The sequence below is a fragment of the Pseudoalteromonas sp. S2755 genome (assembly GCF_005886535.1).
Lineage (GTDB): Bacteria > Pseudomonadota > Gammaproteobacteria > Enterobacterales > Alteromonadaceae > Pseudoalteromonas.
The window spans coordinates 1-50183 of sequence record NZ_PNDS01000005.1 but is presented as its reverse complement, the minus strand read 5'-3'; the positions used below and the strand labels follow the sequence as shown (position 1 = coordinate 50183).

The following is a 50183-nucleotide window of genomic DNA, read 5'->3' as shown; positions in this document are numbered from 1 at the left end:
AGGTGAACTCGCTCCTACCACCGCATCAGTACTGAGCTGCATGATCGGAGGTGGTTTACCCGCCGAGCTATTAGGCTTCCCAAACAAAAAGAATAAAACATCCTTCTTCGTAGCGAGCTAGGGCCTTATTAGAGAAACCCGTTGCAGCAATGCGACGGGTTTTTTGCTGTTTGGAATTTAGAAAAGCTCGCAAGGTAATCAACACATCGCGAGGTAAACTCGCTCCTACCACCGAATACACAGCATTGTGGGAGTGCACGCATCCATGCGCTCATTTCCTATGTTGCTAAACAGCGCTTCTGAAATTGATTATGAAAAGACGACAGTTTTATTGCCGTTAATGAAAAGCTTATGCTCGCAGGCTAATTGTAACGCGTTACAAAATACTGTTTTTTCAATGTCTCTACCGATTTTTGCCATCTCTTCAGCATTTTGAGCATGGCTAACTTGCGTGACATTTTGGGCAATAATAGGCCCCTCATCTAATTCATCATTAACAAAGTGAGCGGTAGCACCAATAATTTTCACGCCACGCTCAAATGCCTGATGGTAAGGTTTTGCACCGATAAAGGCAGGCAAGAATGAGTGGTGAATATTGATAATTTTCCCGTCAAAGCGTGATACAAATTCCGGTGTTAAGATCCGCATATACTTTGCCAAGCCAACAATATCAGGATCATATTGTGCGATTAAATCGGCCATTGCACTGTCGTGTTCAGCTCTACTCAACCCTTCATGTGATACCAGATGAAAAGGAATACCAAATCCTTTAACAAGGGGTTCCAACGTATCATAGTTTGCGATAACTGCTTGTACTTCAATATTGAATGCTTGTTCGTATTGTTTAAGCAACACGCCGCCTAAGCAGTGCGCTTCCTTCGTCGCAAGTAGCACCACTTTTGTTCGTTCTTGCCCGTAAAGGTTTAACTTGGCGCCAATTGGTAATGACTGACGAAGTTGTGCTAGAAAGTTATCACTGGGTGTGCCTGTGAGCTCTGTACGCATAAAGAAACGCTGTCCTTCTTTATCTACAAACTCATTATTTCGCGTGATGTTTAAGTCGTGCTCATGACAAAGGCTAGTGATCTTCGCGATCAGTCCTATGTCATCTTTGCACTCTGTCGTTAGTATGTAACTCATTACCTCATTCCAATTCGTCTAAGCGAACTTTCAGAATACTGCGAATTGGCAGTGAGATAAATGCTTACCAACAAAAAACTTTGCGATTGCTATCGTATTCAACAGCTGTCTGTGCGCTCACCGTCCATGATTGAGCAGAGCCTTGAGTTTTGCTGGCTTTACTGGCTTAGACAGATAATGGATCTGTTCATTCTTAGCGGCGACTTTTACTTCTTCATCCCTCACAGCGGTAATTAAAATAGCAGGAACCGTATTTTGCCACGCGGTGCGTAGCGATTTGATCAAAGAGATCCCATCACAGTTATCGTTAAGTTGGTAATCCATTAGAATAACATCTGGTGCAAGATTATGTTTTGCGTAAGCAAGCGCGTCCTCTACTTTGTAAAACAGCTGATAGTAGCAATGCCATTTATCTAGCAGGCTCGCCATGGCTTCTAGGTTTTTCGGATCGTCATCAACCGCGATGACATTAAGTTGAGTTTTGCTTTGCGGTTTTTGGCTAATATCTTCTTTTACTTGGAGTAAATCCACATTGCCATAGGGTATGTCTATGGCAAAGCGGCTGCCTTGATTGACAACCGAGTTCACTGAAATTGTAATGGATAATAGATCGCATAGACGTTTTACAACACCAAGCCCAAGCCCAATACCTTTATTATCGCCTGCTTGAATACGATAAAAATCGTTAAAGATCTTATTCTGCTCATGGTTTGAAATTCCAGGACCGGTATCCCATACTTCAAGCCTCAAACTATGTTTACGGCGGCGACAGGCGATAAGCACTTTGCCATTGTCGGTATATTTAACTGCGTTGGAAACCAGATTTTGAATGATCCGGCGTAGGTAAGTGGTGTCGCTGTGTACAATGCTGTGGGAGCTTCTCACCTTAAGTTCGAGACCTTTCTCTTTTGATATAATGGCATACTCATTTGCCAGTGGTAGTAAGATATCGTCAATGTTGAAATGCCTAGGAGTGGGCTTCATTGCACCTTGTTCAAGTTTTGCAATATCTAAAAGCGCACTCATCAGGTGTACAGTAGAGTCCAGGCTGTCGGTGAGTTTTTCAAAGTTACCCTGATCTTTACTTACTAAATTGTTGGTATCAATCGCTGCTAGGTAAAGACGTGCGGCATTGAGTGGTTGCAAAATATCATGACTGGCAAGCGCTAAGAAGCGGGTTTTACTCTCATTTGCTTGTTCTGCTTCTTTTTTAGCGGCCATTAACGCCTGCTCTGTTTCGTGACGATTGGTTATTTCAGCTTTAAGATCCATATTAATGGTGCGGATCTCTTGGGTTCTAGCCTCAATACGGTTCTCTAGATCCATATTGATTTCTTCCAGTGCGTTTTGCGTCGCAATATGTGTGGTAATATCTGAAAAACTCGTCACAAACCCGCCTTCTGGCAGCGGGTTCCCCGTCATCTCAAATACTTGGCCATTACGACGGTGGCGAATAAAGTGGTGAGGGGTGCCATTTTTCAGATGTTGAACTCGTTTATCGACGTGTTTATCAATTTCTCCAGGTCCGCATTCACCACGTTCGGCGTTAAAGCGGATCACTTCCTCTATAGGTTGTCCAACTTCTAAGAAACCATCTGGATAGGCGAACATCTCGTGATAGCGCTTGTTCCATGCAACGAGTTTTAGATCTTTATCAACAACGGAAATTCCATGGCTTAAATTTTCTAATGAGGTATAAAGTAAGTTTTGGTTGAACTGTAATGCTTGTGTGGTTTCATCAAAAAAGTTAACCACCTCTTCAAATGCCATTTGGCGACCAGAGGATACGGTACGGATAAGAGCTTGGGCTGATGAAGCACCGAGCACTCCCGTGAGTGCGCGCTCGCAGAATGAGATAAATTCAGGGGCTGGGTACGCGTCATTATCTTCTAAAATATTATTTTGAGCATAGTGCCCGAGCAGTTGCTGACTGCGTTGAACCCCCAAGAAGGTTTGTAGCAGTACTTTAAAGTCATACACGGTAGCGCGAACCTGTTTATTCAAGCGTTTAGATAGTGCAGCCTGATCTTTTGGGTTTACGAATGCAGCGGCTTGAATACGGTCGATTAGGCGCTCCTGTGCACCGATAGAAAAGCTAATATAACAACTAATGTTGGCGAGCAGTGCAAGTAAAGTTCCTCGGGTGATAAGGGTTTGACGCATTTCATAATCAAGTAATCCACCGGCTTCCAAAATTGGAAACATAAGAAATAGCATCCAACAGATAAAGCCCGCGATGAGCCCGGCATATACACCATACGCATGGCCTTTACGCCAATAAAGTCCACCGACAATAGCAGGCAATAGCTGAGTAACCAATGAGAAGGCAACTAAACCCATATTCGCGAGTGCTTCACCATGGCCAAACCATTGCTGGTACATGTATGAAAGTAACAAGATTGCGGCGATAACAAAGCGTCGAACTAAGAGTATTTGACTCTTAAAGCTGCTATTTAGAATGTTCTTCTTAAATTTATGCTTAAACAACAAAGGCAATATCACATCGTTCGATAACATAGTACTGAGTGTCAGTGTTGCAACGACTATCATGGCAGTTGCCGCAGATAAACCGCCGATAAATACAAATGTAGCGAGGATCGGATGTTCCATCATGATAGGTAAAGCGAGTACGAAACTATCCGGTGCAGCACCATAGCCGATGTCAGGATGGATAGCGGCAGTAGCGATTGGGATAATCATGGCTGCTATCAACAACAGGTAAAGCGTAAATGCCCAGCGTGCGGTTTTTAAGTGTGAAGTGTTGTGGTTATCTACCACTACAACATGAAATTGTCGTGGCAAACAGACGATGGCAGCCGCTGCCATGAGCGTTTGTCCAACGAAGTTGAAGTTAAAGAAATCAAAAGATTGCCAATGTTTGCTCAGTGCTTCAAATGAGTCGGGAACTTGAGCTAAGGATTGCCATGCAAGCACAGCAACAATACCGAGTGCGAGTAGTTTAACGATAGACTCAAAAGCAACGGCCAACATCAATCCTGAGCGATACTCAGTCACATCTACTTTTCTAGTGCCAAAGAAAATTGCGAATAATGCCATGATCAAGGTGCCAGCCAATGCGAGTGCTGTGCCCGACACTTGCTCGTCCTGCTGTAATAATAAGAAGCTACTACTCAAGGCTTTGAGCTGAAGTGCAATATACGGAATGGTAGCCAATAGGGCTATCATCGTTACCATGACGGCCGTCGTTTGGCGTTTACCGTATCGTGCTGAAATGAAGTCGGCAATGGTGGTGATATTCTGCTTTTTACTGACCAATATGAGTTTACGTAAAAACCCCTGACCGAACAAAAACAGTAAAATGGGGCCTAAAAGAATGGGGAAGTAATGCCAGCTACTGGTGGCCGCAGTACCTACCGAGCCGTAATAAGTCCAAGAGGTACAATAAATCCCTAAGGAAAAGGCATAAACAAACGGATGATGACTAATTTTGAGTGCGCGGGGGGTGGTTTTATCTCCCCAGTTGGCGAGCCAAAAAAGTACACCAATATAAGCAGCGGCAACGAGGAGTAAAATGGCAGTCATAGTGTTTGTTATAGTTTTTGTTGTTTATACCGTCATACTTTAGCAAACAAATGGCACCCATAGTCTAGTTTACTGTATAATTTTATTTGAGCTTTTAATCTTATTAACAATCAAAGTGTTAGGTTTTTATTTGGTAAGTAAGGGCGTTCATTCACCATTCAAGTTAGACTAATGTCTTACTGTCGTATCTATTCATTGAAAATACATCTTCATCCAACCTGCTTTGACTTATCCTTTTGTTTGTAAAGACTTTTTAATTCTTATGAATACTATACATCTGCAGTTTACGTAAACGTTAACTTGCCGTTACGACTAAGGTCTCAATTTCAACTTACCAAGCCGTTGCTACTCTCATTAAGGTCTATTAACACAACTTGCTCTATGTTGGAGCGGGTGATAGGAGATTTAAAATGGCTTTTAAAAGTGAAGAACAAGCGAAAGCATATTGGTCAGAAAATCTCGCCTTGATGTTTAAGCTACTCGCTATTTGGTTTGTCGTCTCATTTGGATTTGGCATTCTGTTAGTTGATGTGCTCAACGGAGTTCGTTTTTTTGGATTTAAACTCGGATTTTGGTTTTCTCAGCAAGGCGCAATTTATACTTTTGTTGCGTTAATTTTTGTCTACGTTTCAAAAATGAATGCATTAGACAAAAAATACGGCGTGGACGAGTGAGGGGCTAATCGATGGATGTTCAAATTTTAACTTTTATTATTGTCGGCCTTAGTTTTGCGCTCTATATCGGTATCGCTATCTGGGCGAGAGCTGGGTCCACGAATGAATTCTATGTTGCTGGCGGCGGCGTACCTCCTGTTGCAAACGGTATGGCAACTGCTGCAGATTGGATGAGTGCAGCGTCCTTTATTTCAATGGCGGGGATTATTTCCTTCGCTGGTTACGACGGCGGTGTTTACCTTATGGGGTGGACCGGCGGTTATGTATTACTTGCTCTGTGTTTAGCACCTTATTTGCGTAAATTTGGTAAGTTCACGGTACCTGATTTTATCGGTGATCGTTACTATTCTCAGGTTGCACGTGTGGTTGCGATTTTGTGTGCTATCTTCATCTGTTTTACCTATATTGCAGGTCAAATGCGTGGTGTTGGTGTGGTGTTTTCTCGTTTCCTCGAAGTGGATATCGAAACGGGCGTTTACATCGGAATGGTGATTGTATTCTTCTACGCGGTACTTGGCGGTATGAAGGGGATCACTTATACGCAGGTCGCTCAATATTGTGTACTTGTCTTTGCTTATTTAGTTCCTGCTATTTTCATTTCACTGATGATGACAGGCCATTTGCTACCACAAACCGGTTTTGGCGCAACGTTGGCTGATGGTTCGGGCACCTATCTACTCGACAAGCTAGATGGACTTAGTACCGAGCTCGGTTTTGCGCAGTACACCGAAGGCTCTAAGAGTATGGTTGATGTGTTTGCGATTACCGCTGCACTTATGGTTGGTACTGCTGGTCTACCACATGTAATCGTTCGCTTCTTTACCGTTCCTAGAGTAAAAGACACACGTATTTCAGCCGCTTGGACTTTAGTATTTATCGCTATCGTGTATACAACAGCACCGGCTGTTGCATCGTTCGCTCGTGTGAATATGATCGACACGATTAACGGTAAAGATGGTAGTGGTACGGTTTATGAAGAAGCACCACAGTGGGTGAAAAACTGGGAAAGAACAGGCCTAATCGTGTTCAACGATAAGAATGGTGATGGCAAAATGCAGTACTCTGCGGGCAAGATTGATGATCCAGCAAGTGCAAACGAGGTGAAGATCGACCGCGATATTATGGTATTAGCAAATCCAGAAATTGCGAATCTACCTGCATGGGTGATTGCACTGGTCGCCGCAGGTGGTATTGCTGCGGCGCTCTCGACAACTGCTGGCTTGCTATTGGTTATTTCAACATCGGTATCACATGACTTGTTGAAACGTACCATTAAACCGGATATCAACGATAAACAAGAACTGCTGGCTGCGCGTTTAGCTGCGATGGTAGCGATTGGGATCTCAGCATATTTTGGCATAAACCCGCCAGGGTTTGTTGCATCGGTAGTTGCATTTGCCTTCGGATTGGCTGCGGCGAGTTTCTTCCCTGCAATTATCATGGGGATATTCTCTAAGCGCATGAATAAAGAAGGTGCGATTGCCGGCATGGTAACGGGTATAGGTTTCACTGCGGCTTATATTATTTACTTTAAGTTTGTCAGCCCTGAGCTAAATGCCCCTGCAAACTGGTTGTTTGGGATTTCTCCTGAGGGGATCGGTATTGTAGGTATGCTAGTGAACTTCCTTGTAGCTGCACTGGTTATGAAGGTGACTGCGGATACACCTGAAGAAGTCAAAGTGATGGTTGATGGGATCCGTAATCCGAAAGGATCTAGCGCTGCTCACGCACACTAAGCAATGCTAATCGAATTTGCCCAGCCAGCGTGCTGGGCAAATTTGTTTTTGATAGTGCAAAATTGTAGACGATTAAAAGGACAGTTAGGTATGACGCCAGAAATTCAAGATGTCTTTCAGTTTGTTTATAAACAAGCCCCGTTTTCTGAATTGCCCGAAGCGGCTGCCAGCTACTTTTCAAAACATATCGAAATTGTTTATCTTAGCCAGACGAATCAACAAGATTGGCTTCAAGATGGCAAGCCAAATCTATATTTGCTGCGCTCAGGTGTAGTTGATCTTATCTCAGCTAAAGACGAAGTCATTGGTCGTATGAGCGAGGGAGACTACTTTGGTTATCCTTCTTTATTAACCGGTGATGCCATTCAAAATCACATCGAAGTTCAAAAAGATGGCTTGGTTTATATTCTCAATGAGCAGAACTTTGATTTTTTGCGCCGAGAATACAAATCGTTTGAGCAATACTTTGTTAGAGCACATGCTAACCGACTACTTTCTTCTCGTTATAAACAGCAGAGCGAAACTTGGTCAGAGCGGAAAATATCTGAGCTAATGACTAAAGATGCGGTTACTATCGCGCCAACAGCGAGTATTCGTGACGCTGCCAAATTGATGAGCCAGCATCGTGTTTCATCAATTATGGTCACGGAGCAAGCGCGCTTGGTTGGTGTTGTGACGGATAGAGATCTGCGCAATCGAGTTCTAGCGCAAGACAAAGATCCCAGTGCTCCACTTGCTGAGATCATGACGGAAAAGCCAAAACATATTTTTGAAAACAACCGTGTGTTTTCGGCCCTGCATTTAATGCTTAAGCACAATATTCATCATTTGCCTGTGTTAAATGAAGCATATAAACCACTGGGCATGCTGACCAGCACCGATCTGCTGAGACAGCAAAAAAGTGATCCAGTGCAGCTTATCGGCAGGATCTACAAAGCACAAAACCTTTTGGCTATCAAAAGCTGTGCTCAGGAGATCCCGGATCTATTACGTCAATTTTCCTATCATATCGAAGATATTTCATTGATTGGCAAACTACTAAGCGGCCTCACTGATGCACTAACATCAAGATTAATCTATTTATATCAACAGCAACATGGCGCCGCGCCTTGCCGCTTTGCGTGGATCTGTTTTGGCTCTCAGGCACGGGAAGAGCAGACCTTACATTCAGATCAGGACAATGGTTTATTGCTACCAGACAATATCAGCGAAAACGATCGCAGTTACTTTGCTGCTTTAGGCGCGTTTGTCTGTGAGCAACTCAACGAGTGCGGTATTCAATCTTGCCCGGGAAATATCATGGCTAGTAATATAGATTGCCGTGGCACAGTTGCCCAGTGGACCGCCAAATTTAGCAATTGGATCTTGTCTCCTACGCCAAAAGCGATGCTTAATTGCAAGATCTACTTTGATATGCGTTTTATTGATGGCGCCAGCGATCTCTATGCGACCCTTCGTCAATCTTTGGATCAGATCAGTCGGAATGAGCTGTTTTATGCGGCAATGGCGACAGACATCAACGCAAATTCGGTACCGATCGGGATCTTTCAACAATTTAAGCTGGAAAAAGACAAGAGCAAACATAAGTATTTAGATCTTAAAAAACGTGGGGTTGCTATTATCAACGATGTGGTTAGGTTGTATGCGCTAAAGGTTGGGGTTGCAAGAGCTAACACATTAGAGCGCCTAGAGGCACTGACTAAAAGCCCATTACTTGCTAAGTCGGATATCGACAATTTAAAAGACTGTTGGCGGTTCTTAACACAATTGCGGTTAAAGACTCAAATCAACCATGAAGGATTACCAGGAAATTGTATTAACCCAGAAAACCTCTCTTCTCTAGAACGGCATCAACTCAAAGAAGCATTTTATTTAGTAAAACAAGCACAGCAGGCGAGTGCGTTTAAGTTTGCTCGAGGGAGTTTATAAGCAATGAACTGGTTTTCTCACTCTATTGCTAAGTGGCGCTATAAACATCTGCCGTTTGCGCAAGCCGAGTTAGTGGTGCTAGACCTTGAGCTCACCGGGCTTGATCCTAAGCGCCATGAAATTGTGTCGGCTGGTTGGTTGCCGATTAAAAATATGCGGATCCAAGTGAAAGATGCGCAGTATCATTTGAACAGTGAGGTGCGAACGCTTGCACAAAGTCCAGTTTTCCACGGTATTAGTAGTAGTCGATTGGCTGAGGGTGAATCCTTACAAACTTTGTTGCTGGCGCTTCAGCGCGCGCTCCACGGTAAAGTGTTGGTATGTCATAATGTACAGATGGATTGGGCGTTTCTTAAGGCAGCATTTCAGCGCTTTGAACTAAATGTAAGACCTGCCTTGCTATTAGATACTATGCAGATAGACAAGCGTCGTGTATTAAAGCAAGGCTATCCGTTGGCGCAAGATGCATTAACACTAAACGCTTGTAGAATGCGTTATGGTTTACCTCCTCATCAATTGCATGATGCGCTCAGCGATGCTTTAGCGACAGCGGAGCTACTGTTGGCGCAATCTCAGGCCATTTGTGCTGGCGGTAAATGTAAAATTGCGGATTTAACTTGAGGTAAAAAATTGCCCTAGCCTCTTACACATTTTACTCAGGTCGATTACAATAGCGCCATCAAAACGAAGGGGAACTTTCGTACTTGCGACTTCATGGATTTTCAATTTAATGACAATCAAGCTTGCAATTAATGGCTTTGGTCGAATAGGGCGTAATATCGTAAGAGCACTCTATGAGTCGGGTCGTCACCACGAAATACAAATTGTAGCCATCAATGAGTTGGCGGATCCTAAAGGGATCGCGCATCTTCTAAAATACGACACCTCACATGGGCGTTTTGCTTTTCCAGTTTCGTTAACAGAATCTTTTTTGGAAGTAGCTGAGGATAAGATCCAGTTATTTTCAGAGCCGGATCCAAGTCACCTGCCTTGGCGCGCGCTAGATGTTGATGTGGTGCTTGATTGCACAGGCGTCTATCATTCTCGTCAGCACGCACTTGCGCATATTCAGGCAGGGGCAAAGAAAGTATTATTTTCACATCCCGCGGATGCTGATGTTGATGCGACGGTGATCTTTGGTATCAACGAAGAGATACTGTCACCTGAGCACACAATTGTGTCTAACGGCTCATGCACAACGAACTGTATTGTTCCGGTAATTAAAGTGCTAGACGATAAGTTTGGTGTTGAGTCTGGCGCTATTACGACTATTCACGCCTCTATGCATGATCAACAAGTGATTGATGCTTATCACAGTGATTTACGGCGCACGCGCGCGGCAAGCCAATCCATCATCCCTGTTGATACTAAGCTTGCTCGCGGTATTGAGCGTATTTTACCTAAGTTCCAAGGTCGTTTTGAGGCGATCGCGGTACGGGTGCCAACAATCAATGTTACGGCGATGGATCTGAGTGTGACGCTCAATGAAAATGTCACAATTGATGCGGTAAACTCGGTTCTAAAACAGGCCGCTGGTGGTCGTTTAGAAGGGGTACTAAGCTACACTGAAGAGCCGCTAGTGTCGGTTGATTTTAATCACGATCCACATTCTTGTATTATCGATGGTACGCAAACTCGAGTGAGTCACAAGCGCTTAGTTAAGCTGCTAGTTTGGTGTGATAACGAGTGGGGTTTTGCTAATCGTATGCTTGATACCGCTTGCGTGATGATGCGTGGCTAATCATTTGTTTCAGACGCTGTTATAATCAAATTGTCTGCACAAAATTAAAACAATAATTCAAACCGAGGTAGTAAACGATTGCTGCCTTGTAGATAACAAAATGTATCGTTCTTTAAGGAGATGTCCAATGTCAGTCATTAAGATGGCGGATTTAGATTTAAACGGCAAGCGTGTGTTGATCCGCGAAGACCTAAATGTGCCAATTAAAGATGGCAAAGTCGCGTCGGACGCGCGGATCCGTGCTGCACTACCTAGTATCAAATTAGCGCTAGAAAAAGGTGCTAAAGTGATGGTGATGTCTCACCTAGGTCGTCCAACCGAGGGAGAATATGATGCACAATACTCCATGCAGCCGGTTGTGGATTATCTTAATGATGCGTTATCTCAAGATGTACGTTTAGTGACTGACTATCTAGACGGCGTGGATGTACAAGACAATGAAGTTATCGTATTCGAAAACGTGCGTTTTAACGTTGGCGAGAAGAAAGACGATGAAGTACTCGCGAAAAAACTAGCTGCGCTTTGTGATGTCTACGTGATGGATGCCTTTGGAACTGCACACCGCGCACAGGCTTCAACACACGGTGTTGGCTTGTACGCTGAGGTGGCTTGTGCAGGCCCATTGCTTGCAGCTGAACTCGACGCGCTTGGCAAAGCACTAGATAACCCAGCTCGTCCTTTGGTGGCCATCGTTGGCGGCTCTAAAGTATCAACTAAACTAACGGTGCTTGATTCATTATCTAAGGTTGTTGACCAACTCGTGACTGGTGGCGGTATTGCTAATACTTTCATTGCTGCAGCGGGTAACCCTGTTGGTAAGTCGCTGTACGAAGCGGATTTGATCCCTGAAGCGAACAAGCTAGTGGCTGCTGCCAGAGCGAATGACGGCGATATTCCTGTTCCGACTGATGTGGTTGTAGGTAATGAGTTTTCAGAATCTGCAGTTGCGACGATTAAAGATGTAAGCGAAGTTTCAGACGAAGACATGATCTTCGACATCGGTCCTGATACTGCAACTCAACTTGCAGAGATCATTGCGAGTGCTGGCACTGTGGTTTGGAATGGCCCTGTGGGCGTATTTGAATTTGACCAATTTGGTAATGGTACTGAAGCGATTGCCAATGCCATCGCTAAGTCGTCAGCATTCTCAATTGCTGGTGGTGGCGATACGTTAGCTGCTATCGATAAGTATGGTGTTGAGCAAGATATCTCTTATATTTCTACAGGTGGTGGTGCTTTCCTTGAATTCCTTGAGGGGAAAACACTTCCTGCGGTCGCAATGCTTGAGCAGCGAGCGAAAGACTAAAATTGATTGAGGTAGCGTTAAGCTGCCTCTTAATATCAGGTAAACATCACTCTCTCACATACTTGATGTTTACTTGACGACGCGTAGCGTCCGGTTAGCCAACAAATAAAATGGTTAACTTCATCAGCGTTGGCTGGTGTAAACATATTATCCGTTCAAACCGATAGCGGTGGCTATCAACAATTGGAGAAAAGCAATATGGCTTTAATCAGTATGCGTCAACTTCTCGATCATGCAGCTGAGCATGGTTATGGCGTTCCGGCATTTAACGTGAATAACCAAGAGCAAATGCGTGCGATTATGGAAGCTGCGGACAAGACAAATAGTCCGGTGATCGTGCAAGGTTCTGCTGGTGCACGCAAATATGCTGGTGCACCATTTATCCGCCACATGATCTTAGCGGCTGTAGAAGAATGGCCTCATATTCCAGTTGTAATGCACCAAGATCATGGTACTTCACCAGCTGTATGTCAGCGCTCAATTCAACTTGGTTTCTCATCAGTCATGATGGACGGCTCTCTAATGGAAGACGGTAAAACGCCTTCAAGCTATGAGTATAATGTGGACGTTACTCGTCGTACTGTTGAAATGGCGCACGCCTGTGGCGTGTCTGTTGAGGGCGAGCTAGGTGTACTTGGTTCTCTTGAAACTGGTGAAGCTGGTGAAGAAGACGGTATTGGCGCTGAAGGTAAATTAACAGAAGACCAGCTACTGACAGACCCTGAAGAAGCTGCAGACTTCGTCAAGAAAACCAATGTAGATGCACTTGCAATTGCCTGTGGTACATCACACGGTGCTTATAAATTTACTCGTCCACCAACGGGCGATATCTTAGCTATTAACCGCATCAAAGAAATCCACGCTCGTATTCCTGATACTCACTTAGTAATGCATGGTTCGTCTTCGGTGCCGCAAGACTGGTTAGCAATCATCAATGAGTTTGGTGGCGAAATTCCAGAGACTTACGGTGTACCGGTTGAGCAAATTGTTGAAGGTATTAAATTCGGTGTTCGTAAAGTTAATATCGATACCGATCTTCGTTTAGCATCTACAGGTGCCATTCGTCGTCATCTTGCGCAAAACCCTAGCAACTTCGATCCACGCAAATTCTTAGCGGAAGCAACGAAAGCGATGACTGAGATCTGTGTTGCCCGCTACGAAGCGTTCGGTACAGCTGGTCAAGCAGCTAAGATCAAGCCAATTTCACTTGATGATATGCACTTGAGATATCTAACAGGTGAATTAGATCCTAAAGTGAAATAACTAACTGGATCAAAGTTTGACTAAGTAAAATTGTGCGCTGCACTTTGATACTTCAAAAAGCCTCTGAAATAGAGGCTTTTTTTGTATCTGATCCTTGATTGGAAACCAAGGGCTTGCTGGGTGAAAATATACTTGGATCGCCATTTTACTAGCGAGGTAAATAGGGATCAGATCTTTACTAACAAAGATCATTGTTTGACTAAGTAGACACATTTCAAAACATCAGATCAATAAGTTAGCCTCTCTTAGATCATTTTTATACCAACTGGATCCAGCGCTAAGCTGCAATTAGTTAGTAAGAAAATGATCTTGGGGTCGATCTTGTTAGTAAAAATTTGATCCTGCCCATCGCAGAGCTTGAGCAGTTAATAAAATACTGATCCCGGAGTTCGTTTCTTGATCTCCAGCTAAAAGTGTCTAACTTTAAAAATACGAGATCTGTTCGCTACGTCCGCTCTGTCTGGCTTCGGCATCTCAAACCTTGTTGTACTGCGCCCAAATACTATCCAAGGTGATCAAAGATGAAAATGAAATACCTACCATTTGTTGCTCTAAGCTTTTGCTCTATGAGTGTTTGTAGCTATGCAAACGAAGCTGTATCTCTATACGGTAGAGCGCATGTCGGTGTACAGAATTCTGATAAAGATGGTGACAGCGATACTTCAATTGAAAGTTACAACTCTCGCATGGGGTTAAAGGGGGCTGCAAAGCTGCAAGAAGGGCTTGAGATTTTTTATAAATATGAATTCCAAGTTGAGATCACGGATCAAGACAAAGATGGTAAATCAGGTGATAACCTTACAGCACGCTCTCAATACCTTGGGGTTAAAGGGAGCTATGGTCAGCTCCTGATCGGGCGTGATGATACACCGATGAAAAAGTCGCAAGGCAAAGTGGACTTAATGAATGATTTTTCTAGTGATATTAATTCGTTCTTTGTTGGTGAAAATCGCCTTGGTGACACCGTGCAGTATACGACTCCAGCGATTAATCATTTACAGTTTACAGTGAGTTATATAGCCGAAGACAACAGCAAACAAAACGGAGAAGATGGCTTATCTTTGTCGGCAAGTTATGGTGATAGTAAACTCAAGAAAACCAATGTATATGTAGCTGTTGCTCATGATAATAAAGTCGCGGGACAAGACATTAATCGCGTTACGGTACAAGGAAAGTTGGGAGACTTTAAACTCGGTGGTATATATCAACAAAATGAAGCAATAGATAGCGATGAGGAAGTAGATAGTTTCATGGTGAGTGCTGCTTACCAAATTGAGTCATATACCTTACTGGCTCAATATCAAGATTCGGATGGGGCTGCAGGTAAGCTGAAAGACTCTGGCAATGCAGCCTCTGTAGGTGTGGAAAAAAGTCTAAGCAAACAAGCTCGTATGTATCTTTGGTATTCGAAATTTTCTTTGGATAATAACGAAGATCATAATACGATGGCGGTCACATTGAGATATGACTTTTAATTTACAAAAGGCGTATGACTATTTACAAAAAGCGCGTTGATTTTGCGGTGAATTTCAGCGTCGCTTTTGTAGTGTGGTTTGGGAGTTGTAGCCCATATTTCGAAAACACTGTTTTGTCGTCAAATTTTTATTATTAAACTTATTTAAAATCATAAGGTTGTGATTGATCAAGAAATTCCCTTTGTAGCCAAAAAAGAGATTTTTTTGGCTTGTTTTGCGTTTACACGTTACACTTTCATAAAAATGTCACAGTTAGTCATAATAATGACATCAACAACGTCGGTAACGAGAGAACATTGGGAATGTCACGTAAAGTACTTGTAGTTGATGATGAAGCACCTATTAGAGAAATGTTGGTGTTCGTACTAGAGCAAAATGGTTTTCAAGCAATTGAAGCGGAAGACTATGATTCAGCGGTTTCTGCTATGGTAGAACCTTATCCAGATATGGTGCTACTAGACTGGATGCTGCCAGGAGGCAGTGGTATTCAAATTGCTAAAAAGTTTAAGCAAAGTGAATATACCCGTCAGATCCCAATCATCATGCTAACGGCAAGAGGTGAAGAGGAAGACAAAGTTAAAGGATTAGAGGTTGGTGCGGACGATTATGTGACAAAGCCTTTCTCTCCTAAAGAGTTAATGGCTCGTATCAAAGCGGTAATGCGTCGAGTTTCACCAACATCACTAGAAGAAGCGATAGAAGTTCACGGATTACGTTTAGACCCTATTTCTCACCGAGTGACATCTGCGGGTACTGAGTTAGATATGGGGCCGACAGAGTTTCGTTTATTACATTTCTTCATGACACACCCTGAACGAGTTTATAGCCGAGAACAGCTGTTAGATCACGTATGGGGTACTAACGTGTACGTTGAAGACCGCACTGTAGACGTTCATATTCGTCGCCTACGTAAAGCTATCGCACCACTTGGCCATGATCGCTTAGTGCAAACTGTACGTGGTGCAGGTTACCGCTTTTCGAGTAAACTGTAATTAGTATTCCAAGAGGAACTGAATTATTTGGTTCCTAAATGGATTTAGTCTATGTATCGAGTGATTGATAAACAGGCGTTAACAAGGCGCCTGTTTTTGTATTTCCTACCATTAGCCTTAATTGGCTATTTAGTCAGTGCACCTTTTCTGTTTCTTTTCATCGGTGCTTTCGTCTTATTAGTTTGGCATTACAAACAACTCTATCGTTTGAGTGACTGGCTGCTCAACCAACGTAGTTTTAATCCACCTGAAGGTAAGGGCGCTTGGGAACAAGTGTTTGAAGGGATTTATCAGCTTCAGCAACGTAATCGTAAAAAGCGAAATGAACTCGCTGAACTGATCCGACGCTTTCGTGAGGGGGCTGAAGCTATCCCAGATGCGGTCGTTGTACTGCAACAAGATCTCAGTATCGTGTGGTGTAACCAATTAGCCTTGAAAGTGCTGGGTTTGCAATGGCCTACAGATCATGGGCAGAGGCTAGATAACCTTATCCGAGATCCTAAATTTGTAAAATACATGCATGAACACCGTTTTGATGAAGCGTTAGAGCTAGAGACTGGGCTTGGCCATGAGCAAGTGCTCGAAATACGGGTAATGCCTTATGCCGAACAACTTATGCTAGTGGCGCGTGATGTTAGTCGACTAAAGCAACTAGAGCAGATGCGCAAAGACTTTGTCGCAAACGTGTCTCATGAGCTAAGGACGCCGCTAACCGTTATGGCTGGTTATCTAGAGATGATGGATAGTGATAATATGCCCCCCCCCGCAATGTGGGCTAAAGCACATGGTACTATGATAGATCAGTGTAAACGGATGGATAGTCTGGTAAATCAACTTCTTTCCTTGTCTCGAATCGAAGGGGCGAGAAAGCAAGACAATGACAAAGCCGTGAATATTCCTGCCATGCTTGATCTTATTCATACCGAAGCGAAGTCACTTAATCAGGAAAAGGGCCATGAGCTCGTTTTTGATATTGATCCGACTTTGGATATCAAAGGGGCAGGGGACGAGTTACGCAGTGCTTACTCAAATTTAATTTTTAATGCTATTCATTACACCAAATCCGGTGGGCACATTCATGTACGTTGGTATTTAGAAAACGACTTGCCGACGTTTAGTGTCGTTGATAATGGTGATGGTATTGCGCCTGAACATATTAACCGTCTAACTGAGCGTTTCTACCGTGTGGATAAAGCACGTAGTCGAAAAACAGGCGGATCGGGCCTTGGTTTGGCAATTACTAAACATGTATTGTCTCGCCATGACTCGGCTTTACATATTGAAAGTAAAGTGGGTGAAGGCTCTCGTTTTTGGTTTGCTTTCCCCAAACAAAAGCGAATTTTTATGACAAATGATGAAAGTCATAAAAGTGTAATTTAAGAGTAATTTTATTGTCATTTTATCGCTGCACAATGAGCTGCGTAAAATAACTGGGACCAACAACTGGAGTGACCCCAATGAAATTTAAAAGCTTAGTTGCCGCAATGGGTGTGGCTATTACTACATTAGTTTCTACTCAAGTATCTGCTTTAGACGAAAAGTTACCAGAGTACAATAAAACCAGCGGTATCTCAGGAAACTTCTCTTCTGTGGGTTCTGACACGCTTGCCAACATGATGACGTTTTGGGCAGAAGAATACAAAAGAATATACCCTAACGTAAACATCCAGATCCAGGCTGCTGGTTCTTCAACTGCACCACCAGCTCTGACGGAAGCAACGGCAAACTTCGGTCCAATGAGCCGTAAGATGAAGTCAAAAGAAATCGAAGCTTTTGAAAAGCGCTACGGTTATAAGCCGACAGAAGTTCGTGTTGCAATTGATGCCCTAGCAGTATTTGTACACAAAGATAATCCAATCGAAGGCTTAACAATTGAACAGGTTGATTCAATCTTCTCTTCGACGCGTAAGTGTGGAGCATCAGCACAAGCAAATCGCTGGAGTGACATTGGTCTAACGGGTGATTGGGCTGCAAAAGATATCCAGCTTTATGGTCGTAACTCAGTATCTGGTACTTATGGTTACTTCAAGAAAAAAGCACTGTGTAAGGGCGACTTCCGCAATAATGTTAACGAGCAGCCAGGTTCTGCGTCTGTGGTACAGTCTATCTCGTCTTCAGTGAATGCGATTGGTTACTCTGGTATCGGTTATAAAACCTCAGGCGTACGTACCGTACCACTAGCGAAAAAAGGCACGAACTACGTTGATGCAACATTAGAAAATGTGGCACAGGGTAAATACCCACTGTCTCGCTTCCTATACCTATATGTGAACAAGCACCCTAATAAAGAATTAGCACCTATCGAAGCTGAGTTTTTGAAGATGGTATTGTCTAAAGAAGGTCAAAAGATTGTTGAGAAAGACGGTTATGTTCCTCTTTCTAGCGAAATGGCGACACGTGAATTGAAAAAGTTAGGTTTGCTCTAATCAATTACTCGACCCGCTAATTACTTGTTGTTATTAATGCCGCTCATTGAGCGGCATTTTTTACTTTCACACTTCCATGTTCCCAGATTGAATAATTTGTTTAAATCTTCATCCTCAAGCGGCAAAAAAGCTGGAAATATTCTATATTTAGTTAAAATTTATAATAAATCAGTCGATAATGAACTCGTCTTACTTCAAAAGGTGTATATATGAGTCTAGGTACTGCTTTTGCTGATCTTAGTATCACCAAAAAGATCCACGCAATTACGCTCGTTGCGGTTGTTGCTTTTGTGGTTATCGTGTTCGTTAATTACAACGCTATTAGCTCTAATCAAAGGGCATTAAATGAATTAGAGGAGCAGACATACAAAATTCTTAACCTCGCCACAGAAAACGCAAATAAGCTGCAGAATTTAGATGAGCTATTCACTCAAGCTGTAACCTTCGGGGATGCTGAATTATTAGATAAAGCAAAAGAATATCAACAGCACATTCAAGCTAACCTGCAAAAAATTGAGTCTGTACAAAGCGGTTTTATGCCTTCAGATAATAGCGAGGAACTTGCACAATACGGCAAAATTGCGCAACAAATCGCTGGGGGAATGATTGATGGCACCGCTGATTTTTCCCGTATCCAAGAAGATGCCAAAAAGAAAACTGAAATCTACGAAGGTTTAGTCGCAGACTTTACAAAGGCTAAAACGAACGCGAATGATCGTTTTGTTGAATTGCTTCAAAATACCGAAGCGCGCTCAGCAAATGCGCTCACGATAATGTTGATTGTGGCTGTTATTTCTTTGCTTATTCTGGTTTTCTTGGCGGTTGTGATTGCAAGAGGTATTGGTAACTCTGCTAAGGATGCAGCGCAAAACCTGAAACTATTAGCGCAAGGGCAAGGTTCCTTGTCCACCACGCTCAATGTGCGCTCTCACGATGAAATTGGCCAAGTATCCATCAACTTCAATGAATTTGTCGCGCTACTAAAAGGTGCGGTTGTCGAGGTGATGAGTGTCGTCGAACCCTTGATGAAAGACTCTAGTCGTCTTGTTCAGGGAATGGAAAAAGCTGAAGGGGCAACTAATCAACAAACGCATGACGCGGAAGTGGTACGTCAATCTATGGAAGAAATGCGGTTAAGTGTGGGTGACATCTCTCATTCAGCGTCACAAGCTTCTGATGCTGCTCAACTGGCTGAACAAGAAGTTGAGCAGAGTAAGCGCCAGATTCAGGTGTCAGTTAATGAGTCACAAGCGTTAAGTGAAGAAATTAACCATGCAGCAGAGACGATCAATAAACTAGCTGATGATACACAGAACGTGACGCAAATCTTAAATGTGATCACATCAATCGCAGAGCAAACCAATTTACTTGCTTTAAATGCTGCGATTGAAGCGGCTCGTGCTGGTGAGCAAGGTCGAGGTTTTGCGGTGGTTGCGGATGAAGTCCGCGAATTAGCCTCAAGAACAGCCAAGTCGACCAATGAGATAAGAGAGCTTTTAAATGTGTTAACAGAAGCGGCAAATCAAGCGGTGAAAGCAATGACAAGTGCAAGCAGTATGGCAATTAATAATGCTGAAGCTGCAGCACAAACTGGGCAGTCGATTGAGCAGATAGCAGCACAAATCTTGTCAATAAATAGCATGAATGGTCAAATTGCTGCGGCAACGGAAGAGCAAACTTCTGTTGCTGCGATGGTAGTAAACAATGTGACATCTATGCACCAGTCTTTCCAAGACACAATGCAAGCGTTGAATGAAGTACAAGATGTTGCTGAGAATCTCCATGTATTGTCCGACAACTTGAAAGATGCAACCTCAAAATTTAGAGTTTAATGCTTTAATTTTTAAACGACAAATAAAAACAGCCACATTAAGTGGCTGTTTTTATTTGATAAGGAATATTAGGGCCTGTTTATCTTTCAAGTTTGCTTTTGCAGCAGTTTGATTGGTATTTATACAAGGCAGAGCCTGCGTAGCATAGTCATTCTATGTGAGTCAGGCGAGAACACAGTAGAAATGCCAATCAAGCGCTGCCCTTTGGGTTCACCTGAGTGCGCTTTGATCATTGTTGCTCAACTTTTGCCTAGATCACTAGGCGGCAAGTCGAGCGTCGCGACCAAAACCCACTCAGAAGAACAAAAATCAAACAGCAAAGGTCAACAGGCCCTAGTATTTACCTATCACTTTGACGGCATCGGTTACTTTGCTTGCGTCAATATAACCAATTGCGCCTGCATTGCTCGAAACAAAATCGATTACCGCTTGATCGCTATCTAGCTTCTTCGGAGGTGTTCCCTTACCGGTGAATACTAATTTAGACCAGTGGGCATTTAGCTGAGAGCTAGATTTACCAATCACTTTGTCGTTAAACTCGTCAAATACAGCATTACCATCTTGATTCACAGGGGTCGCACTACGACCATCGGCAAATGATTTGCTTTTGCCTAGGAACAACTTTTTGATAGTACCGTCATCAACAGCAGATGCATTGGCTGAGTTCACGATAACAGCAATATCTGCTAAAGCAGACTGGCTGGCTAACAATAGCCCTAAGCTCAGTATTTTTTTAATCATATTAGCCTCCGTTAGAATACTAAATCGATACCAAAGCTCAACAGCTCAACTTTTTGATCTGTCAACGTGTTATCGAATTGGTTTAGTTCAATTTTGAATGCTGCTGATGGATGGAAGTCATAACGTGCACCAATACTCCATGTTTCAGACTCTGCACGAGCGCCTGCAAGCGCACCATTAACAAGAGTTCTTAAATAAGGTGCATTTGGATTGGTTGGATCGGTCGTGACGGGAATGGTTACACCATTTGGAGCGGTGATGGTGAGTGGGACAGAGTTAAACTCGTCGTTCTCATTCTTATCTTCATTGTGTTCGTAGGTTAGGTGGATAGTCCATGCATCAATACGGTAACCGAGGGAAGCGTAATACTGCTGTTGTTTAGCAAGTATACTGTTATCCACTTCAAACTGAGTGTATTCTGCGTCGAACAAGACATCGTTGTAGTCGATAGCAATACCAACCGCGGCAAAGTAAGCATCATCTTTATCGACAGCGATATCATCCGCTTGTTGCGTTAGCCCGTAGCTAGTTAACCCAGCCAATAATCTCGATAGTTCAGGGCTATTAGCTGCGCTAATGCTCGCTTCGGTAGCAAAGTAGGCCGCACGCGCACTGAACCAATCTCTGCTTAGTGTCCAGTTTATACCTACTGTGTTGTTTAACTCAGCTTCATCTGAGTAAGTAATAGCAACAATATCGTCATCTACGCTGCCTAAAGCTAGCTGTACAGTGCTTTCCCATTCCCCTAATGTAGAATTATGGATATAACTCAAACCGTTATAGGTGCTAAAGCTTAGGTTATATACTGATTGAGGTGGTTTAACCCAGCGGTATGCATAACCCACATCTAAAAAGTCAGAATAGCGATAGAATGGTATACGCATTTTACCTGCGCTTATCTGTGAGGAATCTGAAATCGCGTAAGTTAAGTATGCCCATTCAAACTCGGCATCAAAGTCATTCTGACCACGGCCTACGATCTGTGCTGTGGCTGTTAGACTTTCTTGTAGATCGGCGGAAAGTTGTAGGGCGAATAAACTACGATTCTCCATATCAAAATCATTGTCATAGCCATATAGTGTGTCGTCACTATCTAGCGTTTGACCACCAATAATGGAAGCAAAACCATTAATTCTGATTTCAGCGGCGCTGTGAAAACTCACTGTCCCAAGCACCATCGCTAAAGCAATTGCTGACTTTTTCATATTGATTCCCATTTTCTTTGCAAAGAGTCGTGTCCGTAACACGCATTAAAAGCGCTGATACTGAGCTCAAAAATAGTGTTACTTTGTCTTAGAGGTTAGAATAAAAACCAGAAATAACAAGTTATTAAGAAAGTTAGTGCTCACTGATTGTATTGTTTAAGAGCCTAAGTCTCGAGCCAAGTTAAGTGGTGTTGTATGCCTATCTCATCAGACCAGTTTATTGTATCGCAAAATATTCTAAAAAGGTGAATAAAAAATAACGGCAGGAGTTAGAAAGTGCTTGTATTTAAAATAATATTAGGGGGATTTTTGCCAAAAAGAGCAAACTATCGTTTGCTCTCGGTAATTTTCTCAGCCTGTACTTTGCAGGCATTATACTGCTCAATACATTTATCAGTGCATATCTGTAAAGACATTGTCTCTGGCGTGTTTTGCATCTCACAGCTGCGTTCGCATTGATAATTCTGTTGTGCACATTGATTCAACTCAGGTGAGATAGAGTTACTGCACCCCAATAGGGTGGTAGAAAGTACTAGCAAGGCGAACGCAATTTTCATTATTATTCCTTAGACCGTGACTTGAATATTATCAATCAGTCTGACTTTGCCGAGAAAAGCTGCGGCAAGAATGACGAGTTGATTATCTTCGAGTGTAGCAGGTTTCAAGCTATCTTTTTGACAAATGTTAAAATAATCCAACTTTAAACCTGCATTGTGCAGCATTTCTGTTGCATTTTTTGTTACCTTCAAAAAATCTTTTTCGCCATTTTCTAAAGCGTCAGATGCAGCTTTTAGTGCTTGAAAAAGTACTTTAGCAGTATCTTTTTCTGATTCAGAGAGATAACCATTACGTGAGCTCATCGCCAGTCCAGAAACTTCTCTTTGAGTGGCAACACCAATTACTTCAATAGGAATAGACAGGTCTTTTACCATTGTTTTGATGACCTGTAACTGCTGAAAGTCCTTCTCACCAAAGCAAGCAAAATCAGGTTGTACTAAGTTAAAAAGTTTAGTGACAACGGTTGCAACACCGCGGAAGTGTCCTGGACGTGTGCCACCGCAGTGTCCCTCAGAGACCCCTGGTACATCAACAAAACTTTGCGCATTTAGGCCGTTAGGATATATGGTCTCAACGGTAGGTGTAAACACAATATCCGTTTCTAGTTCTGCAAGGCCCTGCTTATCTTGATCGAGCGTACGTGGGTAGCTGTCGAGGTCTTCGTTCGCACCAAATTGCATTGGATTTACAAAGATACTGACAACGACTTTATCCGCTAAGGTTTTCGCTTTTTCTACTAAGGAAAAATGACCACGGTGAAGGTTGCCCATCGTTGGTACGAAGGCAATGCTCAATCCTTGTTGGCGCCAAGCTTTAATCTGGCTTCGTAACGATTTAATCTCAGTAACTGATTGCATGTTGTACTCTAACTCAATAATAACGATACCAACCCAAACAAAATGCTTGGATCAGACTCAGCGATAAGCAGTGCTCATCGCAAATTTAATTAAATTCGTGATCTGGCCCCGGGAAGTCACCTGATTGCACGTCTGCGCAAAACTTTTTCACCGCATCTGGCATGTTGCCGGTTTCGAGCAGGAAGTTCTTCGAGAACTTAGGAATATAGCCTGCAGAAATACCAACCAAGTCATGCATCACCAAAATTTGGCCATCGGTGTCTTTACCCGCGCCAATACCAATGACCGGAATTGCCACGGCTTTGGTAATGCGTTTAGCCAGTGCTGAAGGCACGCATTCAATCACAATCATTTGTGCACCAGCACGTTCTAACGCTTGTGCATCCGCTATCATCTTTTGTGCCTGAGTTTCCTCACGACCTTGAATTTTAAAGCCACCAAACACGTGCACTGATTGTGGTGTTAACCCTAAATGGCCACAAACTGGGATCCCTTGCTGGGTAAGCTGTGCAATGCTGTCGTAGAGCCATTCACCACCTTCCAGCTTTACCATGTTTGCACCAGAGCGCATCAAGGTAGCCGCATTCTGACAGGCTGACTGTGGATCTGAGTAGCTCATAAAAGGCATATCGGCGATAACGAATAGCTCCTTACTACCAGCTCTTACACAACGGGTATGATAGGCAATGTCATCCGTGGTAACGGCTAAAGTGTCTTCACCACCTTGTAAAACCATACCCAGAGAATCACCCACTAAGATGACATCTACGCCATTGTCGTGAAATAACTTTGCAAAACTTGCATCGTAAGCGGTGAGAGCGGTTATTTTTGTTCCTTCACGCTTCATTTTGGCAAGTGTAGAGACGGAAATTTTTGCCATGGTAAACCCCTTGAATTGGTTTATTAGAGGATTGCTAATCCGTTAAGTGGTAAGTGCTGTGATAAAGAGCCAAGCTCAGTGCCATCAGGTAATTTGAGTTCTGGCGCTATCTCTAATAGTGGATAGACGACAAATTCTCTTTCTTTCAAGCCGTAGTGTGGCACCGTAAGCCTATCACTGTGAATGGTGTCGGTATTAAAAAGCAGAATATCTAAATCGAGCGTGCGCGGTCCCCAGCGCTCAGCTTTGCGTACACGACCATGTTCAAGCTCTATTTGTTGCAATACATCGAGTAAAGACTCTGCTGTTAATGATGTTGCTAGTTTCGCTACGGCATTCACATAATCAGGTTGATCTTGAGGGCCCATAGGTTTTGAGCCATACAGGCTAGAGTGCTGGACAAGCGAGAGGTCTGGATGGGCGGCGAGCACATCAAGTGCTCGCTGTATTTGTGCCATCGGCTCGGATAGGTTTGCACCTAATCCAATGTACGCAATATTCATTTAATCTTCTTTCGGTTTTCTTTTTGGCTTACGTCTATTATAACGACGCTTAGGTTTGCTTTGGTTACCTAAGTTGCGAACCATGTCTTTCTGGCCGGTGACGTCATTCTTGAGGTAGTCAGTCCACCAAGCTGCAAGCTCTTCTTGCTCTTGCTCACCACTTTCAACACGCAATAATAGGAAATCATATGCAGCTTTGAATCTCGGCTGCAAGCTTAGGCGATATGCACGCTGGCCTGAACGTTTATCTAGGCGTTGTTGAATATGCCAGATATCTCGGGCACCTAAAGTAAAGCGTTTAGGCACTGCAACGTGCTTAGCATTTTCAGCAAGAACGTGATTAATGGCTTGCATAAAGGCATCATATTCATTCATACCTTCGGCCGCGAGCGCTTCGCTTTTAGCTAAAATAGGGAACCATAAAAGTGCTGCATAGATAAATGCAGGAGTTACTTTTTTATCCGCGTTGATACGGCTATCCGTATTGGCAAACATTTGCTGAATAAAGCGACGCTCAAAGTCATTGTCAGGCTGTGCTAGGATTTTATCGAGCGCCGGGAATAACTGCGCAAATAAGCCGTATTCACGCATCTGAAGAAAATTTTTTTCCGCTTTACCATTTAAAAATAGCTTTAGCGTTTCTTCGAACAAGCGTGCAGCTGGAATATGTCCAAGTAACGGCGCTAGTGCTTTAATCGGAGTGCGGGTCGGGGTAGCAATCTCCATATCTAGTTTGGTTGCAAAGCGGATGGCTCTGAGCATGCGTACCGGATCTTCGCGATAGCGAGTTTCAGGATCGCCAATCAACTCAATTTTACGCGCTTTAATGTCAGCAACACCACCGGCAAAGTCGCGTAGAGTAAAGTCATTGATCGAATAATATAGCGCATTGATAGTAAAGTCGCGGCGCTCGGCATCTTCTTCAATACTGCCGTAGACATTGTCGCGTAATAGCTGCCCGTGTTCGCTGGCTTGACTTGTCGTGGCACAAGAATCATCACTTTGGTGATGGCCACGCATGGTGGCAACTTCAATAATTTCCCGTCCAAAAACAATGTGCGCAAGGCGGAAACGACGACCTATTAAGCGACAGTTACGGAAGAGCTTTTTGATTTGTTCAGGTGTTGCATTGGTAACGACATCAAAGTCTTTAGGCTCTATTCCTAGCATGATATCGCGGATACAACCACCAACTAGGTAGGCATCATAGCCACCGTCTTTTAAGCGATAGAGCACTTTGATAGCGTTAGGGCTAAATTGTTTACGAGATATACCATGCTCGCTGCGAGGAATTATCGCAGGTGTCGGGCTGGCCATTTTCACCGTCTCATCGCCTTTTCCAGTTACAAACTGGCGGCAAAAGTTTACAAGCTTGGAAATAATAACTCGTCTCCTGAGCAATCAAGTTTTCTATTCTAGTCGTTGTGAACCACTGCTTTTGTCTTAAAACAGGTCGCATTTAAGGCTCGCTATCATATACTCAAATGAGACTAAATTGAAGTACTTGAAAACAGTGGACGAAAAGCAAAATCGCCATTTTCTAGAGAGTCTAGTTGAATTTCCTGTACTTTAGGAACGCTATCTAGACTAAAAATATCAATAGCGTGAGTCAGTAATGCGTCAACATCTTGATAATTATGGAGAGAATCAACCGGCACATGCAAATAACGCAGCGCGGCATAAAGGGTTGGTAGCGGGTTGCGGTTATTAATAGCTGGAGCATGATTTTGCTTAGATAACTTAAATCCGGGCTCTGCGACAGCCAGAGGCACGTGAGCGTACTCAGGTGATGGCTGATTGAGCTGTCGAAATAAACTAATTTGTCTTGCTGTGGGTTCTAGCAGATCAGCACCACGTACGATATGACTAATCTTTTGCTCTATGTCGTCAACTACCACCACCAATTGATAAGCAAATAAGCCGTCGCGGCGTTTAACGATGTAATCTTCATGCGCAATTGCTGAGGGAATGACAACCATGCCTTGTATTGCATCATTAAATTCAGTAACTGGACAGCGCTGCTGTAGGCGCAAAGCGTTATCTTGCCAACTTAGCGCTAAAGCTCGGCAATGGTTATTGTAAAAGCCACCCATTGCTTTAATTTGCTTTCTTGTACATTGACATGGATACACAAGGGAGTCTGATTTTAGTGTCGTCAAATAGGCTTGGTATAGGGCATGGCGCTGTGATTGATAGACAACCTTTTCATCCCAGTAAAGGCCGTATGCTTCAAGTGTGGTTAATATCTTGTCGGCAGCACCCGCAACTACACGCGGTGTGTCTATGTCTTCGATGCGAACGAGCCATTTACCTTGATTAGCTTTTGCGTCTAAATAGCTACTCAGGGCGGCTACAAGAGAGCCGAAATGAAGTGGACCGGAAGGCGAGGGAGCAAATCGACCGCGATAGCTCCCAGTTTGCTTTAAGCTTGGGGACACAGGGCTGAGATTATCCTCTGCCTTGTTGTTTTTCTTTGATTTCTGCGAGAGATTTACAATCAACGCAAAGATCAGCTGTTGGACGCGCTTCTAAACGGCGAATGCCGATTTCAATACCGCACGACTCACAAAAGCCAAAGTCATCATCTTCGATAAGTTGAAGTGTTTTCTCAATTTTCTTGATTAGCTTACGCTCGCGGTCGCGAGTACGCAGTTCAAGAGAAAACTCTTCTTCTTGCGCTGCACGGTCCACAGGATCAGGAAAGTTTGCCGCTTCGTCTTGCATGTGTGTCTTAGTACGGTCTACTTCATTACGTAGATCGGCACGCCATGCTTCTAATATCGCTTTGAAATGAGCACGTTGTGCTTCATTCATGTATTCTTCGCCTGGCTTTTCTTGATAAGGTTCTACACCGGCTTGAGCCAATAACCCTAGTTTTTTCTGGTCTGGCATACCATTCTCCTAAATCCTTAATACATAACCCCAGCTTTCGCCGGCGGGTATAAATAGCAAAATCTTTACCCCTTAGCAAACACTTTTTTGCTGCAAATGTCAGCCACTTTTTCAATGTTTAACTATTTTGGGGGAGAAAACTATCACGGCTATATGTGGGCGACATGAAAAAAGTCAAGCGTAATCAAAAGGAATTTCTTCAATTAATTGTACTTGGTTGTCGTCAATATGCGCTCGGTAAGCAATGATTTCTACCCCATGAGAAATTGCTTCTTTCACTAACGCTGCATATCTTTGATCTATATGACTGGCTGGTTTGACGCAATTAATCCCTGTGTGGAGCGCGGCAAACAGTAATACCGCACGGTGACCTTGCTGTTTAATGTGGATTAATTCTCTAAGATGTTTTTGACCTCTTAAGGTTTCAGCATCAGGGAAAAAACCTTGCTGTTGCTCGAGCAACGTCACCGACTTTACTTCAACGTAGCAGAATTGCGAGGATTGTCCATTTTCGAGGTTGCTCAACAAAATATCAATTCGGCTATTTTCAGCCCCATATTTCACCTCAGTTTGAAGTGTTTTGTAGCCTTGCAATTGCGTTATTCTTCCTTGCTCAATGGCCTCAACAGACACTTTATTGGCCACCGCTGTATTTACACAAATAAAATGACCATCATTATCTTGCGTCAGCTCCAACGAATGAATGTACTTTCGCTTAGGGTTATCGCTGGTGGAATAATAGGCTGTAAATCCCGGGTCTGCACAATTGGTCATTCTACCAGTATTGGCGCAGTGTACGGTGAATTCGTCACCACTTGGGGCGCGTAAGTCGACAAGAAAGCGTTTATATCGTTTGAGCAAGGTTGCTTGTTGTAATTGCCTAGAAAACTTCATTGGTCGCTTTAGGTTGGGTGTATTTAGTGGCTAGTGTACACTTAACCACACTTACAAGCACAAGAGTGAAAAGAGAATGTCAGAGAAATTTATTGTACGACTGAGTGAAGACGCTAAACCAGAGTATTTATCTGCTGGTGCTGCATTGTCGTTTGAAAAGGACGGTGCTTTTATCCATTTACAACAAGACGAAACGCTGAAGAATATTCAGAAAGCGGCTCGTAGCATCGCACAACAAGGGATTAAACAAGTTCATTTAGAAGGTGACTTGTGGTGTACTGAATCTCAATGGGCTTTTTATCAAGGTTTTGTGTCACCAAAAGCGTTAGATGGTGTGGTGTTTGTTGACAACGACCAATCAGATCTAAAAGAGCTTGATGCACTAAAAGCGTCGGCAACATGGATGCGTCAGATGATCAACGGTACGGCTGAAGACATTTACCCTGAAAGCCTTGCTGGAAAAGCGGCTGAGTTTATTCAGTCATTGGCACCAGAGCATGTTAGCTATCAAATCATTAAAGGCGACGCGTTGTTAGAGCAACAATGGATCGGTATTCATGAAGTCGGGCGCGGCAGTGAGCGTCCACCAGTACTGCTTGAGCTTGACTATAATCCGACGGGTAATGATGACGCTCCAGTTAGCGCTGCACTTGTGGGTAAAGGGATCACGTTTGACTCAGGTGGTTACTCGATTAAGCCAAGCGAAGGCATGCTTACGATGAAGTGTGATATGGGCGGGGCGGCAACCGTAACGGCTGGTTTAGCGCTGGCTATCCAGCGTGGTTTTGACCGTCGTGTTAAGTTGTTCCTATGTTGTGCTGAGAACCTTATCTCAGGCCATGCCTATAAGTTAGGTGATATTCTTACCTACAAAAATGGCACCACAGTGGAAATCGTGAATACCGATGCTGAAGGACGTTTAGTATTGGCTGATGGGTTGATGGCTGCCGGTGAAACAGGCGCTGAGCTTATCATTGATGCTGCTACGTTAACGGGCGCTGCGCTCGTTGCGGTAGGTCAAGAGTACAATGCACTATTTGGCTTAGATAAAGCACTTGTCGGCGATGTACAGCAGTACGCGAGTGACGAATTTGAAGCCGCGTGGCCGTTACCTCTTGAAAAGTGGCACCAAAATAACTGTCCATCGCCTTATGCGGATACAGCTAACAGCCGAGCACAAAAAGGTGGCGGCTTTGGTGGTGCATCGAATGCTGCAGGCTTCCTATCTCGCTTTGTACCAAACGAAGGTCAAGGTTGGGTACATATCGACCTTGCAGCTTCTTTCCAAAATAGCGCAGGTGGTCAATGGGCTGCAGGTGCAACGACCTTAGGCATGAGAACCGTAGCGAGAACGCTTCAAGAAAAAGCGTAATCATGTGGTTAGCTGAGTGTATTCCGCGGAATACACTCGGTTTATTACCACGTTTAAGACAATAGTGCCGCGGCGAGTCGCACAAAGTCTGATGAAGTCAGTATTCCAACCAATTTGTTTTGCTCGTCTACCACTGGCATACAGCCATGGCGATTATCGACAAAAAATCGCACCACATCTTGTAATGATTGACCCGGGCGCACGCTCGCAAAATCGGTCGCCATAATATCTCGTACTTTTGTTTGTTTCTCTTTTCTTGCAAGCGCATTTGCGCCGTAGGTTGCCATTATTCCCATTACCTTGGCGATCATAATTTTTTGCGTGAGCATACCAACCAAGACTCCCGCTTCGTCAATTACTGGGATGTGACGAACGTTTTTTTCTTTCATTAAATTATGCGCATCTTGCAAGGTATTTTCAGCAATCACTGCAAAAGGATCTGGGGTCATTAAATCAGCTACGGTTTGGGTCATCTGTTACTCCTTTTCACTCCATATGTTTATGTTGAGTTTAGCCTGATCTATTTGGCATGTATGGAATTGAGATCAAGTTTTGAACTATTTCTCGAAGAACTGCTCTTATGAAGATAACAATAAGAAAGGCTAACCCAATGAAAAAGTTACTGATGTTAGGTGCTGTTGCGAGCTTACTTTGCAACTCTGTTTTTGCCGCTGAGCGAAGTGTTGAATATGGAGAAATTAATCAAATTCTAGATTTAATCGCCAACAAAGCGCAGTCGCAATATATCTTGTCTAAATTTACAGTGGAAGTGAAGCAGCCTGATATCGCGCTAGAGGATGTTAAACTTTGGTTGGAGCAAGATGGCAAGATCATTGCCAATGGTATCATAGATAAAGACGGCAATATTGATTTACCTATTCTCCAGCAGTTTCGTGCTGATAAAGTTAATTTAGTGATCAATCAAGAAAAAGATGCTGTTGCGATTATGGTCAATACGGATATAGCGCCGCTGACTAAGCAGCGGGTTATGTATCGCGATTTGTTTATTCTTTTAGAGGATATGGACGCTTTTGTTGAGTTGATGGCTGGTAGCTTGTCTTGGTTTGCTCCAAGCTTTGATGAACTAGAGTTTACATTTACCGAGCCTGCATCAATTCAGTTTGTGGATGCAAAAGGTAAAACCCAAAAGTTTGTGACGGATAATGAGTTTAAGATCCAAATCCCCAATAAGAAAAAGTGGATGAAGCAAAATCCACCTTTGCAATTTAGTGCCTTACCAACGCAGTTTGCGCCTATTGACTAGGGAAGAAAGTTCGTATGTCTGCTAGCAGGCGAGCATATCCTTTTCCATCAGATAGTTAGTTAACACTTCGCCACGAACCTTCACTTGTTGTTCCTTTATCACTTGGAAACCAAAATGTTCAAAGAAAGGTTTAGCCGTTTTGCTAACATGGGAAAATAAGCGCGTTGTGTTGGTTGTTTTGCTGTGTTCTAAAAGTGCGAGCATAAGTGCTTTACCTATGCCTTGGCCTTGATGTTCGGCATGGCAAAAAAAGTGGTCAATAAGACCGTCGGCTTGGATATCGGCAAAGCCAACAATTTTACCATTTAGCACGGCGACAAGGGGTTGATTACTCCTTAATCGGTCTTGCCAGCCTTTCTCGGCAATGTCGCTATGTGCCCATGCATTAACTTGCTTATCGGAGTAATGCTGTATATTTACCGAGCGTATTGTGTCAAACATAAGCTTGTGTAGCGCGGCTTCTTCGCCGCTTTGAAACGGTCTGATTATAATCATTGTTAGCCTTTATTCTTGGAGTCGTAATTGTCCGGAAATAGCAGGTTGCTCTGCAATTTCTGCAAGTCGTACGTATTTTTGTTCAATCAGTTGAGACACAGGAACCAGTTTGGCGTCAATACTTTCAAGCTCAGCTAACTTGGTTGCAAGAAATGCGGCAGTTTCCTTATATGGGTGTGCAATAATAATCACATGCTCATGATTATCAAGTAGTTTAAGCATATGCTGCCACTGCTCGTTAAGTGCCTCTGTGGATATGTCATTGTCTAGAAAGACCTGTCGAGCGACGTTTTTCACGCCGTAAAGGTTGGCTGCATATTGGGCTTGGCTGTGGCTAGTGGTACGGCTATCTAAAAAGTATAATCCGCGCTTTTTTAATATTTCCATAGTCCATTTCATTGGCTCTATTTGTTCGGTTAGTGCTGAGCCCATGTGATTGTTTACGCCTTTAACCTGAGGCAGTGTCGATAGCGCGTTGCCAAGTGTCATTTGCAACTGCCATTTTTCCATATCGGTGGTTAATGCGCCCGGACCAAGCGCCTTTTCCGAGTCTTGTGCCTGCATTGGCACATGTAATAAAAGCTCGCGTTGTTGGCGGCTGGCTGCAAAGGCAAATTGTTGAGAAAAGGGCGTGTGGGGCAGGATCGAAAAAGTGATCCCACCCGGTAAAGACAGTAACTCTAAGTCACGTTGGTGATTGCCAATGTCGTCTATAACAATGGCAAACTGTTTTGCCGGCACTGCAAAGGTCATGCAGGCCAGTATTATCCCGATTATTTTTTTTAGCACACAAATTATTATTATAGTTTACAGCCCTACAGGACCGCTTTTTATTTACTGTGGTTGAACTAACGCCAGCGCCTTAGGCCAATGCGATGCTAGCTGTTCAATACCGGTTGTTTTGATTGATTCTTCACCAGTGATTATAGCGCTTTTATCGAGCAGGGAAAGCGCTTGTTTGGTAAAATATACATCTGGCTCTATGCCTTTACCTTCAATTGATGTACCTGCTGGTGTGTAGTATCTCGCTGTCGTTAACTTTAATGCAGTAGTACCATTGCCTATCGGGATCAAGGATTGAACCGAGCCTTTACCATAAGAACGTAAGCCAACGACTAAGGCACGTTTATTATCCTTGAGTGCGGCGGCTAAAATCTCGGCCGCTGAAGCGGAATTATTGTTGATTAACACCAAAATAGGCGCACCATTTAGGATATCTCCCCGCTTTGCGATGTAAGCCTGATTGGCGTCATAGAAGCGGCCTTTGGTTGTAACGATTGTGCCACTATCTAAAAAAAGATCTGAGATTGCCACGGCACTATTAAGTGTACCACCGGGGTTGTCACGTAAATCAATAACCAGCTTGTTCAATGGACTGCCTAACTGTACTTGTAGTCGGTTTATTTGTCTTGCTACATCATGGTAGGTGTGGTGATTAAAGCTGTTGACGCTTAAAAAACCGGTACCGTCATTTAAAAGTTTACTAGCGACACTTTCGATGACTATCTCTTGACGTTTAAGCTCAAGTGCAACCAGCTCGTCTTGTCTTAACACCACTAAATTGATGAGATTTTTATTTGCAGCTTTGAGTAGGGCAGATACTTCTTCTATCGACTTACCCACGACATTAGCCCCATTGATTGCATGGAGTTTATCACCGCTCTCTATTCCTGCTTGGTCCGCAGGGGAATTGGGTAGAGTATCTAAAATAATCACGTAATTATCTTGTTCCTCGACTTCGATACCAAGCCCAGTGTAGCGTCCATTTGCTGCACTGAAGATGGATTCCAAGTCTTCCTCGTTGAGGTATTTGGAGTAGGGATCTAAATTATCAAAAAGGCTCGACAGATTGCCTGCGTTATAACGGCTCAGAGGTAAGTCTTCAACGTAATAGGTGTGAATATGATACAGGATTTCATCGATTTCTTGAGCCGAAAACTTTTGTGTCGACGCGTGACTAAAAGCGCTAAAACTTAACAAAAGCAGGAAGCTTAATAATGCAACATAGCGCGCTGCGAGCGCGTAAAAACGGGTTTGTCTATTCATGTGCTGCTCCTCATCAAGGCGCAGCACGGGTTATTCAGTTAACTGGATCTGCACCATTTTATCGGATCTACAGCGCTTCCCTTATGCCGTATTTCAAAGTATAGACCAGAATCTCTTTGTCCGCCGCTTTGTCCTACCAAAGCGATCACTTCACCACTGCGAACTTGATCGCCCACATCGCGAAGCAGCGTTTGTGCGTGGCCATATAGGCTCATAAAACCATGACCATGATCAAGTACAATAACCCAGCCAAAGCCGTTTAACCAATCCGCATATACGACTTGACCGGGGGCGACACTCGCAATTTCAGCACCTTCTTTTGCACCAATGAGGACCCCCTTCCAATTCATGCCGGCATGCTTGCTTTGGCCGAATTTATGCTTAATTCGGCCTCTGGTCGGTAAACTCATTTTGCCTTTGAGTTTGGCTAACCCATCTAAGCGTACTTCGGCTTCTCTTTGGGCCTTGGCAAGCTCTTCTAAAGTTTGGATTAAGGTTTGCTCATTTTCTTTTAAATATGCGATAGCAGAGCGTGTTTCACTGAGTTTGTTATTTAGGTTTGCAAGCTGATTTTGACGTTCTTGCTGCGCCTTTTTGAGCGCTTCCAAGCGTTCGTTCTGATGGTCTTGTAGCGCTTCTAAGCGTGCTTGTGTTCGCGCTAACTCTGCTTGAGTCTGTGCCAATTCTTGGCCGATAGATTTCAGTTGTTCGAGCTGTTTAATCCGTGCTTTATTTAGGTAATCATAATAGGCAATGGTACGCTCTAGCTTTGTGGCATGCTCTTGATTAAGTAACATTCTGGAATAATCATGAGAGCCTGTCATGTAGGCACTTTTTAGCTGAGCCGCGAGGATCTTTTCAAATTTTTTCTTGTCGTTTAGCAGCTTGCTTTCTTGCTTTTTAAGTTCAGCCTGCTCGGTTTGGTTTTCTTTGATCCCTACTTCTGTGAGTGAGATTGCTTTGGCACTTTTGGCAATATCAAGTTCAAAGGCTTTGAGCTTCGCTTCGTGACGATTAATTTCACCGCGCTGCTTTTCCAAAGCTTGTTGGCTAGCTTTAAGTTGTTGTTGGACTTCGCTTAAGTCTTGTTTGGTTCTAGATTCGTTGGCAACAACGGGCGCTGTTGCAATGAGTAATGCCGCACCGAGAAGTGCGGCATAGTGAAATGTCGTTTTTAACGGCATACAGGCAGACCGTTATTTTAAACGCATAATTGGAGTGCCAGTCATCTCGCTAGGCTGCTCCATACCGAGTAAATGCAGCATTGTTGGTGCAACATCGCTTAATGCTTTTCCTGCTTGTGGTTCTGCATCACGACCTACATAAATAAATGGTACAGGCTCGCTGGTGTGAGCGGTATGAGCTTGACCTGTTTTAGGGTTAAGCATTTGCTCTGCATTGCCGTGATCAGCGGTAATAAGAGCTTCACCACCGCTTTCTTTTAGGGCTGCAACCACACGACCGATACACTTATCAACGGCTTCACATGCCTTTACAGCAGCTTCGAATACACCAGAGTGCCCAACCATGTCACCATTTGGGTAGTTACAGATAATCACGTCAAATTCACCGCTATGAATTGCTTCAACTAACTTATCAGTTAGCATTTCTGAGTTCATCTCTGGCTGTAAGTCGTAAGTGGCAACTTGTGGAGAAGGAATAAGTTCACGTTTTTCACCTTCAAAGAGATCTTCGCGACCACCGCTAAAGAAGAAAGTGACATGGGCATACTTTTCCGTTTCTGAAATACGTAGTTGAGTTTTGTTGTGCTTAGCTAGCCATTCACCTAGCACGTTAACCAATGCTTCAGGTGCGAAAGCGATAGGGGCTTTGATATCGGCAGCGTACTCAGTCATCATAACAAACGCGCTTAGGTCCGGTGCTTTACGTTTTTCGAAGCCGCTAAAGTCAGCATCAACAAAAGCACGGGTCATTTGGCGCGCTCGGTCTGCACGGAAGTTCATAAAGATAACCGTATCACCATCATTGATAGTAGCGGCTGGTTGCCCTTCTTCGGCGATCACCGATGCTTTAACAAACTCATCGTTTTCATCACGCGCGTAAGCTGCCTGTAGCGCTTCAACACCATTACTATAAGTAAAATCAGCGTCGCCACTTACCATCAGGTTGTATGCAGACTCGACGCGATCCCAACGATTGTCACGGTCCATAGCATAGTAGCGACCAATAATAGACGCTAGTCGGCCACAATTGAGTGACTGCATCAAGGCTTCCATTTTTTCAATTGACGCCTGTGCGCTGCGAGGTGGTGTATCGCGGCCATCCAAAAATGCGTGCAAATAAACGGTTGCACCGCGCTCAGCTGCTAATTTAATTGCCGCAACTATATGGTCTTCATGACTGTGAACGCCACCTGGACTCAATAATCCCATCAGGTGAACTGCTTTACCCTTTGCTACTGCTTTGTCTATGTTCTCAACCAGAGCTGGATTGTGCTCAAACTCACCATCATCAATCGCTTTAGTGATCCGCGTGAAGTCTTGATAAACCACACGCCCCGCGCCGAGGTTAACGTGGCCAACTTCGGAATTCCCCATTTGCCCATCAGGCAGACCAACATCAAGACCTGAACCTGAAATCAAGGTGTGCGGAGCAGAGCGCCATAGTTCATCTAATACTGGGGTATTGGCTGCTAAAATAGCATTGCTCTCGCTTTCTTCGCGATAGCCCCAACCGTCTAAAATCATTAATACCAATGGCTTTTTCTTAGCTGTCATTTGCGCTCCTGAAATCCTGAATTAGGCACGATGTTGAAATCTTATAACAAGCGCTACAATGTCGAGCTTTGCAGCGTCACTATAAGTTTGCTCTGGTTGCTGACAAGTAGAATACCTTTTTTTGTATGAATATTCAGCCCCACAGTGATGAATTATCAACTTTGAGATTGATATTTGCTCATGTTGAACAAGTCTGTTTTGTCGAGAATAAAGCAGGTATACTTGCTGCCACTTTATCGTTTAATAATTTTTGGTTGATAAATTAATGGAACAATACGTTGCGTTTTTAGGTAACCATCCGGTACTTAGCATCATTTGGGTTGTGTTAGCCGCGATGTTAGTGAGTAGTTGGTTTAAGAGTAAGTTTTCGAAAATTAGACAAATTAATCCTCAGCAGCTAACCATGCTAGTTAACCGCCAAGATGGTCAGGTACTCGATATGCGTGCAGCAAAAGAGTTTAACCAAGGTCACATTGCAGGTTCTGAGCAGGTGAGTGCGGAAAAACTCAAGCAAAAAGATTTTGCTGGTCTTGAAAAACATAAATCTAAGCCCATTATATTGGTCTGTAACACAGGTATGACGGCATCTGCTGTTGCTGATAACATGCACAAAGCTGGATTCCAGCAAGTGTTCGTATTATCAGGTGGTATTGGCGCATGGCAAAGTGCGGGTTTACCAATCTCTAACGGAAAATAACTGAGGTCTATGATGAGCCAAGTCGTAATTTATACCAAAGACTATTGTCCATTTTGTCATCGCGCAAAAGCATTATTAGATGCAAAAGGTGTCACATACAAAGAGTATGATATTGGCGCACAGCCTGAGCTTCGTGACGAGATGATCGAGAAAGCCAACGGTAGCTATACCGTTCCACAAATCTTTATCGCTGAGCGCCATATTGGTGGTTGCGACGATATGATGGCGCTTGAAGCGCAAGGCGAACTCGATAAGCTATTACAAGCATAAGATTGATTGAGCTTTAGCTCAGCTTACTTTTTATAATGACTGCTAGGAACTAGCAGGATCACAACAGAATTTAGGAAATTATCATGGCAGAACAAAACCAAGCAGCAGAACAACAACAAGAAGGCGCTCAGTTCAACATTCAACGCATCTATACTAAAGATGTATCGTTTGAAACGCCAAACTCACCAGGTATCTTCCAAAAAGAGTGGACACCAGAAGTTAAGCTAGACATGGACACACGCTCAGCAAAGCTTGATGACAACGTTTTTGAAGTTGTTCTAGCGCTAACAGTAACGGCAACGATTGGTGAAGAAACTGCATTCCTATGTGAAATCCAACAAGCTGGTATCTTTGCCATTGCAGATCTTGAAGAAATGCAAATGGCACACATGCTAGGCGCATTCTGCCCTAACATCCTATTCCCTTATGCGCGTGAAGCGGTAGCTAGTCTAGTTAACCGTGGTACTTTCCCGCAGTTAAACCTTGCGCCAGTTAACTTTGACGCATTATTCGCTCAGTATATGCAGCAACGTGCGGCTCAAGCACAGCCTGAGCAAACTGCTGACGCATAATTGATGAGTACAGCAAAATCAGCTGTAACTGTATTAGGGGCGGGGTCTTATGGCACCGCCCTTGCTATTTGTTTCGCCCGAAATGGTCATCAAGTGACACTGTGGGGACGCAATAGCGAACACGTTGAGGCGCTAGCAGCTGAGCGCAAAAACCAACGTTATCTTCCTGACATCCAGTTTCCAAACACGCTTGAACTTGAGGCCGATTTAGAAACGGCTGTTAAGTCTAGCGAGCGTATTTTGGTGGTTGTGCCAAGTCATGCGTTCGCAGACACCTTGAAGAAGATTAAACCTATGCTACTTGAGAATGCAAAAGTAGCTTGGGCAACTAAGGGGCTTGAACCAAATACTGGGCGACTATTGCAAGAAGTTGCGCTGGATGTGTTGGGTGACAATGTACCGCTGGCGGTGCTAAGTGGACCTACTTTTGCAAAAGAAATGGCCGCGGGATTACCCACTGCTATTTCTGTGTCTTCGGTTTGTGCAAAGTTTCGTGAAGAGCTCGCTGAGCTGTTACATTGCGGCCGCTCGTTTCGGGTCTATAGCAATGAAGACTTTATTGGTATTCAGCTCGGTGGCGCAGTTAAAAACGTTATCGCAATTGGCGCGGGCATGTCTGACGGCTTTGGTTTTGGTGCGAATGCCAGAACGGCGCTTATTACTCGAGGACTCGCTGAACTTTGTCGTTTAGGGTGTGCGTTAGGGGCGCGCTCTGAAACCTTTATGGGTATGGCAGGGCTTGGAGACCTGATTCTCACTTGTACGGATAACCAGTCGCGTAATCGCCGCTTTGGTCTTGCGCTTGGCTCGGGAAAGTCGGTCGATGAGGCGATGTCGAGTATAGGTCAGGTGGTTGAAGGCTATCGTAATACCAAAGAAGTTTATCTACTTGCCAAACGCACTGGTATTGAAATGCCTATCACTGAGCAGATCTATCAAGTGCTTTATGAGCAAAAAGATGTGAAAGAAGCCGCAATGGCGTTGCTAGGTCGCGAAAAGCGAGCTGAGTGAGCTGAGTGAGCTGGCTATGGAAGCCAAAGCAACTATTGCTTTGGTTTTCCAATGAATAAGAAGTAGAGTCGAACCTCTATTTGAGAAGTATAAAAAGGAGTATTTATGAAAATTCAATTATTGATTGGTTTGCTGATTTTAGGCAGTTGTTGGGGAGCTGCAGCAAAGACAGTATATGCTGATATAAAGTCAACCCAGTTAAGCCCATCTATAGAAACCTCCATCTGGCAAAAGAAAGGTAATATCACACCTAAATATCCACTCGCATTAGCAAAGCGTAAGCTTGCTGGATGTACCGTATTCAAGGTGATGGTTGATGCTGATGGCAAAACTGATGACATAGAACAAATTGCTAGCATTCCATCCAAAAAATTGGCTAAGCACGCTAAACAACTTATTAAAAGCTGGCAATGGTCTCCTGTTGATACGCAGCACCTCGGGCGGGAAGAAAAGTTAATGAGAATTGATTTTTGTCTGGGCGGTGCCGATTTAGCTGACGCGCAAATGCGTTGTGAAGCTCAAGCAAAACTGGACTGTGAATAAATAACAACACCCGTTAGCTTAAACCTCAAATTAAGCAAATTTGGGGAGTATGATACTTACTCCCCAAACTTAATGTTATAGCGACGCTTAAACCACAGTAAAAATGGGATTTCAATCACGCTAAATGCGACAATCGTAAACACCACCCAGTTACTCTTAAAAAACACTAACGAAAATTCAATACCCTTGCCATAGTACAAACTTCCAGACACGGCTAAAGAAACCGCAGTAACCAATAAATCTTGTTTGCTGATACTGGCGAGGCTTTTCTCTTTTAACTTCGGGTAAACGAATACGTAGGCCACAAAAAGGAGAATAAAGTTGAGTAAAATAAGCGTTAGCTCCGGTGACATGATTACCTCTATGCCTGTGTGTTATTGGACACAAGATAACATAATTTCTTAGTTTAATGCCTCGTGGAAACGCTTTTTATCTGATACCGAACAGGTATAATGATAAATCCAACTTTTGAGGTGCACATGATCTCCAAAAATCAACAAAAACTACTTCGTGCTTTAGGGCAAAAAAAATATCGCAAACAACATGGCCTGTATTTAGTACAAGGCGAGAAGAATGTGATTGAGTTAGTTGATGCTGGGTTGGCTGTTGAACAGCTGTTCGCGACCAATGAGTTCATGACAAAGTATAAATCCAAACTCGTTAATATTGCCTGTGTAGAAGCAGAAGAAGATGTGCTGAGTAAGGTGAGTACTTTGGTGTCAAATAATGCGGCGATAGCAGTCGTTGCAATGCCGTCAGCAGAAGAAATTAACACGGCTGGATTGGTGTTGGCATTAGATGGAGTCTCAGACCCAGGCAATCTCGGTACCATTATTCGTCTTGCTGATTGGTATGGATTAACGCAGCTCGTGGTGAGCGAAAACTGCGCCGATCAATTTAACCCTAAAGTGATCAGTGCCACCATGGGCTCATTTGTGCGTGTTAATGTGGTGAGAACCGATCTCGAGGCCTTTTTAAAGCAATATCAAGGCGAGTGCTATGGTGCATTCCTTGGTGGTGAGAGTGTGCATCAGTGCCAATTTAGTCGTAATGCCGTGTTGGTCATGGGCAGCGAGTCTCATGGTATTAGCGATACCATAGCAGCGCACATCAATAAAAAGGTGACTATTCCTGCGTTTGGCGGTGCTGAGTCATTGAATGTGGCGATGGCTACCGGGATCATTTTGGATAATATTAAACGCTGTCATTACTAACGCATAGATCTTACTAATGAATTGCCTTATTCTCAAAAGCAACCGCGAACAACAATAATAAGCTATGCGACTGAGTAGCATCAAACTGGCCGGCTTTAAATCTTTCGTAGAGCCAACCAAGATCCCGTTTCCTGACCAGATGACATGTGTGGTTGGGCCAAACGGCTGTGGTAAGTCTAATGTGATTGATGCAGTTCGCTGGGTACTGGGAGAAAGTTCTGCGAAAAACCTCCGTGGCGATGCCATGACGGACGTTATTTTTAATGGTTCAACCAAACGTAAACCTATCTCGCAAGCTTCTGTAGAACTGATTTTTGATAATACTCAAGGCCGGTTGCCCGGCACGTTTGCAGATCGTAACCAAATTGCCATTAAGCGCTTAGTAACGCGAGATGGCCAGTCTCTTTATTTTTTAAATGGTAGTAAGTGCCGTAAGCGCGATATCACGGATATCTTCTTAGGTACTGGCTTAGGTCCTCGCAGTTACGCAATTATCGAGCAAGGGATGATCTCTCGTTTGATCGAAAGTAAGCCGCAAGAGTTAAGGGTTTTTTTAGAAGAAGCCGCCGGAATTTCAAAATATAAAGAGCGTCGACGAGAAACCCAAACCCGGATCAAAAGTACCCGCGAAAACATGGAGCGGTTGCTCGATGTTAGGCAAGAGCTACAGAGTCAGCTAGATAAACTAGCACTCCAAGCACAACAGGCGAGCGAATATAAGTCTTTAAAGTCGCAAGAGCGAGACCTAAAGTCGTGGATAGCAATTTTAAAATGGCAAAGCCTTGAAAAAAAGCAGGCAATTAAAGCCAAGGAAATTGCCAAACTCAACGAAAAATTAGCATTTTTTAATGAAGCTCACAGTGGCCATGACAGCATTTTGGCGACGCTAGAGCATGAAATTAAGCATTTCAATGATGGCTATGAGCAAGCACAACATAGCGTGCACCGAATTGAAACCCAGTTGGCAACGCTTGAGCAACAGAAAGTCAATCTAACTGATAAAAAGCGTCAGCTTATTGAGCAGTCTCAAATACTGAAATCACAACAGCAAGAAGTGATTGAGGCGCAAGATGAGCAAGCCGAGTATGTGGCGAGCAGCGCTGAAAAAGTCGCTGAAGTTTCTGAAAGACTTGAAATTGCGCTATTGCAACTGGAAGAAATTCAACTCACAAACGAGCAAAGTGACGACGAGCAGACTCAATTAGAAGCGCAGTATAGTGATGCACAGAAGCAGTATCAACAAATACATGCTCAGGTACAGCAAGGAGCAAGTCAACTAACGCAACAACAGCAAGCTAAACTTCACATAGACAAGCGTCAGGCTGAGCTGCTGGAACAGGCCGAAGCGCATCACGCATCTATGTTGGAAAATGACTTGGCTGAAGCTCAGGATGCACATCATCAGTTGGTTCAAGCGATGGCTAAATTACAAAGCCAAGCTGGTAAGTTACAAGGTCAAGAGCAAACCAATAAAGAAGAAATCTTACTGGCACAGACTCATGCTCAAAAAGCGCTTCAGGCGTTACAAGAGGTGCAATCTGAAATAAAAGCGTTATCACGCTGGGCAGAGGAAACGTCGGAGGCTTCTGCTGCGACGATGTTATCGCAGCTTGTTGTTGAGTCAGGGTATGAAGAATGCGTTGAAGCGGCACTGCTTGGGTTGACGCATTTAGTCGTTGAGCAAAGCGAAATGAATACGCTATGGCCCATCGAACTCGAAGTTCCCGTTGATTCCGTTGCGACAAAAATAAGCTCAGGGCTGTTCCCCAGCTTTTTAACGAAAATAAAATTATGTGCTGAATCTACAGACTTTAAATCGTGTGAACAATTCCTTCTCGGCGTGACGGTCAGTGGCGTTATTGTGGGAGATAACTTTAAGGCCAAGGCGAAAAGCAATGTAGAGAGTGGCGCATTAAAACGCTATGCCCAATTGCAGTCATGCCATACTCAACTTCCTCATTTGCAACAACTCGCCGAAGAGGCCGAGCTGGTTGTAGTACAAAAACGTATTGCCCTTGAAGACACACAAGCTGACTTATTAGAAACACAGCAATGCGTTCACGAAAAAGCACAAGCAATCGCCAGTCATAAAACCAAAATTGAAATGCTGGATGAGAATCTGATCGCTTGGCGTGAACAAGGACAAAAAATTCAAGAACAACTTGATGTTATTGCTCAAGAGCGAGCCGAGGCCATCGGGCAACTTGAACTTGATACTGAACAGCAATTACAACGTGATGAGTTGCTAGCGCAAGCACAAGAAATACAACAACTAGCTGAGGCTAAGTTGGCTGAGTTTAAACAGCATAGTCAATCTCGACGCGCCGCATTACAAGAAGCGCAGCAATTAGTTCATACCACAAAACTTGCGTCGCAACAGGCAGAAAGTGAACTACAGCTCAGCAATTCTAAGCTAGAACACTTGCAACATCGTCGCGATGAAATAAACCAACGCATCGAACAAACACAAGAAGATATTGTACTTTGTGAAGAGCCACTCGCGGAGGCACATGAAGACATAGAATTATTGCTCGCCCAGCATCTAGAAGCCAAGGCACAAAAGCAAACGGTGTTGGATACGCTCAACCAAGCCAAGGAAAACCTCGCCCAAAAACAAACAGCATTAAAAGATGCGCAAGGCGAAGTGAGTAAACTCAATGAGTCTTTGCAACAAGTGAAACTTGAAGAGCAAAGCTTGATGATTAAAGCACAAGCGGCACTTGAACCCTTGCAGGAGCTTGGTCGGACGCTAAAAGCGGAACTGGCGCAATTACCTGAGGATGCAAACTTGGGGCAGTATCAAGCCAATTTGAGTCGAGTCAGTAATGATCTTGGTAAGTTAGGGGCTGTAAACTTAGCCGCAATTGAAGAGTTTGAAGAAGCGAAGGCACGTAAAACCTATTTAGATACACAGCTGGATGATCTCACTAATGCGTTAGAAACGTTAGAAGCGGTGATCAGAAAAATTGATAAAGAGACCAAAACCCGCTTTAGTGCCACCTTTAATCAAGTGAATGAAGATTTAGCCGAGTTGTTTCCTAAAGTGTTTGGTGGGGGGAATGCATACCTGGAATTGACTAGCGATGACCTGCTTGAAAGTGGTGTTTCTATCATGGCAAGGCCGCCAGGTAAGAAAAACTCGACAATTCATCTGTTAAGTGGTGGAGAAAAAGCGCTGACCGCATTATCATTGGTGTTTTCAATATTCAGGCTTAATCCAGCCCCATTCTGTATGCTGGATGAAGTAGATGCACCGCTTGATGACGCAAACGTAGGACGATTTTGTCGTTTGGTTGAAGAAATGTCGCAAACAGTGCAATTTATTTATATCAGTCATAACAAGATCGCTATGGAAATGGCGGGTAGACTGACGGGGGTAACCATGGCAGAACCAGGGGTGTCTCGGATGGTTGCCGTAGATATAGAACAAGCGGTGCAAATGGCACAGGCATAACAACAAAAAAGGTGAGCAATGGCCACAGAGTTAAGATGGGCATTAATCGTGATCAGTGCGTTGGTCATAGGCGGGTTACTCATACATGGACTTTGGTCTGTTCGTAAGAAGAGCAGCGATAAAGTGTCTTATAAGGAGCCCAATGAACTCAAAGAGCAAACGCCGAATCACGATAAAGAGCCTGACGAGCCTGAAATTGGAGAGATGACCTTTAGTGCGGTGGATGATGAGCCTGCGACTGAGGGCATTATAGCGACACATGAACCTGACACTGAGGTGCAAACCGAGAGCAGTGGATCTGAAGAAGTTGAGTCTGAAAAGAATGCGATAGAGCCACAAGACTTTATTATTCTTCATGTCGAAATGCCTGAAGGCCTAAAAATGGCTGGTTCAAGGCTATTGCCTGCCGTGTTAAGCCTTGGATTTAAATATTCTGATGAGGGCTTCTTTAATCGCCATTTAGAGCCGTCCGGAAACGGTCCTGTGTTATTTAGATTGGTAAACATGTACAACCCAGGTACGTTTGATATCGATAACATGGAGCAATTTAGCACCGCTGGCATTAGCCTATTTATGACCTTACCTTGTGAAGGTGATAATTTGGCTGCATTTAACATGCTTCACAGTGCATCGAAAAAACTAGCTGAAGAGTTTGGCGCAACCGTACTTGATAAAGATCGCGAACCGTTGACGGTTGAAGCCGTGCGCGGTTATGTTGAAAAAGTGCGTGAATTCGCCGCTTAACCGCTACTTAGAGTCATTTTTAAGCCACTGGCATCCGCTGGTGGCTTTTTACGTTTAGAGGTTTAAATGTCAGACAACATTGAAAGCCAAGTTGCAGCCCTTAGGCAGCAACTCGAAGATTACAATTACCAATATTATGTGCTAGATAACCCAAGTGTGCCTGATGCGGAATATGACCGTTTGATGCGCCAGTTGATGGTGCTTGAGCAGCAGCATCCTGAGTTACAAAGCCCTGACTCTCCATCGCAGAAAGTGGGGGGGGAAGCGCTTAGCAAATTTGAGCAAGTAACACACAGAGTACCCATGTTGTCGCTTGATAATGCCTTCGACGAAAGTGAATTTACGGCATTTAATCGCCGTTTAAAAGAGCGCCTATTGACAAGTAAAGATGTTACTTTTTGCTGTGAACCAAAGCTCGATGGCTTGGCGGTGTCTATTTTGTATCGTGATGGTGTGCTCGTTCAAGCGGCGACAAGGGGAGACGGTCAAGTTGGGGAAAACATCACTGAGAACGTCAAAACCATTCGCAATATTCCGCTGAAACTACGTGGAGAACATATTCCGCATGAAGTAGAAGTGCGTGGTGAAGTCTTTATGGATACTGCGGGTTTCATTAAGCTAAATGAAACGGCACAAGCGAAAGGTGATAAGACCTTTGCAAACCCAAGAAATGCGGCAGCGGGAAGTCTGCGCCAATTAGACTCAAAAATTACCGCTAAGCGTCCGTTGATGTTTTATGCTTATTCTATGGGCTTGGTTGAAGGCGGTGAGCTGGCCAACGAACATTATGCGCAGCTACAGCAATTACAAGCTTGGGGCTTGCCAATGAGCCCTGAGACAAAGCTTGTCGATAATGCGCAGCAAGCTTTGGCTTATTATCAAGATATCATGACGCGCCGTGCTGAGCTTCCCTATGAAATTGATGGCGTAGTGATCAAAGTGAATGATAAAGCGCAGCAAGAGCAGCTTGGTTTTGTTGCTCGCGCGCCGCGCTGGGCGATTGCATTTAAGTTCCCTGCACAAGAAGAGATCACCCAGCTGCTTGATGTTGAGTTTCAGGTTGGTCGTACTGGGGCTATCACGCCCGTTGCGCGTTTAGAGCCTGTTTTTGTCGGTGGTGTTACGGTATCGAATGCCACGCTTCATAATGGTGATGAAATTGCGCGTTTAGGTGTAAAGATAGGTGATACCGTTATTGTTCGCCGAGCTGGGGATGTTATCCCTCAGGTAACTCAGGTCGTGTTAGATAGGCGTCCAGATGATGCCAAAGAGATTGAGTTCCCAGATACCTGTCCGGTGTGTGATTCTCATGTTGAACGCGTTGAAGGAGAAGCGGTTGCGCGTTGTACTGGCGGTTTAGTGTGCCGTGCACAACGTAAAGAAGCAATTAAGCACTTTGCATCGAGAAAGGCCCTCGATATAGATGGCCTTGGCGACAAAATAGTTGAGCAGTTAGTTGAGCGAGAACTTATCAAAACCCCTGCTGATCTGTTTATTCTAAAGCAGGGTCATTTTGAGTCTCTTGAACGTATGGGGCCTAAGTCTGCTAAAAACTTGGTTGCGGCGCTTGAAGAAGCAAAGCAAACAACGTTAGCCAAATTTTTGTATTCACTTGGGATAAGAGAAGTTGGGGAAGCGACAGCACAAAACTTGGCAAATCACTTCCTGACGCTTGAAAAAGTGATGGCCGCCTCCATTGATACTCTACAGCAAGTAAGTGATGTTGGTGTTGTTGTTGCGCAGCATATTCATAGCTTTTTTGCCGAGCAGCACAATCAAGAAGTGGTAACTGCATTGATTGAAGTGGGTGTAACTTGGCAAGATGTGGCTGCACCGTCAGAGGATGCACAACCTTTAGCTGGGCTAACTTATGTGTTGACTGGAACCTTGAGCCAACTGAACCGCAACGATGCTAAAGCGAGGTTGCAAGCACTTGGTGCTAAGGTCGCAGGTAGCGTGTCGAAAAATACAGATGCGGTTTATGCCGGTGAAAAAGCAGGCTCTAAGCTCACTAAGGCACAGGAGTTAGGTGTTGAGGTGTTTGATGAAGAGGCACTGATCGCACTGTTAAACAAATACGAGTAGTAAAATGAAATCAGTAATACGATACGGCCCTGAATACTGGGATAAATATGGCGTTTATCGTACGCCAATCGCTTTTAATTTAGCGCTGGTCGTGTTGCTCCGTCCGCTGTTTATTTGGGTGTTTTCTGCGCTTGCGAGACGCCCAGACTTGGATTTGATGTCACTATTCTTTGAGTCTAAGTTTCACTTTTTTGTCGCGACAGGGATCGCTTGTATCGCGCTCATACCAACCGTTGTGTTTTCTTTTAGGCGACCAACAAGCTCTCCAAAGCTGGCAGCCGTCTGGCGTTATATGCGTTTGCCACTTATATTAACAGCGGTACTCGATTTAGCGTGGTTGATCCTGCAAGCAGGGAAAACCCATTATAGTTTTTCTCCTTATATTGCCGTACAAATTGTGTTGGTGAGTTGGGTACTTTTATATTTAATTAAAAGCCGCTATCTAAGTTGCTTTTTTGGCGATTGGCCACTTCCTGTTGAAGAGCAAAAGACAGAAGTAAACAAGAGAGAGAATTGAGATGTTAAAGTGGTTAGATATACTAAACTTTGCCAGAAATGGTAATCCTGTTGCTCCTCGCCGAGTTGAAAAATCGGACCAGCAATGGCAATCAGAGCTTGCTCCAGAAATTTACATGATCACCAGGAAAAAGGGGACTGAACGCCCGTTTAGCTCACAAAGTTGTCAGCTTTTTGAACCTGGTAAATACTACTGTGTATGCTGTGGCGAGTTGTTATTCGATGCCGAAGAAAAGTTTGATAGTGGCTCTGGCTGGCCCTCGTTTACACAGCCTGCAGCAGTGGAAGCGGTTGCGTATCATGGCGATAAGAGTCATGGAATGACGCGCGTCGAAATCACTTGCAACGTGTGTGATAGCCACTTAGGTCACGTATTCCCTGATGGCCCTGAGCCAAGTGGACTGCGTTATTGCGTTAATGCTCTCGCAATGGAAAAGAAATAGCTCAATTGCGATAAAATAATCGATTACTCAAAGTCGAGTTTCATTTCACTTAGTTTCGCTTTGAGTTTACCGTAGCGGATCTGCTGTTCACTGTCCAACTCAGACTGATTTAGCAAGGTAGTACACCGCTTTGCTAAATCGGAATTAAAAGTACTTCCTGATTTAGCGCAACTATCACTCATACATTGTAGCAAATTCAGTGCTATCCCTGAGTTTTTAGGCATAATTCTGAACGCTTGAGTGAATGCCTCTAAAGCGGTTTCATAATGACCTTTGTTAAACTGAGTAACCGCATGGTTATTTAGCTCCCGTGGACCCATGGTGATCTCTTTTTTCTCTTGCTGCTGCTGATATAGATAGTGCATTGTGATGGGATCTGCGCTCGAGTTGTGGCGCTCACAGTGTGCAATTACTTGGCTAAATAGCTCTTGAGCTTTGTGGTTTAATCCCACTTCATGTAGTGCTTTTGCTTTGTCTAAAGTGGAATCTACCGAGCGAATAACGGGCTCATCTTCTAATTGTTCGAGCAGTTGTTTCGCTTTTTTATGCTCATCTTTTAGATAATGGACACGGGCGTTGAGTACATCGATTTGTGCTTGGGTTTGTGCATTTGGAAATTGCTGTTTTAAATCACTCAAGTATTGTTGCGTTTGCCTTGTGAGACGAGTGACTTGGTCTGATTGATCGGTACTCAGAGCAAAGTCTATCCCAGCGCGTGCTGCATTCAAATATACCTCTGGTTTGTCATGGATCGAGTAACGCGCGAAACTTGCTATATCTTTATGTGCTTTATAGCTGGCCTCATAGTCGTGATTGATTTGCGCAACTCGACCAAGTGACTGTTGTCTATTTATATTTCTGGGCGCCATTTCAATTGCTTGCTCTAACAATTGTTGGGCATTCTCATATTGGTTAAGCTTTATTTCGAGTTTGCTCAATAAATCGAGCGCGGGAAGACGAGTTTCCGGTCGCTCTATTAAAGTTTTCAACATCTTTTGAGCGATAACATCTTCATTGTTGGTAATGAGCGCCTCGACCAAGCCTAGCTTTGCCCAGGTAAACTTTTGCAGAGCCAAAACCGATTTGTAAAAAGACTTTGCTTCCTCTAATTGATTGAGCCTCAGTAAAAGTTCTCCTTTTAACTTTAGAAGTAGGGAAGTGTAGTTATGATCTTTGTTATCTAGTTCTAAATCTAGCGCTTTTAAGGCCTTTGAGTAGTTTTTATCGTCTACAAGCAAGTTTATGTGCCTTAATGCCTGTTTACGCTTTAAAACTCGTTCTATACGGTTTTGTAGTTCTTTTATTGAAAAGGGCTTAACTAAAAAGTCATCGGGCTGGAGTTCGATAATACTATGGACTAACTCGGGGCTAGTTTCAGAAGAAATAAAAATAAAAGCGGTACTTGAGCGAATTAACTGTTTGGAGCGTAACTCTTCATAAAATTGATAGCCATTTTGCTTTTTTGCTAAACCAAAAGAGCACACGATGAGATCAAACTTACTGATGGTACAAAGCTCTTTTGCACTGTCTGCACTCTCTGCAAATTTTAAATTTCTGAAATCTAACTGTTCTAAAGATTGTTTCATATAGCTCAATGCTAATGGTTGATCTTCAACGATTAACATTTTGGCATTTTGAATAGATGGAGCTGACATAGAAACAATTTTTAGACAATGGCTTTGCTTCTAGTCTAGTACTTAGGTGTAGTTTTGAAAACAAAAATTAACTCATTTTTAGTAGCTTAGTCTATTTAGCTTATCCCAACTATTTATTGGGGTTAGTGGCAAAATAGTTAAGGGTATAACCAAAATTTGGGATGCTTAGTAGAGTAACTAATTAGTTAATAAATGAGAAAAACGAGGTTGTTTCTATGGACTTTATGGCAGTTTTAAATTGATTCAGTTTGATGTGCTGTTTGAGTATGCGATAAGTAATAACGACTGTACGGAAAGTGAAGTAGTGGGTTGTACTGGACTTGAACCAGTACCCTTGCCTTGCTCAGGCTTAGTGCGATGCTTTACATCGGCCACTCTATCTAGAAAATAAAGTGGTGGGTTGTACTGGACTTGAACCAGTGACCCTCGCCTTGTAAGGGCGATGCTCTCCCAACTGAGCTAACAACCCAAAATATT

Annotated in this window: 46 protein-coding genes and 1 tRNA gene; 26 read left to right on the top strand and 21 right to left on the bottom strand. The window is 43.6% G+C overall.

Annotation, left to right across the window (positions count from 1 at the left end; genetic code table 11):
• Positions 1 to 309: 309 nt before the first annotated feature.
• A complete protein-coding gene (gene purU, locus CWC03_RS01680; RefSeq protein ID WP_138580325.1) occupies positions 310 to 1140 on the bottom strand; it encodes a formyltetrahydrofolate deformylase in 831 nt (276 codons plus the stop codon).
• Positions 1141 to 1257: 117 nt separating this feature from the next.
• A complete protein-coding gene (locus tag CWC03_RS01675; RefSeq protein WP_138580324.1) occupies positions 1258 to 4683 on the bottom strand; it encodes a PAS domain-containing hybrid sensor histidine kinase/response regulator in 3426 nt (1141 codons plus the stop codon).
• A gap of 410 nt (positions 4684 to 5093) precedes the next feature.
• On the opposite strand from CWC03_RS01675, the gene CWC03_RS01670 reads away from it, so the two are divergent.
• From CWC03_RS01670 to CWC03_RS23915, 13 genes are all read left to right on the top strand, one after another.
• A complete protein-coding gene (locus CWC03_RS01670) occupies positions 5094 to 5357 on the top strand; it encodes a DUF4212 domain-containing protein (RefSeq protein ID WP_138580323.1) in 264 nt (87 codons plus the stop codon).
• An 11-nt stretch (positions 5358 to 5368) separates the two neighbouring features.
• On the top strand, positions 5369 to 7093 hold the full coding sequence (locus CWC03_RS01665; RefSeq protein ID WP_138580322.1) for a sodium:solute symporter family protein: 1725 nt from the start codon (positions 5369 to 5371) through the stop codon (positions 7091 to 7093).
• A gap of 90 nt (positions 7094 to 7183) precedes the next feature.
• Positions 7184 to 9022 (top strand): DUF294 nucleotidyltransferase-like domain-containing protein, encoded by a 1839-nt coding sequence (locus tag CWC03_RS01660; protein ID WP_138580321.1) that lies wholly within the window; start codon positions 7184 to 7186, stop codon positions 9020 to 9022.
• Positions 9023 to 9025: 3 nt separating this feature from the next.
• Positions 9026 to 9643: a 3'-5' exonuclease gene (locus CWC03_RS01655; RefSeq protein ID WP_138580320.1), complete on the top strand. Its 618-nt coding sequence runs from the start codon at positions 9026 to 9028 to the stop codon at positions 9641 to 9643.
• A 109-nt stretch (positions 9644 to 9752) separates the two neighbouring features.
• Positions 9753 to 10763: an erythrose-4-phosphate dehydrogenase gene (gene epd / locus CWC03_RS01650; protein WP_017216577.1), complete on the top strand. Its 1011-nt coding sequence runs from the start codon at positions 9753 to 9755 to the stop codon at positions 10761 to 10763.
• A 127-nt stretch (positions 10764 to 10890) separates the two neighbouring features.
• Positions 10891 to 12069, top strand: coding sequence for a phosphoglycerate kinase (locus CWC03_RS01645; RefSeq protein WP_099031641.1), 1179 nt, complete (start codon positions 10891 to 10893; stop codon positions 12067 to 12069).
• Positions 12070 to 12267: 198 nt separating this feature from the next.
• Positions 12268 to 13332, top strand: coding sequence for a class II fructose-bisphosphate aldolase (gene fba, locus CWC03_RS01640; protein WP_010607559.1), 1065 nt, complete (start codon positions 12268 to 12270; stop codon positions 13330 to 13332).
• Between the two features lie 521 nt (positions 13333 to 13853).
• Positions 13854 to 14807, top strand: a complete 954-nt coding sequence (locus tag CWC03_RS01630; protein ID WP_138580318.1) for a porin — start codon at positions 13854 to 13856, stop codon at positions 14805 to 14807.
• A 302-nt stretch (positions 14808 to 15109) separates the two neighbouring features.
• Positions 15110 to 15799, top strand: a complete 690-nt coding sequence (gene phoB, locus CWC03_RS01625) for a phosphate regulon transcriptional regulator PhoB (protein WP_138580317.1) — start codon at positions 15110 to 15112, stop codon at positions 15797 to 15799.
• A gap of 51 nt (positions 15800 to 15850) precedes the next feature.
• Positions 15851 to 17179: a phosphate regulon sensor histidine kinase PhoR gene (gene phoR, locus CWC03_RS01620; RefSeq protein ID WP_138580316.1), complete on the top strand. Its 1329-nt coding sequence runs from the start codon at positions 15851 to 15853 to the stop codon at positions 17177 to 17179.
• Between the two features lie 77 nt (positions 17180 to 17256).
• On the top strand, positions 17257 to 18225 hold the full coding sequence (locus CWC03_RS01615; RefSeq protein WP_128725335.1) for a PstS family phosphate ABC transporter substrate-binding protein: 969 nt from the start codon (positions 17257 to 17259) through the stop codon (positions 18223 to 18225).
• Positions 18226 to 18434: 209 nt separating this feature from the next.
• Positions 18435 to 20057 carry a methyl-accepting chemotaxis protein gene (locus CWC03_RS01610; RefSeq protein ID WP_138580315.1) on the top strand — a complete coding sequence of 541 codons (1623 nt, stop codon included), beginning with the start codon at positions 18435 to 18437 and terminating at the stop codon, positions 20055 to 20057.
• Positions 20058 to 20240: 183 nt separating this feature from the next.
• Complete coding sequence (locus tag CWC03_RS23915) at positions 20241 to 20501, top strand: hypothetical protein (protein WP_349304201.1); 261 nt, start codon at positions 20241 to 20243, stop codon at positions 20499 to 20501.
• Here CWC03_RS23915 and CWC03_RS01595 read toward each other — a convergent pair.
• The 10 genes from CWC03_RS01595 to sfsA form a co-directional block, all read right to left on the bottom strand.
• Positions 20391 to 20798: a type 2 periplasmic-binding domain-containing protein gene (locus tag CWC03_RS01595; RefSeq protein ID WP_138580313.1), complete on the bottom strand. Its 408-nt coding sequence runs from the start codon at positions 20796 to 20798 to the stop codon at positions 20391 to 20393. The genes CWC03_RS23915 and CWC03_RS01595 overlap by 111 nt on opposite strands.
• A gap of 11 nt (positions 20799 to 20809) precedes the next feature.
• The gene (locus CWC03_RS01590; protein ID WP_138580312.1) at positions 20810 to 22003 is read right to left on the bottom strand and encodes a porin; all 1194 of its coding nucleotides are present in this window, start codon (positions 22001 to 22003) and stop codon (positions 20810 to 20812) included.
• Between the two features lie 326 nt (positions 22004 to 22329).
• Positions 22330 to 22560, bottom strand: a complete 231-nt coding sequence (locus tag CWC03_RS01585; protein WP_138580311.1) for a hypothetical protein — start codon at positions 22558 to 22560, stop codon at positions 22330 to 22332.
• Between the two features lie 9 nt (positions 22561 to 22569).
• Positions 22570 to 23418 (bottom strand): pantoate--beta-alanine ligase, encoded by an 849-nt coding sequence (gene panC, locus CWC03_RS01580; protein WP_138580310.1) that lies wholly within the window; start codon positions 23416 to 23418, stop codon positions 22570 to 22572.
• 85 nt (positions 23419 to 23503) lie between these two features.
• Entirely contained in the window at positions 23504 to 24298 is a 795-nt protein-coding gene (gene panB, locus CWC03_RS01575) for a 3-methyl-2-oxobutanoate hydroxymethyltransferase (protein ID WP_138580309.1), read from the bottom strand.
• Between the two features lie 23 nt (positions 24299 to 24321).
• Positions 24322 to 24801, bottom strand: coding sequence for a 2-amino-4-hydroxy-6-hydroxymethyldihydropteridine diphosphokinase (gene folK / locus CWC03_RS01570; RefSeq protein ID WP_128725329.1), 480 nt, complete (start codon positions 24799 to 24801; stop codon positions 24322 to 24324).
• Positions 24802 to 26118, bottom strand: coding sequence for a polynucleotide adenylyltransferase PcnB (gene pcnB, locus CWC03_RS01565; RefSeq protein ID WP_138580326.1), 1317 nt, complete (start codon positions 26116 to 26118; stop codon positions 24802 to 24804).
• Positions 26119 to 26291: 173 nt separating this feature from the next.
• Complete coding sequence (gene gluQRS, locus CWC03_RS01560; RefSeq protein ID WP_138580308.1) at positions 26292 to 27239, bottom strand: tRNA glutamyl-Q(34) synthetase GluQRS; 948 nt, start codon at positions 27237 to 27239, stop codon at positions 26292 to 26294.
• A gap of 10 nt (positions 27240 to 27249) precedes the next feature.
• A complete protein-coding gene (gene dksA / locus CWC03_RS01555; RefSeq protein WP_017216564.1) occupies positions 27250 to 27693 on the bottom strand; it encodes an RNA polymerase-binding protein DksA in 444 nt (147 codons plus the stop codon).
• A gap of 174 nt (positions 27694 to 27867) precedes the next feature.
• Positions 27868 to 28587 carry a DNA/RNA nuclease SfsA gene (sfsA, locus tag CWC03_RS01550; protein ID WP_128725327.1) on the bottom strand — a complete coding sequence of 240 codons (720 nt, stop codon included), beginning with the start codon at positions 28585 to 28587 and terminating at the stop codon, positions 27868 to 27870.
• A gap of 76 nt (positions 28588 to 28663) precedes the next feature.
• Here sfsA and pepB point away from each other — a divergent pair, with 76 nt between their 5' ends.
• A complete protein-coding gene (pepB, locus tag CWC03_RS01545; RefSeq protein WP_128725326.1) occupies positions 28664 to 29959 on the top strand; it encodes an aminopeptidase PepB in 1296 nt (431 codons plus the stop codon).
• 53 nt (positions 29960 to 30012) lie between these two features.
• Here the strand turns inward: pepB and CWC03_RS01540 are convergent, their stop codons facing one another.
• Positions 30013 to 30432, bottom strand: coding sequence for a CBS domain-containing protein (locus CWC03_RS01540; RefSeq protein WP_128725325.1), 420 nt, complete (start codon positions 30430 to 30432; stop codon positions 30013 to 30015).
• 137 nt (positions 30433 to 30569) lie between these two features.
• On the opposite strand from CWC03_RS01540, the gene CWC03_RS01535 reads away from it, so the two are divergent.
• Positions 30570 to 31223: a DUF2987 domain-containing protein gene (locus CWC03_RS01535; RefSeq protein WP_138580307.1), complete on the top strand. Its 654-nt coding sequence runs from the start codon at positions 30570 to 30572 to the stop codon at positions 31221 to 31223.
• 21 nt (positions 31224 to 31244) lie between these two features.
• Here CWC03_RS01535 and CWC03_RS01530 read toward each other — a convergent pair whose 3' ends face one another.
• The 5 genes from CWC03_RS01530 to gpmM all read right to left on the bottom strand — a co-directional run bounded on the left by CWC03_RS01530 (position 31245) and on the right by gpmM (position 36502).
• On the bottom strand, positions 31245 to 31718 hold the full coding sequence (locus CWC03_RS01530; protein WP_138580306.1) for a GNAT family N-acetyltransferase: 474 nt from the start codon (positions 31716 to 31718) through the stop codon (positions 31245 to 31247).
• A gap of 9 nt (positions 31719 to 31727) precedes the next feature.
• Positions 31728 to 32471, bottom strand: a complete 744-nt coding sequence (locus CWC03_RS01525) for a divergent polysaccharide deacetylase family protein (protein ID WP_138580305.1) — start codon at positions 32469 to 32471, stop codon at positions 31728 to 31730.
• Positions 32472 to 32552: 81 nt separating this feature from the next.
• Entirely contained in the window at positions 32553 to 33764 is a 1212-nt protein-coding gene (locus CWC03_RS01520; RefSeq protein ID WP_138580304.1) for a S41 family peptidase, read from the bottom strand.
• A gap of 38 nt (positions 33765 to 33802) precedes the next feature.
• On the bottom strand, positions 33803 to 34948 hold the full coding sequence (locus CWC03_RS01515) for a murein hydrolase activator EnvC family protein (RefSeq protein ID WP_138580303.1): 1146 nt from the start codon (positions 34946 to 34948) through the stop codon (positions 33803 to 33805).
• A gap of 12 nt (positions 34949 to 34960) precedes the next feature.
• Positions 34961 to 36502 carry a 2,3-bisphosphoglycerate-independent phosphoglycerate mutase gene (gpmM, locus tag CWC03_RS01510; RefSeq protein WP_138580302.1) on the bottom strand — a complete coding sequence of 514 codons (1542 nt, stop codon included), beginning with the start codon at positions 36500 to 36502 and terminating at the stop codon, positions 34961 to 34963.
• Between the two features lie 265 nt (positions 36503 to 36767).
• Here gpmM and CWC03_RS01505 point away from each other — a divergent pair, with 265 nt between their 5' ends.
• The 5 genes from CWC03_RS01505 (at position 36768) to CWC03_RS01485 (ending at position 39595) form a co-directional block, all read left to right on the top strand.
• A complete protein-coding gene (locus CWC03_RS01505; RefSeq protein ID WP_138580301.1) occupies positions 36768 to 37199 on the top strand; it encodes a rhodanese-like domain-containing protein in 432 nt (143 codons plus the stop codon).
• A 12-nt stretch (positions 37200 to 37211) separates the two neighbouring features.
• Positions 37212 to 37469: a glutaredoxin 3 gene (gene grxC / locus CWC03_RS01500; protein WP_138580300.1), complete on the top strand. Its 258-nt coding sequence runs from the start codon at positions 37212 to 37214 to the stop codon at positions 37467 to 37469.
• An 83-nt stretch (positions 37470 to 37552) separates the two neighbouring features.
• The gene (gene secB / locus CWC03_RS01495) at positions 37553 to 38041 is read left to right on the top strand and encodes a protein-export chaperone SecB (RefSeq protein ID WP_010607582.1); all 489 of its coding nucleotides are present in this window, start codon (positions 37553 to 37555) and stop codon (positions 38039 to 38041) included.
• Positions 38042 to 38044: 3 nt separating this feature from the next.
• Positions 38045 to 39052: an NAD(P)H-dependent glycerol-3-phosphate dehydrogenase gene (gene gpsA, locus CWC03_RS01490; RefSeq protein WP_128725316.1), complete on the top strand. Its 1008-nt coding sequence runs from the start codon at positions 38045 to 38047 to the stop codon at positions 39050 to 39052.
• Positions 39053 to 39157: 105 nt separating this feature from the next.
• Positions 39158 to 39595, top strand: a complete 438-nt coding sequence (locus CWC03_RS01485) for an energy transducer TonB (protein ID WP_138580299.1) — start codon at positions 39158 to 39160, stop codon at positions 39593 to 39595.
• A 56-nt stretch (positions 39596 to 39651) separates the two neighbouring features.
• Here the strand turns inward: CWC03_RS01485 and CWC03_RS01480 are convergent, their stop codons facing one another.
• Positions 39652 to 39948: a hypothetical protein gene (locus tag CWC03_RS01480; RefSeq protein WP_138580298.1), complete on the bottom strand. Its 297-nt coding sequence runs from the start codon at positions 39946 to 39948 to the stop codon at positions 39652 to 39654.
• A 126-nt stretch (positions 39949 to 40074) separates the two neighbouring features.
• On the opposite strand from CWC03_RS01480, the gene CWC03_RS01475 reads away from it, so the two are divergent.
• The 6 genes from CWC03_RS01475 to msrB all read left to right on the top strand — a co-directional run bounded on the left by CWC03_RS01475 (position 40075) and on the right by msrB (position 48051).
• Complete coding sequence (locus CWC03_RS01475; RefSeq protein ID WP_171040189.1) at positions 40075 to 40809, top strand: TrmH family RNA methyltransferase; 735 nt, start codon at positions 40075 to 40077, stop codon at positions 40807 to 40809.
• 64 nt (positions 40810 to 40873) lie between these two features.
• On the top strand, positions 40874 to 44263 hold the full coding sequence (locus CWC03_RS01470; RefSeq protein ID WP_138580296.1) for an AAA family ATPase: 3390 nt from the start codon (positions 40874 to 40876) through the stop codon (positions 44261 to 44263).
• A gap of 18 nt (positions 44264 to 44281) precedes the next feature.
• Positions 44282 to 45007: a cell division protein ZipA gene (gene zipA / locus CWC03_RS01465; RefSeq protein ID WP_138580295.1), complete on the top strand. Its 726-nt coding sequence runs from the start codon at positions 44282 to 44284 to the stop codon at positions 45005 to 45007.
• A 66-nt stretch (positions 45008 to 45073) separates the two neighbouring features.
• Complete coding sequence (gene ligA / locus CWC03_RS01460; protein WP_138580294.1) at positions 45074 to 47092, top strand: NAD-dependent DNA ligase LigA; 2019 nt, start codon at positions 45074 to 45076, stop codon at positions 47090 to 47092.
• A gap of 4 nt (positions 47093 to 47096) precedes the next feature.
• Positions 47097 to 47609: a DUF2919 domain-containing protein gene (locus CWC03_RS01455; RefSeq protein ID WP_138580293.1), complete on the top strand. Its 513-nt coding sequence runs from the start codon at positions 47097 to 47099 to the stop codon at positions 47607 to 47609.
• 1 nt (position 47610) lies between these two features.
• Positions 47611 to 48051, top strand: coding sequence for a peptide-methionine (R)-S-oxide reductase MsrB (gene msrB / locus CWC03_RS01450; protein ID WP_039491435.1), 441 nt, complete (start codon positions 47611 to 47613; stop codon positions 48049 to 48051).
• A gap of 23 nt (positions 48052 to 48074) precedes the next feature.
• Here msrB and CWC03_RS01445 read toward each other — a convergent pair whose 3' ends face one another.
• Together CWC03_RS01445 and CWC03_RS01440 are read right to left on the bottom strand one after the other, a co-directional pair.
• Positions 48075 to 49706 carry a response regulator gene (locus CWC03_RS01445; protein ID WP_138580292.1) on the bottom strand — a complete coding sequence of 544 codons (1632 nt, stop codon included), beginning with the start codon at positions 49704 to 49706 and terminating at the stop codon, positions 48075 to 48077.
• Positions 49707 to 50099: 393 nt separating this feature from the next.
• Positions 50100 to 50175, bottom strand: a tRNA-Val gene (locus CWC03_RS01440).
• Between the last annotated feature and the right edge of the window lie 8 nt (positions 50176 to 50183).

What these genes read in the sequence shown, in the direction of transcription:
- CWC03_RS01630 (WP_138580318.1), top strand. Translation starts at nt 13,854, where the DNA reads ATGAAAATGAAATACCTACCATTTGTTGCTCTAAGCTTTTGCTCTATG.
- dksA (WP_017216564.1), bottom strand. Translation starts at nt 27,693, where the DNA reads ATGCCAGACCAGAAAAAACTAGGGTTATTGGCTCAAGCCGGTGTAGAA.
- CWC03_RS01530 (WP_138580306.1), bottom strand. Translation starts at nt 31,718, where the DNA reads ATGATTATAATCAGACCGTTTCAAAGCGGCGAAGAAGCCGCGCTACAC.
- CWC03_RS01590 (WP_138580312.1), bottom strand. Translation starts at nt 22,003, where the DNA reads ATGAAAAAGTCAGCAATTGCTTTAGCGATGGTGCTTGGGACAGTGAGT.
- gpmM (WP_138580302.1), bottom strand. Translation starts at nt 36,502, where the DNA reads ATGACAGCTAAGAAAAAGCCATTGGTATTAATGATTTTAGACGGTTGG.
- CWC03_RS01675 (WP_138580324.1), bottom strand. Translation starts at nt 4,683, where the DNA reads ATGACTGCCATTTTACTCCTCGTTGCCGCTGCTTATATTGGTGTACTT.
- CWC03_RS01480 (WP_138580298.1), bottom strand. Translation starts at nt 39,948, where the DNA reads ATGTCACCGGAGCTAACGCTTATTTTACTCAACTTTATTCTCCTTTTT.
- CWC03_RS01615 (WP_128725335.1), top strand. Translation starts at nt 17,257, where the DNA reads ATGAAATTTAAAAGCTTAGTTGCCGCAATGGGTGTGGCTATTACTACA.
- gpsA (WP_128725316.1), top strand. Translation starts at nt 38,045, where the DNA reads ATGAGTACAGCAAAATCAGCTGTAACTGTATTAGGGGCGGGGTCTTAT.
- phoR (WP_138580316.1), top strand. Translation starts at nt 15,851, where the DNA reads ATGTATCGAGTGATTGATAAACAGGCGTTAACAAGGCGCCTGTTTTTG.
- panC (WP_138580310.1), bottom strand. Translation starts at nt 23,418, where the DNA reads ATGCAATCAGTTACTGAGATTAAATCGTTACGAAGCCAGATTAAAGCT.
- ligA (WP_138580294.1), top strand. Translation starts at nt 45,074, where the DNA reads ATGTCAGACAACATTGAAAGCCAAGTTGCAGCCCTTAGGCAGCAACTC.
- CWC03_RS01665 (WP_138580322.1), top strand. Translation starts at nt 5,369, where the DNA reads ATGGATGTTCAAATTTTAACTTTTATTATTGTCGGCCTTAGTTTTGCG.
- CWC03_RS01595 (WP_138580313.1), bottom strand. Translation starts at nt 20,798, where the DNA reads ATGATTAAAAAAATACTGAGCTTAGGGCTATTGTTAGCCAGCCAGTCT.
- folK (WP_128725329.1), bottom strand. Translation starts at nt 24,801, where the DNA reads ATGAATATTGCGTACATTGGATTAGGTGCAAACCTATCCGAGCCGATG.
- CWC03_RS01610 (WP_138580315.1), top strand. Translation starts at nt 18,435, where the DNA reads ATGAGTCTAGGTACTGCTTTTGCTGATCTTAGTATCACCAAAAAGATC.
- grxC (WP_138580300.1), top strand. Translation starts at nt 37,212, where the DNA reads ATGAGCCAAGTCGTAATTTATACCAAAGACTATTGTCCATTTTGTCAT.
- CWC03_RS01670 (WP_138580323.1), top strand. Translation starts at nt 5,094, where the DNA reads ATGGCTTTTAAAAGTGAAGAACAAGCGAAAGCATATTGGTCAGAAAAT.
- CWC03_RS01535 (WP_138580307.1), top strand. Translation starts at nt 30,570, where the DNA reads ATGAAAAAGTTACTGATGTTAGGTGCTGTTGCGAGCTTACTTTGCAAC.
- CWC03_RS01540 (WP_128725325.1), bottom strand. Translation starts at nt 30,432, where the DNA reads ATGACCCAAACCGTAGCTGATTTAATGACCCCAGATCCTTTTGCAGTG.
- CWC03_RS01520 (WP_138580304.1), bottom strand. Translation starts at nt 33,764, where the DNA reads ATGAATAGACAAACCCGTTTTTACGCGCTCGCAGCGCGCTATGTTGCA.
- CWC03_RS01585 (WP_138580311.1), bottom strand. Translation starts at nt 22,560, where the DNA reads ATGAAAATTGCGTTCGCCTTGCTAGTACTTTCTACCACCCTATTGGGG.
- CWC03_RS01655 (WP_138580320.1), top strand. Translation starts at nt 9,026, where the DNA reads ATGAACTGGTTTTCTCACTCTATTGCTAAGTGGCGCTATAAACATCTG.
- CWC03_RS01645 (WP_099031641.1), top strand. Translation starts at nt 10,891, where the DNA reads ATGTCAGTCATTAAGATGGCGGATTTAGATTTAAACGGCAAGCGTGTG.
- CWC03_RS01515 (WP_138580303.1), bottom strand. Translation starts at nt 34,948, where the DNA reads ATGCCGTTAAAAACGACATTTCACTATGCCGCACTTCTCGGTGCGGCA.
- CWC03_RS01505 (WP_138580301.1), top strand. Translation starts at nt 36,768, where the DNA reads ATGGAACAATACGTTGCGTTTTTAGGTAACCATCCGGTACTTAGCATC.
- CWC03_RS01525 (WP_138580305.1), bottom strand. Translation starts at nt 32,471, where the DNA reads ATGACCTTTGCAGTGCCGGCAAAACAGTTTGCCATTGTTATAGACGAC.
- pcnB (WP_138580326.1), bottom strand. Translation starts at nt 26,118, where the DNA reads ATGGCCAGCCCGACACCTGCGATAATTCCTCGCAGCGAGCATGGTATA.
- CWC03_RS23915 (WP_349304201.1), top strand. Translation starts at nt 20,241, where the DNA reads ATGCCAATCAAGCGCTGCCCTTTGGGTTCACCTGAGTGCGCTTTGATC.
- CWC03_RS01470 (WP_138580296.1), top strand. Translation starts at nt 40,874, where the DNA reads ATGCGACTGAGTAGCATCAAACTGGCCGGCTTTAAATCTTTCGTAGAG.
- phoB (WP_138580317.1), top strand. Translation starts at nt 15,110, where the DNA reads ATGTCACGTAAAGTACTTGTAGTTGATGATGAAGCACCTATTAGAGAA.
- purU (WP_138580325.1), bottom strand. Translation starts at nt 1,140, where the DNA reads ATGAGTTACATACTAACGACAGAGTGCAAAGATGACATAGGACTGATC.
- zipA (WP_138580295.1), top strand. Translation starts at nt 44,282, where the DNA reads ATGGCCACAGAGTTAAGATGGGCATTAATCGTGATCAGTGCGTTGGTC.
- sfsA (WP_128725327.1), bottom strand. Translation starts at nt 28,587, where the DNA reads ATGAAGTTTTCTAGGCAATTACAACAAGCAACCTTGCTCAAACGATAT.
- CWC03_RS01445 (WP_138580292.1), bottom strand. Translation starts at nt 49,706, where the DNA reads ATGTCAGCTCCATCTATTCAAAATGCCAAAATGTTAATCGTTGAAGAT.
- fba (WP_010607559.1), top strand. Translation starts at nt 12,268, where the DNA reads ATGGCTTTAATCAGTATGCGTCAACTTCTCGATCATGCAGCTGAGCAT.
- secB (WP_010607582.1), top strand. Translation starts at nt 37,553, where the DNA reads ATGGCAGAACAAAACCAAGCAGCAGAACAACAACAAGAAGGCGCTCAG.
- CWC03_RS01475 (WP_171040189.1), top strand. Translation starts at nt 40,075, where the DNA reads ATGATCTCCAAAAATCAACAAAAACTACTTCGTGCTTTAGGGCAAAAA.
- CWC03_RS01485 (WP_138580299.1), top strand. Translation starts at nt 39,158, where the DNA reads ATGAAAATTCAATTATTGATTGGTTTGCTGATTTTAGGCAGTTGTTGG.
- panB (WP_138580309.1), bottom strand. Translation starts at nt 24,298, where the DNA reads ATGGCAAAAATTTCCGTCTCTACACTTGCCAAAATGAAGCGTGAAGGA.
- CWC03_RS01660 (WP_138580321.1), top strand. Translation starts at nt 7,184, where the DNA reads ATGACGCCAGAAATTCAAGATGTCTTTCAGTTTGTTTATAAACAAGCC.
- pepB (WP_128725326.1), top strand. Translation starts at nt 28,664, where the DNA reads ATGTCAGAGAAATTTATTGTACGACTGAGTGAAGACGCTAAACCAGAG.
- CWC03_RS01455 (WP_138580293.1), top strand. Translation starts at nt 47,097, where the DNA reads ATGAAATCAGTAATACGATACGGCCCTGAATACTGGGATAAATATGGC.
- epd (WP_017216577.1), top strand. Translation starts at nt 9,753, where the DNA reads ATGACAATCAAGCTTGCAATTAATGGCTTTGGTCGAATAGGGCGTAAT.
- msrB (WP_039491435.1), top strand. Translation starts at nt 47,611, where the DNA reads ATGTTAAAGTGGTTAGATATACTAAACTTTGCCAGAAATGGTAATCCT.